This window comes from Sphingomonas sp. DC1600-2, assembly GCF_049897605.1.
In the GTDB taxonomy this organism is placed as follows: domain Bacteria; phylum Pseudomonadota; class Alphaproteobacteria; order Sphingomonadales; family Sphingomonadaceae; genus Sphingomonas.
The window spans coordinates 1-42,151 of record NZ_JAFCWO010000013.1; the positions used below are offsets into that span (position 1 = coordinate 1).

General features: G+C 63.4%; 44 protein-coding genes and 1 pseudogene. 36 read left to right on the plus strand and 9 right to left on the minus strand.

Features of this window, described 5'->3' with window-relative positions; translation table 11 throughout:
* From ACP7BL_RS15640 to ACP7BL_RS15650, 3 genes are all read left to right on the plus strand, one after another.
* A partial coding sequence (locus ACP7BL_RS15640; RefSeq protein WP_426258799.1) for a strawberry notch C-terminal domain-containing protein occupies positions 1-1,891 on the plus strand: 1,891 nt, incomplete at its 5' end.
* A complete protein-coding gene (locus ACP7BL_RS15645; RefSeq protein ID WP_041751085.1) occupies positions 1,891-2,952 on the plus strand; it encodes a DUF7146 domain-containing protein in 1,062 nt (353 codons plus the stop codon). The genes ACP7BL_RS15640 and ACP7BL_RS15645, both read left to right, overlap by 1 nt.
* A 310-nt stretch (positions 2,953-3,262) precedes the next feature.
* Positions 3,263-4,201, plus strand: coding sequence for a DUF2493 domain-containing protein (locus ACP7BL_RS15650; protein WP_041751752.1), 939 nt, complete (start codon positions 3,263-3,265; stop codon positions 4,199-4,201).
* 18 nt (positions 4,202-4,219) lie between these two features.
* Here ACP7BL_RS15650 and ACP7BL_RS15655 read toward each other — a convergent pair whose 3' ends face one another.
* On the minus strand, positions 4,220-4,786 hold the full coding sequence (locus ACP7BL_RS15655) for a flavin reductase family protein (protein ID WP_012047172.1): 567 nt from the start codon (positions 4,784-4,786) through the stop codon (positions 4,220-4,222).
* Positions 4,787-4,955: 169 nt separating this feature from the next.
* On the opposite strand from ACP7BL_RS15655, the gene ACP7BL_RS15660 reads away from it, so the two are divergent.
* Positions 4,956-5,438 (plus strand): hypothetical protein, encoded by a 483-nt coding sequence (locus ACP7BL_RS15660; RefSeq protein WP_012047173.1) that lies wholly within the window; start codon positions 4,956-4,958, stop codon positions 5,436-5,438.
* A gap of 546 nt (positions 5,439-5,984) precedes the next feature.
* Positions 5,985-6,305, plus strand: coding sequence for a DUF736 domain-containing protein (locus tag ACP7BL_RS15665; protein ID WP_041751086.1), 321 nt, complete (start codon positions 5,985-5,987; stop codon positions 6,303-6,305).
* Positions 6,306-6,384: 79 nt separating this feature from the next.
* Here ACP7BL_RS15665 and ACP7BL_RS15670 read toward each other — a convergent pair whose 3' ends face one another.
* Positions 6,385-8,673: a heavy metal translocating P-type ATPase gene (locus ACP7BL_RS15670; RefSeq protein WP_041751087.1), complete on the minus strand. Its 2,289-nt coding sequence runs from the start codon at positions 8,671-8,673 to the stop codon at positions 6,385-6,387.
* A gap of 208 nt (positions 8,674-8,881) precedes the next feature.
* On the opposite strand from ACP7BL_RS15670, the gene ACP7BL_RS15675 reads away from it, so the two are divergent.
* Positions 8,882-9,388, plus strand: a complete 507-nt coding sequence (locus ACP7BL_RS15675; RefSeq protein WP_083780807.1) for a MerR family transcriptional regulator — start codon at positions 8,882-8,884, stop codon at positions 9,386-9,388.
* On the opposite strand, the gene ACP7BL_RS15680 is transcribed toward ACP7BL_RS15675, so the two are convergent.
* On the minus strand, positions 9,301-9,945 hold the full coding sequence (locus ACP7BL_RS15680; protein ID WP_012047176.1) for a ZIP family metal transporter: 645 nt from the start codon (positions 9,943-9,945) through the stop codon (positions 9,301-9,303). The two genes, ACP7BL_RS15675 and ACP7BL_RS15680, sit on opposite strands and share 88 nt — an antisense overlap.
* A 90-nt stretch (positions 9,946-10,035) precedes the next feature.
* Complete coding sequence (locus ACP7BL_RS15685) at positions 10,036-10,377, minus strand: zf-TFIIB domain-containing protein (RefSeq protein ID WP_012047177.1); 342 nt, start codon at positions 10,375-10,377, stop codon at positions 10,036-10,038.
* A gap of 231 nt (positions 10,378-10,608) precedes the next feature.
* Between ACP7BL_RS15685 and ACP7BL_RS15690 the strand changes: the two genes are divergently transcribed.
* The 27 genes and pseudogenes from ACP7BL_RS15690 to ACP7BL_RS15820 all read left to right on the plus strand — a co-directional run bounded on the left by ACP7BL_RS15690 (position 10,609) and on the right by ACP7BL_RS15820 (position 31,357).
* Entirely contained in the window at positions 10,609-11,010 is a 402-nt protein-coding gene (locus ACP7BL_RS15690) for a response regulator (RefSeq protein WP_012047178.1), read from the plus strand.
* Positions 11,007-11,396: a response regulator gene (locus ACP7BL_RS15695; RefSeq protein WP_012047179.1), complete on the plus strand. Its 390-nt coding sequence runs from the start codon at positions 11,007-11,009 to the stop codon at positions 11,394-11,396. The genes ACP7BL_RS15690 and ACP7BL_RS15695 overlap by 4 nt, the downstream gene beginning before the upstream one ends.
* Positions 11,397-11,590: 194 nt before the next feature.
* Positions 11,591-11,869 (plus strand): helix-turn-helix domain-containing protein, encoded by a 279-nt coding sequence (locus ACP7BL_RS15700; protein ID WP_041751091.1) that lies wholly within the window; start codon positions 11,591-11,593, stop codon positions 11,867-11,869.
* 48 nt (positions 11,870-11,917) lie between these two features.
* Positions 11,918-12,196 carry a DNA -binding domain-containing protein gene (locus ACP7BL_RS15705; protein ID WP_012047181.1) on the plus strand — a complete coding sequence of 93 codons (279 nt, stop codon included), beginning with the start codon at positions 11,918-11,920 and terminating at the stop codon, positions 12,194-12,196.
* A gap of 122 nt (positions 12,197-12,318) precedes the next feature.
* Positions 12,319-12,630, plus strand: a complete 312-nt coding sequence (locus ACP7BL_RS15710) for a transcriptional regulator domain-containing protein (RefSeq protein WP_244424244.1) — start codon at positions 12,319-12,321, stop codon at positions 12,628-12,630.
* Positions 12,533-13,090 carry a DUF2285 domain-containing protein gene (locus ACP7BL_RS15715; RefSeq protein WP_012047182.1) on the plus strand — a complete coding sequence of 186 codons (558 nt, stop codon included), beginning with the start codon at positions 12,533-12,535 and terminating at the stop codon, positions 13,088-13,090. Before ACP7BL_RS15710 ends, ACP7BL_RS15715 begins: the two co-directional genes overlap by 98 nt.
* Before the next feature lie 120 nt (positions 13,091-13,210).
* Positions 13,211-13,495: a helix-turn-helix transcriptional regulator gene (locus ACP7BL_RS15720; RefSeq protein ID WP_041751092.1), complete on the plus strand. Its 285-nt coding sequence runs from the start codon at positions 13,211-13,213 to the stop codon at positions 13,493-13,495.
* Positions 13,492-14,304: pseudogene (locus ACP7BL_RS15725) on the plus strand (replication initiator protein A); the annotation flags it as partial. The gene ACP7BL_RS15720 and the pseudogene ACP7BL_RS15725, both read left to right, overlap by 4 nt.
* A 251-nt stretch (positions 14,305-14,555) precedes the next feature.
* A complete protein-coding gene (gene parA, locus ACP7BL_RS15730; protein ID WP_012047185.1) occupies positions 14,556-15,194 on the plus strand; it encodes a ParA family partition ATPase in 639 nt (212 codons plus the stop codon).
* On the plus strand, positions 15,191-15,445 hold the full coding sequence (locus ACP7BL_RS15735) for a ribbon-helix-helix protein (RefSeq protein ID WP_012047186.1): 255 nt from the start codon (positions 15,191-15,193) through the stop codon (positions 15,443-15,445). Before parA ends, ACP7BL_RS15735 begins: the two co-directional genes overlap by 4 nt.
* Positions 15,442-15,948, plus strand: coding sequence for a DUF2840 domain-containing protein (locus ACP7BL_RS15740; protein ID WP_041751093.1), 507 nt, complete (start codon positions 15,442-15,444; stop codon positions 15,946-15,948). Before ACP7BL_RS15735 ends, ACP7BL_RS15740 begins: the two co-directional genes overlap by 4 nt.
* Positions 15,949-15,965: 17 nt before the next feature.
* Complete coding sequence (locus ACP7BL_RS15745) at positions 15,966-16,457, plus strand: S26 family signal peptidase (protein ID WP_012047188.1); 492 nt, start codon at positions 15,966-15,968, stop codon at positions 16,455-16,457.
* Positions 16,458-16,684: 227 nt separating this feature from the next.
* Positions 16,685-17,278, plus strand: a complete 594-nt coding sequence (locus tag ACP7BL_RS15750; RefSeq protein WP_012047189.1) for a lytic transglycosylase domain-containing protein — start codon at positions 16,685-16,687, stop codon at positions 17,276-17,278.
* Between the two features lie 247 nt (positions 17,279-17,525).
* Entirely contained in the window at positions 17,526-19,277 is a 1,752-nt protein-coding gene (locus ACP7BL_RS15755) for a relaxase/mobilization nuclease domain-containing protein (protein ID WP_012047190.1), read from the plus strand.
* 106 nt (positions 19,278-19,383) lie between these two features.
* Positions 19,384-21,366: a conjugal transfer protein TraG gene (locus ACP7BL_RS15760; RefSeq protein ID WP_012047191.1), complete on the plus strand. Its 1,983-nt coding sequence runs from the start codon at positions 19,384-19,386 to the stop codon at positions 21,364-21,366.
* A gap of 2 nt (positions 21,367-21,368) precedes the next feature.
* A complete protein-coding gene (locus ACP7BL_RS15765; RefSeq protein ID WP_012047192.1) occupies positions 21,369-21,806 on the plus strand; it encodes a ribbon-helix-helix domain-containing protein in 438 nt (145 codons plus the stop codon).
* Between the two features lie 187 nt (positions 21,807-21,993).
* Positions 21,994-22,911: a P-type conjugative transfer ATPase TrbB gene (gene trbB, locus ACP7BL_RS15770; protein ID WP_012047193.1), complete on the plus strand. Its 918-nt coding sequence runs from the start codon at positions 21,994-21,996 to the stop codon at positions 22,909-22,911.
* Positions 22,911-23,234, plus strand: a complete 324-nt coding sequence (locus ACP7BL_RS15775) for a TrbC/VirB2 family protein (RefSeq protein ID WP_012047194.1) — start codon at positions 22,911-22,913, stop codon at positions 23,232-23,234. The genes trbB and ACP7BL_RS15775 overlap by 1 nt, the downstream gene beginning before the upstream one ends.
* Positions 23,234-23,503 carry a VirB3 family type IV secretion system protein gene (locus ACP7BL_RS15780; protein ID WP_012047195.1) on the plus strand — a complete coding sequence of 90 codons (270 nt, stop codon included), beginning with the start codon at positions 23,234-23,236 and terminating at the stop codon, positions 23,501-23,503. The genes ACP7BL_RS15775 and ACP7BL_RS15780 overlap by 1 nt, the downstream gene beginning before the upstream one ends.
* Before the next feature lie 10 nt (positions 23,504-23,513).
* Entirely contained in the window at positions 23,514-25,946 is a 2,433-nt protein-coding gene (trbE, locus tag ACP7BL_RS15785; RefSeq protein ID WP_041751095.1) for a conjugal transfer protein TrbE, read from the plus strand.
* A gap of 11 nt (positions 25,947-25,957) precedes the next feature.
* A complete protein-coding gene (gene trbJ, locus ACP7BL_RS15790) occupies positions 25,958-26,689 on the plus strand; it encodes a P-type conjugative transfer protein TrbJ (RefSeq protein WP_233496949.1) in 732 nt (243 codons plus the stop codon).
* Positions 26,689-27,003, plus strand: coding sequence for a putative entry exclusion protein TrbK-alt (gene trbK-alt / locus ACP7BL_RS15795; protein ID WP_012047198.1), 315 nt, complete (start codon positions 26,689-26,691; stop codon positions 27,001-27,003). The genes trbJ and trbK-alt overlap by 1 nt, the downstream gene beginning before the upstream one ends.
* Before the next feature lie 5 nt (positions 27,004-27,008).
* Complete coding sequence (gene trbL / locus ACP7BL_RS15800; protein WP_012047199.1) at positions 27,009-28,271, plus strand: P-type conjugative transfer protein TrbL; 1,263 nt, start codon at positions 27,009-27,011, stop codon at positions 28,269-28,271.
* Between the two features lie 3 nt (positions 28,272-28,274).
* Positions 28,275-28,955, plus strand: a complete 681-nt coding sequence (trbF, locus tag ACP7BL_RS15805; RefSeq protein WP_012047200.1) for a conjugal transfer protein TrbF — start codon at positions 28,275-28,277, stop codon at positions 28,953-28,955.
* On the plus strand, positions 28,955-29,941 hold the full coding sequence (gene trbG / locus ACP7BL_RS15810; protein ID WP_012047201.1) for a P-type conjugative transfer protein TrbG: 987 nt from the start codon (positions 28,955-28,957) through the stop codon (positions 29,939-29,941). The genes trbF and trbG overlap by 1 nt, the downstream gene beginning before the upstream one ends.
* 56 nt (positions 29,942-29,997) lie before the next feature.
* Entirely contained in the window at positions 29,998-31,113 is a 1,116-nt protein-coding gene (locus tag ACP7BL_RS15815) for a TrbI/VirB10 family protein (protein ID WP_049795532.1), read from the plus strand.
* A 7-nt stretch (positions 31,114-31,120) separates the two neighbouring features.
* Positions 31,121-31,357 carry a DUF2274 domain-containing protein gene (locus ACP7BL_RS15820; protein WP_041751096.1) on the plus strand — a complete coding sequence of 79 codons (237 nt, stop codon included), beginning with the start codon at positions 31,121-31,123 and terminating at the stop codon, positions 31,355-31,357.
* 22 nt (positions 31,358-31,379) lie between these two features.
* On the opposite strand, the gene ACP7BL_RS15825 is transcribed toward ACP7BL_RS15820, so the two are convergent.
* The 5 genes from ACP7BL_RS15825 to ACP7BL_RS15845 all read right to left on the minus strand — a co-directional run bounded on the left by ACP7BL_RS15825 (position 31,380) and on the right by ACP7BL_RS15845 (position 39,449).
* Positions 31,380-32,267: a LysR family transcriptional regulator gene (locus ACP7BL_RS15825; protein WP_012047204.1), complete on the minus strand. Its 888-nt coding sequence runs from the start codon at positions 32,265-32,267 to the stop codon at positions 31,380-31,382.
* A gap of 51 nt (positions 32,268-32,318) precedes the next feature.
* The gene (locus ACP7BL_RS15830) at positions 32,319-34,046 is read right to left on the minus strand and encodes a Na/Pi cotransporter family protein (RefSeq protein WP_041751097.1); all 1,728 of its coding nucleotides are present in this window, start codon (positions 34,044-34,046) and stop codon (positions 32,319-32,321) included.
* 44 nt (positions 34,047-34,090) lie between these two features.
* The gene (locus ACP7BL_RS15835) at positions 34,091-36,211 is read right to left on the minus strand and encodes a carbohydrate porin (protein WP_083780808.1); all 2,121 of its coding nucleotides are present in this window, start codon (positions 36,209-36,211) and stop codon (positions 34,091-34,093) included.
* Between the two features lie 1,180 nt (positions 36,212-37,391).
* Complete coding sequence (locus ACP7BL_RS15840; RefSeq protein WP_012047207.1) at positions 37,392-39,020, minus strand: NRAMP family divalent metal transporter; 1,629 nt, start codon at positions 39,018-39,020, stop codon at positions 37,392-37,394.
* A gap of 288 nt (positions 39,021-39,308) precedes the next feature.
* Positions 39,309-39,449, minus strand: a complete 141-nt coding sequence (locus tag ACP7BL_RS15845) for a hypothetical protein (protein ID WP_426258800.1) — start codon at positions 39,447-39,449, stop codon at positions 39,309-39,311.
* 142 nt (positions 39,450-39,591) lie between these two features.
* On the opposite strand from ACP7BL_RS15845, the gene ACP7BL_RS15850 reads away from it, so the two are divergent.
* The 3 genes from ACP7BL_RS15850 to ACP7BL_RS15860 are packed head-to-tail and all read left to right on the plus strand — an operon-like array spanning position 39,592 to position 41,727.
* Positions 39,592-39,876, plus strand: coding sequence for a metal/formaldehyde-sensitive transcriptional repressor (locus tag ACP7BL_RS15850; protein ID WP_041751100.1), 285 nt, complete (start codon positions 39,592-39,594; stop codon positions 39,874-39,876).
* Positions 39,877-39,880: 4 nt separating this feature from the next.
* Complete coding sequence (locus ACP7BL_RS15855) at positions 39,881-41,071, plus strand: sensor histidine kinase (RefSeq protein WP_235046580.1); 1,191 nt, start codon at positions 39,881-39,883, stop codon at positions 41,069-41,071.
* The gene (locus ACP7BL_RS15860) at positions 41,068-41,727 is read left to right on the plus strand and encodes a response regulator transcription factor (protein WP_004620406.1); all 660 of its coding nucleotides are present in this window, start codon (positions 41,068-41,070) and stop codon (positions 41,725-41,727) included. Before ACP7BL_RS15855 ends, ACP7BL_RS15860 begins: the two co-directional genes overlap by 4 nt.
* Positions 41,728-42,151: the final 424 nt, after the last annotated feature.

Below are 42,151 nucleotides of genomic sequence, written 5' to 3' on the forward strand. Positions count from 1 at the left end.
TCGACTTGTTGAGGTCGAGGGAACCGTAATTATCTGGAGTGAAATCATGGAAAACCGAAGGAAACCTGCGCCTCCTGCCGCCACGCTCGACATAAACTGCGACTGCAAAGAATATGTGTTGGACTATCTTGCCCACTCCTTTCCGGTGCAGCTCTACGAGCCCTTCACCGACTCGGAAGGCAATCTCTCGTCGCGGCCGGTCTTTCGCGACGGCCAGCCGGTCGAAAGCCGCGAAGCGGTTACCCGCCGCGACCGGCTGATCGAGAAGCTCGCCTCGTTGCCGCCTGTGCCCGGCGCGCTCGATCAGATCGTGCAGCGCTTTGGCACGGACATGGTCGCCGAAGTGACAGGACGCTCGCGCCGCGTCATCCGCAAGGGCGATCGGCTGATGGTCGAGAACCGCGCGGCTTCGGCGAACCTTGCAGAAACCGCGGCTTTCATGGACGACGCCAAGCGCATTCTGGTGTTCTCCGAGGCCGGCGGCACGGGGCGCTCCTACCACGCCGAACTGTCGGCGCGGAACCACCGGCTGAGGGTTCACTACCTCCTCGAACCCGGATGGAAGGCGGACGCCGCCATCCAAGGCCTGGGTCGCACGAACCGCACCAACCAGGCGCAGCCACCGCTCTTCCGCCCGATCGCGACCAATGTGAAGGCCGAAAAGCGTTTCCTGAGCACGATCGCCCGCCGTCTCGATACGCTCGGAGCGATCACGCGCGGACAGCGTCAGACCGGCGGCCAGAACCTGTTCCGGCCTGAAGACAATCTCGAAAGTCATTACGGCCGCGATGCGCTCCGTCAGCTCTACATGCTGCTGGCGCGTGGCAAGGTCGAAGGCTGCTCGCTTCAGACCTTCGAGGATTCCACGGGTCTGAAGCTGATGGATGCGAACGGCATCAAGGACGAACTGCCGCCGATTACCACCTTCCTCAATCGTCTGCTGGCGCTGACCATCGACCTGCAGAACGTCCTCTTCACCGCGTTCGAACAGTTGCTCACCGCCCGCATCGAAGGGGCGATCGCATCCGGCAGCTATGACGCGGGCCTCGAGACGCTGCGCGCCGAGAGCTTCGTCATCACGGATCGAAGCGTCATTTACAGCCATCCCGCGACCGGCGCCGAGACGCGATTGCTCACCATCACCGAGCGCAGACGCAACCTTCCGGTGACGCTGGCGGAAGCCTTCGATCGTCTCTCCGATCCGCGCGCGGTGCTCTTGATCAACGAGCGATCGGGACGCGCCGCCGTTCAGGTCCCGGCGCCGAGCCTCATGCTCGACGACGGCGAGATTGAACGGCGGGTACGGCTGATCCGGCCGATGGAGCATCACAGCCTTCCGCTGAAGACAATGGCGGAAAGCCATTGGATGGAGGCCAACCGTGAGCGCTTCGCGGAGGCTTGGCACGTCGAACTCGGCGAAGTTTCCGATTTCACCGACAGCACCATCCATGTGGTGGCAGGCTTGCTCCTCCCGATCTGGAAGCGGCTGCCGAACGAGTCGACCCGGGTTTACCGACTCCAGACCGATACGGGTGAGCGCATCATTGGCCGCAAGGTTTCGGCCGCCTGGGCGGCGAACGCGCTGGCGGCCGACACGCCGACCCTGACGCCTGACATGGCGTTCGGCGCACTGATGGAGGGGCGAACCATCCTCGACCTCGCCGAGGGCCTGCAGCTTCGCCGTGTTCGCGTCATGGGCGCCAACCGCATCGAGCTGTCGGGATTCGACGACACGATGCGCGACCGGCTGAAAGCCTATGGCCTCTTCCACGAGATCATTTCCTGGAAGCTGCGCATGTTCGTGCCGACCGATGCGAGCGGCGTCGAAACACTCAATCGCGTGCTCGATCGCTATCCGGTCGAGCGCGTCGGCGAACGGGAGGCCGCGTGATGCCGCGCGACGCTTCCGACCTGGCACGCCGGCTCGCGCGCGACGCGGAGACGGTGTGCCGTCACTATCTTTCCAATGGCCGCCGCGAAGGTCGTTATTGGCAGGTTGGCGATGCCCGCAACACACCCGGTCGATCCATGTTCGTTCGGTTGAAGGAGTCATCGAAAGGACCAGCCGGCAAGTGGACCGATGCCGCAACAGGCGAACATGGCGATCTCCTCGACATCATCCGCGAGAGCTGCGGCCTCGTCGACTTCCACGATGTTGCTGACGAAGCGCGCCGCTTCTTGAACCTGCCGCGCAGCGAACAGGAGCCTTCGCCAAACTCGGCCAGACCACCTGCGCAGACTGGCTCGCCGGAGGCCGCACGGCGGCTCTTTGCGATGTCGCAGCCGATGATGCGCACACTCGCAGAGACGTATCTCCGTAATCGCGGCATTACGCCTTTGCACGAAGCCGGCGCATTGCGATTCCACCCGCGCTGCTACTATCGCCCGGATGATTACTCGCCGACCGAAATTTGGCCAGCGATGATCGCACGTGTGACCGACCTTGATGGGCGCATCACCGGCGCGCACCGCACCTGGCTCAATCCCGCCGGCTTCGATCTCGTCCGTCTCGGCAAGGCGCCGATCGATACGCCACGGCGCGCGATGGGCGATCTTCTCGGCAACGCCGTCCGTTTCGGTGTGGCCACCGATGTGCTCGCGGCCGGCGAAGGCATTGAGACCATGCTGTCGCTGCGCTGCGTGTTGCCGACCTTGCCGATGGCCGCTGCGCTCTCGGCCAATCACCTCGCAGCCTTGTTGCTTCCGCCGACGCTGCGCCGGCTCTATATCGCTCGCGACAACGATGCGGCCGGCGACGGGGCCGCGATCGCGTTGACCGAGCGGGCCCGCTCGGCCGGGGTCGAGGCGATCACCTGGACCCCGAGGCGGGGCGACTTCAACGAGGATCTGCGCGGCATCGGCGTCGACGTGCTGGCAGCAGCCTTGCGGATCGAACTTATCCCGCAGGACGTCGCGCGCTTCATGCACGTTGACGCCGCCGAGACGGGATGAAGGGCGACGGTTCGCGTGTCGCCATGGTTGGTCTGGTGAGGCCCCGCAAGCCGGAAAGAGTCCGCACCCTGGCCTTCTAGAGGGCGATCGGACCAGAAGCGCCCCGGTCCAGCAACCTCAAGGGCCGACTATTTTCCGTCGGCGGCGAAGCCGCCTTTACAGCGCGAGACAAAATAGCCGGCCCCTTCGGTCCTCCGCTGCGCTTCGGCCGCGGCGCGAGGGCGCCGCGGTGCAAGCCCGTTCCGCTCCCGGTCCAGTGATCGCCACGAAGGCCGCGATGGGCGCGGCCGATCCGGCAAAGGACCTCACCATGACGACCGACCATGACGACATCGACTTCGAACCGCCGCACAGCTCATCCCCGACCGATCACGTCCTCAACGAGCTTCAGCTCTACGGCTACCGTCCCTTCCAGGGCGAACCCGACCCGAGGCCGCTTCCCGAAGGCAATGTCGTGGCCGGCGCCGTCGTCGACATCTTCGACGCCCTGATCTCGACTCTGGGTGAAACGCGCCTTGAGCCGGACCTCGAGGATCTGCTCTGGTCAACGGTCAATCTCTTCCACCGCGCCGTCGATCGCATCGAGCGCGAACTCGACGATAACGAACAGGCGCAGCGGCGCAGCCAGCGCGAGCAGAACGGCTCGGAAGTGAAATCGGTCGAGCTCGAACGCCTGACGGCCGAGGGCATCACGCTGATCGAGCGCCGCAACAGCATGGAGCTCTTCCGCGACCAGGCCGCCGAACACTTCGAGACGCACACCGGCACACCCTGGCGTCCCCGGTCAGGATCGCTGATCAATCATCGCGCGCTCACCGCAGCGATGATCGACAGCCGCGACTTTCTGGCTGCGAAGCGTCGGGCCGAGACCGAGGTCATGCTGCCGCCTGGTCCGAAGATCGCGCTCACCGGCGGGCTCGACTTCAACGACCATCGCATGATCTGGGATCGACTCGACAAAGTCCACGCCAAGCATCCCGACATGGTGTTGCTGCATGGCGGGTCGCCGAAAGGCGCGGAGCTCATCGCCGCCAAATGGGCGAGCAATCGCAACGTGCCGCAGATCGCCTTCAAGCCGGACTGGACGAAGCACGCGAAGGCGGCTCCGTTCAAGCGCAACGACGCGATGCTGGCGGTCCTGCCGATCGGCGTCCTGCACTTCCCGGGCACCGGCATCCAGGACAACCTCGCCGACAAGGCACGCAAGCTCGGCATTCCGGTCTGGAAGCACGACGAAGGCGGCGCGTAAGCGCCGCCACTTACGGCATCAGGTATCGAGCAGCTCCGGCCGAAACAGCCGGCGCCGGCTGATGATCTTGCCGGCGACCATGAATACCCCATCGCCGGTGTAATGCAGCGTCTCCGGATGCCTCGGCGACTTGGCGACATGCGCCTTCACCACTTCGAAAACGAAGAAATTATATTTGTCGACCAGCGCATCATCGACAAGACGGCATTCAAAATTTGCGTGACACTCGACAATCAGCGGCGCCTTCACGCGCGTTGCCGATTGCGCCGTGAGCCCGAACCTCTCGAACTTATCGACCTCAGCGCCCGTCGTGTTGCCAACGCCGACCACGGTGTCGATCAACGTCGTGGTCGGGAGATTGATCACGCACTCACGGCTCTTGCAGACCAGGTCAAAGCTGTAGTTTGCGCCGGCGATGACGCAACCGATGAGTGACGGTGTAAACTCCATCATCGTGTGCCACCCCATCGTCATGATGTTTCGCCTGTCATCCAGCGCTGACGACACCATCACGATTGGCCCAGGCTCAAGGTAGCGCCGAACCTGAGAGACCGGAAAATCAAGCTTTTCTGAGCGTCTCGCCATCGTTCCTCCTGCGGTCGGGTCAGGCCCCTGGCACGGTCGCGGACACCGCCGATGTCTGGTGGGACGGGTTTCCTCTCCCATTCGAGGCCAATTTTCGTTATAGTTCGGATCGCGCCGTGGTGGTGGTGGAAGGCGCGACCGTCACACGCTTTGTCACGGAGACGCCGCGATGCTCGTCATCGGACTCATACTCAGCATTTTTGGGATCGGCCTGTTCTGCTGGCTGATCTTCGCCCTTGCGGTTTATGCGCTGCCCTTCTTCGTCGGCCTCACCGCCGGCATGGCCGCCTTCCACAGCGGCGCGGGCGTCCTCGGCGCCCTCCTTATCGGCATCGTCGTGGGCGCGTTGACGCTGGGCGTCGGCCAGGTCGCTTTTGCGCTCGTCAAGCCGATCCCCTTGCGCGCGGCCATTGCAGCGGCCTTCGCCATCCCGGCCGCGATCGCCGGCTACCACGCCGTGTTGGGGCTCTCGCAGATCGGCATGCCATCGCTGTTCTGGCGGGAGACCTTCGCTTGGGTTGGCGCCATCATCATCGGCTGCACGGCTTGGGCGCGCATGACGGTGTTGGCCGAACCCCTTCCGCTGCGACCGGACGGGGCAAATGCGGATGAGCCGCAGCCGGTTCTTACGGCCGCAACACGGGAAGGCTGAGAGGCCGGCCTCTTCGTCATCGAACAGGTTCGCGAAGCACGGTCCAGCGCCATCGGGTCTCGGTTGAGAAACGAGGACGGCCCCGGCCTATCGAAGCGCAGAGCCCGCAGCACCGATCTCCCGGCACTCACATAAAGACGGATGAAGGCGTTCAGTCGCGGCGAGTCCCCGGCAATCGATCCCGCCTTTTTCTACGCCATGGCTTCTTTCTCTACGCCTGAACTCGCCGACGTCTTGTGCAAGAGAACCGATATCCGCCACGTCTCCTCCTGAGGATGCTGTTCAGAGCACGGACGCACCTGGCCTCGTGATGGCCTGATCTGGCCGAAGACCGGCTGCGCCTCGATCGCCTGAGCCGCAACGCCGTCGGCTCGACTTTCTTCCCCTGGGCTAAAGCCCATTCCTCGCGAGGCAAGAAAGTCTCACCGCCGTCATCCTCCGCTGCGCTCCGGCCCGCGAGCGGGTGCGTCGTCGATCGTCCCCGGCCTGTCGATCGCCATCGAGGCCGCGGTGGTCGCGGGCTCGAAATCAGCAAGGAGAAGTGACATGGCTAACATCGGTTCTTTCAAGAAGGTCGGCAGCGACTTCCAGGGCGAGATCGTCACCCTGAGCTTGCAGACGAAAGGCGTCCGGATCGTCGCCGAGACCAACCGCTCCAACGAGAACGCCCCCAGCCACCGCGTCTATGTGGGCCGGGCCGAGATCGGGGCAGCGTGGTCGAAGCGCTCCGAAGAAGGCCGCGACTACCTCTCGCTCAAGCTCGACGACCCTTCCTTCAACGCTCCGATCTACGCGAACCTGTTCGATGACGAAGAGGCCGACGGCTACACCCTCATCTGGTCGCGGCCCCGCAAGAACGGCGACTGAGGCCTTCGCAGCAACCCCGCCCGGCCGCGCCGGGCGGGGTTCGCACGCGCAAGCATTAGACGGCGGCCTCTTACGAAACTCAGGAACCCTGAGCTTGCCCGACCTTGAGCAGGCGCAACGCGTTCATGGTCACAAGCACCGTCGCCCCCGTATCGGCGAGGATTGCAGGCCAAAGCCCCGTGATGCCGACGACGGTCGTTACAAGGAACACCGCCTTTAGCCCGATCGCGATCGCGATGTTCTGTCGAATGTTGGCCATGGTTCGCTTCGATAGGGCGATCATCGCGAAGACGTCCCCCACCCGTCCGTGAAGGACGGCAGCATCGGCCGTTTCGAGAGCCACGTCCGCGCTGCCGCCCATGGCGATGCCGACATCCGCCGCGGCGAGAGCCGGCGCATCATTGATGCCATCGCCGACCTTGATCACTGAGAAGCCCTGGCGCTTCAACTCGCCGACGACACGCTGCTTGTCTTGCGGCAGCAATTCGGCGTGCACCTCGATACCGAGCTGCTTGCCGATCGCGTCCGCGGTTCGCCGATTATCTCCTGTCAGCATCACGGTCTTGATTCCCGCATCAGCCAGCGCTTTCAGACCGGCCTTGGCGTCGACACGCGGTTCGTCCCGCATCGCGATGGCGCCGGCAACCTGTCCATCGGCGAGCAACACCGATACGGTCTTTCCGTCGTCGTTGAAGGCAGCGATCCGTGCGATCTGATCGGGCGTAAGCGCCGTGCGATCGCCCGCTGCGTGCGGTGAGCCGAAGAACACCTCGCTGCCGTCGACCGTCCCGGTGATCCCCTTTCCACCGATCGCCTTGGCGTCGGTGATCTGGGGCACGGCAGCATTATCACTCGCCGCGCGCTCCAGAATCGCCCTAGCGAGCGGATGGTTTGAGCCGGTTTCAAGCGCCGCGGCGAGCCTCAGCACGTCTGCCTCCGGCCGGCCGAAGCCGACAATGTCGGTCACTTGCGGCTTGCCTTCTGTCAACGTGCCAGTCTTGTCGAAGGCGGCGGCGGTAATCGTTCCGATCTTTTCCAGAACGGCGCCGCCCTTCAACAACAAGCCGCGCCGGGCGCCGGCCGACAACGACGCTGCGATCGCCGCCGGGGTCGAGATCACCAGCGCGCACGGACATCCGATCAGCAAGATGGCAAGGCCTTTGTAGATCCATTCGCTCCAGGCGCCGCCAAACAGCAGCGGAGGTATGACGGCGACCAAAGCGGCGACCACGACGACGCCTGGCGTATAGTAGCGCGAAAACCGGTCGATGAAGCGCTCGGTTGGAGCCTTGCTCTCCTGCGCTTCCTCGACCAGCTTCACAACGCGGGCGATGGTGTTGTCGGCAGCGGCGGCCGTCACGCGGATGCGCAGCGCCGCCTCGCCATTAACGGTGCCAGCGAAGACGATAGCGTCTACGCCCTTACGGACGGGCGTGCTTTCGCCGGTGACGGGCGCCTCATCGATCGCGCTTTCACCCGATACGATCAAGCCGTCCGCAGGAATGCGGTCGCCGGGCCGCACGAGGATCAAGGAATCGACTATGAGGTCCTCGGCCGGGACCTCACGCGTCTTGCCTCCCTCTTCGAGCAAAGCGGTCTTCGGCAACAACGCGGTCAGCGATTGAATGCTGGCGCGCGCTCGGCCCGCCGCGACCCCTTCGAGCAGTTCGCCGATCAGAAAGAGAAAGACGACAGTTGCCGCTTCTTCGCTTGCGCTTATGGCGACGGCGCCGACGGCGGCAATCGTCATCAGCATCTCGATCGAGAAAGGCGTGCCGGCGATAGCCGCCATGATGGCGCGCCGGGCGATCGGCACGAGTCCAACCAGCATCGCCGCCGTGAATATCCAGGGTTCAAATCCTGGAACCAACTTGCCTATCGCGTAGGCCGCGATCAGCGCGATGCCGCTGGCAATCGTGAGCCGTCCTTTACCGCTCCGCCACCATGGGCCGTTTGTCGGACCATGGTCGTGACCGTGCAGTTCGGCACTAGACGCCTTGCCGTCGTTCTGCCCGTTGTGATGACGATGCTCAGGACCCTCGCTCTTTCGGGCATCGTCATGCGCGTGAGCGTCCGGGCCGCTGCGACCTTGGCAACCACAGGCCTCGACCGCCTTCGGTCCGCCGTCGCCGATCGAATGTTCTGTCAGCAGTCTGAGCTTGTATCCCAGTCCGGTCACCGTCTTCGTGATCGCCGGACCAACTGCCTCATCGTCACCGTGGCGCACGGTCATCGTGCCGGCGGTGGCCGACACGGAGACATCTTCGACACCCGGCACGCGGCGCACCGCGGTGTCGATCTTTGCCGCACATGAAGCGCAGTCCATGCCATCGACCCGATAGCGGCTCTGTTGCGAATGCTTCGTCATGACCAAATCCTCGATTCAGCCATAGCGCTACGTCCTCTAGTCGCTAGAGGAGCAAGGGCAAAGATCCGCTGCGGGATAGAAAATGCGCACGGCGCGCTGTCGATCTCGCGGCTGGGCAGAGCCCGGGCGAGAAAGAGCTCCCCACTGGCAGCCCTTGATTTTTGGTGCGCAATCGCCAATTCCTCTAGTGACTAGAGGAGTGACCGTCGTGCGCCACATCTCCATCGGCGAGGCAGCCAGACACAGCGGCGTGAAAGTACCGACGATCCGCTATTACGAGCAGATCGACTTGCTGCCGGCCCCACCCCGAACCGAAGGCAATCGTCGCACGTACGATACGCGCGATCTTCACCGGCTGATGTTCATTCGCCACGCTCGCGAATTGGGGTTCGAGATCCCAGCGATACGGACCTTGCTGACCTTGCAGGATCAGCCCAATCAGTCTTGCGCGACGGCGGATGCAATCGCGAAAGCCCGCCTTGTCGAGGTCGAGCAGCGCATTGCGAGCCTAGGTGCGCTCAAGGCCGAGCTTGAGGTGATGATCGACGGTTGCAGTCACGGACGCCTGGCGGAGTGTCGTGTCATCGAGGTGCTAGCTGACCATGGCCAGTGCATGCACCCGCACAATCAGCCGATCGCCTCCTCAACAAGCAAAAGCGCCAAGAAGCCGAAGAAGAACATCGCTGTCACCCACGGCCGATCGGGCGTTTCATGAGCTTCGATCAGCAATTCCTCGGTCACAAGGTAGAGAAGAGCGACCAGTCCGAATGCAAAGAAACCGGTCAGAATCGGACCGGGCAGCAACGCGACCGGAGCCCCGAGTAAAGCGCCGACAGGCAGCAGGATGATCAGCCCGGCCGTTATTCCGACGATTCTGGCTTTGGAGTGAACACTCTCTCCGAGCTCCGTCGCCACAGTAAGGCCGAGAAACAGAATCTCGATCGTCAAGGCAATCGTCAACAGAATGCCAACTTTTGGGCTCGCCGCGAATCCGATCCCAAGCACCAGACCGTCGATCAGAATATCGACGGCAATTGCCGTCAACAGGCCCGCTGGCCCTTTCGCCCACTCTTCCAACTGTTTTACCAGCAGCATCGTGACGACGCCGATCGCGCCACCGATCGCCGTCGCCCAGGGCGAGCCTCGATGCATGACATCGGGCAGGATCTCGCCAGCCGCCGCCGCGAATACAACGCCGGCAGCAAAATGTTGGATCGCGCTGACCAAAGTTGCTTTCGGCCGCGCGTTCACCGCAATCACGGCGCCGATCATTGCGGCCGCAGCCGGGATCAAGGTGAATTGCCAAGCTGAGGCCACCCCAAGCACCTTATTGTTTGTTCGTTGCTCTTGTTGTTGTTGGCGTCAGTCGAATATCCGACCGAGGAAGCCGCGTCCGTGACCACCGCGGCTGCCGTGGCCATCACGTGACCCGTGGCCACCATGACCGCCGTGCTGATCATATCCGCCCCACGGTCCCGGCGCGCTCGGTGCCTCTGAGGACGAAGGCGGTGCGGAAGACCTCTGCTGGGAAACCTGAGAGGTCTCGGCCGCGCTCCGCTCAATGATCTTGTCAAGCTCACCACGGTCCAACCATACCCCGCGGCATTTCGGGCAGTAGTCGATCTCGATGTTCTGCCGTTCGCTGATCACGAGATCGACACGGCAGACGGGGCACAACATGCCAGTGCCTTCGGTTCGCTCCATCGCAAAGAACTCCTTCCTTCACCAAGCTGGAAGGAGATCCTAAATCCTCTAGTGACTAGAGGAGCAAGAGGTTCTCAGCAGGAAACCTCGCGCCGCACCGACGCCCCCTAATCCCGGTCTCACCCAATTCCGCCGACGACCACCACAGTCGCCGAAAAAAGCAACTATTTTCGTCTTCGCAAGGAACGCCACAGCAAGCCCTCCGTTTTCGCTCAATAGGAGGGCATCAAAGTGTTGCCTGAGCCGGCGTTGGATCGCGAGAAACCTCATGTGCTCGTTGTCGAGGATGAAGTCCTTATGCGCGCACTCATCGCCGACGAGTTGCGAACAGCAGGCTGCGCCGTCATCGAGGCCAACTCCGCTGACCAGGCGCTCGATTATCTCGTGGCCGGCGGCAAGGTCGATCTTATGTTCTCCGATATCCAGATGCCTGGCTCCCTCAACGGCCTGCAGCTCGCCGAGCGAGTCCGCGCAGATTTTCCGACCGTCCCAGTGATCCTCACGTCCGGAAACGATCACTTGAACAGCGAGACGATGCCCGGGCGCTTTATCGCGAAGCCATATGACATCACACAGACAGTGGCATTGGTTTTTGTAACTTTGGGCGTCGCGCCGCCGGGAACGCCCGCGTGAGCGACACACGCATCCTCATTGTCGACAGCAACGTCCTGGTCCGCACACCGCTCGCCGAATATCTCCGCGAGTGCGGTTATCAAGTGCTGGAAGCCACCAATTCTGTAGAAGCCAAAGAGGTATTGAACAACACGGCTCGTCCCATTGACGTCGTGCTTATCGATGTCGGCGCTGAAGACCAAAGCGGATTCGCTCTCGCGCATTGGATACGCGATCGCGCCCCAGGTCCACGCGTAATCCTCGCCGGAACGATTACGGGCTCTGTCGAGAAAGCTGCGGATCTTTGTCAGGACGGGCCGGCCGTATCGAAACCTTATGATCACCGCCTCGTGCTGGACCGTATCCAGCGTCTTCTGGCTGCCAAGAACCGCGGCGACCAGGCCTGACAACCGTGCTAGGCGGTGCGTCGGATCGCCCCCGAGCATCTCACAACCGTCCCGGCCTGACCCGAATCACCCCGCACCCCGCCCACCCGCTCCTGAGGCCAAATATGGCCTCGGCGCACCGTTGCGACGACCCATAACGACTATTATAGTCGTTTTTCTGGTGCGCGCAGATCGTCTGTCGGAGGTGATCATGAATGATCACCGGCCGACAAGTGCGGGCGGCGCGAGCCTTGCTGAATTGGACGCAAGAGATGCTCGCCGAAAAAGCCCTGGTGGCGTTGACCGCCCTCAAACGTCTGGAGTCCGAGCGCGGGCTCCCGACGCACGAGAGCACGCGGGACCAAGTTCGCCGCGCGCTGGAGGCGGCGGGGATTCTTTTTGTCGAATCCGACCGTGGCCGCGGAATCATGCTGCTTCACGAGGCAAAGCCTGCAACGGCTTCAGGGCGAAGGTCGGCAAACTTGAAACGTTGAAACCAGCATGTGTTAACGTTTAAGAAACCGTGTCGTCGAGGAGCTTTGATGCAGTCGCCACCCCGGGATCCAGCAGTGGATGATATCGCGCCGACAGCCGCAATCCTGACCGGCTATGACGAGCGCCACCTCGTGACATATCTCCGTCTGCTTGATGCCGACTCCGATGGCGCCGACTGGCAAGAGGTCGCAAAGCTCGTGTTGCGCATCGACCCGGCGACGGAACCCGATCGCGCACGCCGCGCCTGGGAGACGCATCTCGCCCGCGCACGATGGATGACGGAGAAGGGTTACCGCCATCTTCTCTATGGTGGAGCGCCGCACTAGAAAATAGTTCCGTGCAGACCGCGCAGCATGCGCTGCTGTTGCTGTGGGTTTCAGAACACCACCTGAACGTGCATTCTCCTATCCACATCCGCGCATGAGCGGACGCTGGAGGAGACATCACAATGAGTGCTGCCGATTGGCGATCGGCGGACGCGTACCAGGAACTGCGGTTGCTCGACGCGCCGGCTTTCGCATTTGAATTCTTGCGCCGGAACTCCGAATTTCAGGAAGACCATAGGCGGCTTGCACACCGGAGCCGGGGCCGCGCTATCAATCCCTTGGACGCCGAGACGGCTGCGTTCGCCGAACGCTGGGGGGTGCGATTTCGCCCCCGAATTGCCCGACCTCCCCGCAACGGCCGCTCAATGGACAGCCAAAGCGCTCCCTCGCGTCGTCACCATCACAGATGCGCCCGACGAACTCGTCAATCCTGAACTCGGCTTGCCGCCGAGACTTCTTAGCGCAATTGCAAGAGCGGCCGCCGCACGGGCTCTAACGCTCGGCGGCACGCCGGTCCGTGTTGAATTCCTCAACACGGATGGTCCATACGCTGTGCTCCTACCGCTCGACCGGCTTTTCGAAATCCGCGTCGCTACCGCGTTACGCCTTTGGCATGGCCTCGGCGGGCGTCGAACGCCACCGGATGCCGGCGCCCTTACTCAAGAGCGCCGCAAGCGCTTCATCCTTGCGCTGCGCGCGCTCGATGCACGCCTGCTCGGAACGACATATCCGGACATCGCGGCTGGTCTCTTCGAAACCGCCCCTATCACCAAACGTGACTGGATTTCGCACGAACTGCGGGATCAGACCGGCCGTCTCGTGCGGCTCGGTTTCGAGATGATGAAGGGCGGCTACCGGCAGCTTGTTCTCTATCCTTACCGGCGCCGCATCTGAGACCGGTGCGATCTCACTGCCTGCCGACATCGCACTATTTTGGCCGAGACCCCTCCGCCACCGTGATCGCCAGTAGCCGCCGTCCTCCGACGGCCGCCCCAACGATCACCGAGGTATCCCATGTCCACCACTCTCGCAGGCGTGCCGCAACGCTACCTGCGTACGCCCGAAGCGGCACGCTTCGTTGGTCTTTCCATCCGCACGCTTGAAAAGCACCGCATCTACGGCACTGGCCCGCGCTATTCGAAACTTGGCGGACGTGTCGTCTATCGCGTCGAAGACCTGCAGGAGTGGGTCGACGCAGCCGCCAAGGCGTCGACGTCCGACCCTGGCAAAGCCGTCGTCCTGCCCGCGCGCCGCCATTCGCCTGCCGAGCTCGAGCAGGCGCGTCATCCGCGCCGCTGATCACCGCCATGTCGTCGCGCCACCGCTCACGCTCCGAACGCGAGCAGCTCGAACTGTTTCGGGCGCTGCCAGGCGATCTCGCGCCGCGCGACGCCCAGGACCTCATGGCCTATCCTTTCTTCTCGCTCGCCAAGACCCATCGCATCACGCCGATCGACTACCGGAGCGGCGAGATTGCCATCCGCGTCGAGGCCGTGCCGGAGCACGGCATGGCGACCATCTGGGACGCCGATATCCTGATCTGGGCCGCCTCCCAGATCGTCCAGGCACGCGACAGCGGCCTGCGCACCTCACGCCTGATGGCGGCAACACCCTATGAGATTCTGTCGTTCATCGGTCGCGGTGACAGCGCACGCGACTATCACAGGCTGAAAGCGGCCCTCGACCGCCTTCAATCGACGACCGTCGCCACGACGCTGCGCCAGACCAACGAACGCCGCGCGCACCGCTTCTCGTGGATCAACGAATGGACGGAGCGCGCGGATGCGCATGGGCGCGCCGACGGCATCGATCTCATCGTACCGGACTGGTTCTACAAAGCTGTTCTCGACGAAGCGTTGGTGCTCACGATTGACCGCGACTACTTCAGGCTGACCGGCGGCCTGGAGCGCTGGCTTTATCGCATCGTGCGCAAGCATGCCGGTCGCCAGCGTGCAGGTTGGCGGTTCGCCTTTCGTCATCTCTACGACAAGTCCGCAAGCCTTTCGCCGTTCAAACGCTTTGCCTTCGAATTGCGCGACATCGCGCGCCGCCAGCCGCTTCCGGGCTATCGGCTCGATGTCGAGCGCGACCGCGGCGGACATGAACTGCTCGTTTTCCTTCCGGCTCGTTTGTCCACAGCAGCATGTGGACAGCCTGTGGAAGCGGTCGTGCCATCAGGAACCACCGTTCCCGTGCCATCGGGAACCGCGCGCCCGTGCCATCAGGAACCGGAAGGCGCATTTTCAAACGGAAAATCCGCTGCTTACGACGCCCCTAACTTAGAATCTAACAAACAAGAATCTAACGATTCTGTTGTTTCCCATCGGCCCGCAGGGTGGAAAACCGATGGTGACGCGCCGTGATCGTCGCGCTGCTCAATCAAAAGGGCGGCGTCGGCAAGACGACACTCGCCTTGCACCTCGCAGGACACTGGGCCCGTCACGGAAAGCGCGTGACCCTCATCGACGCCGATCCCCAAGGATCGGCTCTCGACTGGTCCGAGCAGCGCGCCCGGCGCCACCACGCACGTTTGTTCGGCGTGGTCGGTCTCGCCCGCGATACGCTCCACCGTGAAGCTCCCGAGCTTGCCCGCGATGCGGACCATATTGTCATAGACGGCCCGCCTCGCATCGCCGCCTTGTTGCGCTCGGCGTTGCTCGCGGCCGACGCCGTTCTTGTACCGGCCCAGCCATCGCCGCTCGATGGCTGGGCGTCCGCCGAGATGCTGGCCCTGATCGCCGAAGCGCGCATCTTCCGTCCTGCCCTTGTCGCACGCTTCGTGCTCAACCGCTGTGCCGCGCGCACCGTCATCGCCCGCGACACGGCGCAGAGTCTCGCTGACCACGATCCGCCGGCGCTCGCCACGCGCATCAGCCAGCGTGTGGTTTTCGCGGACGCCGCGCGCACCGGTCAGCTCGCCTTCGAGCAAAGCGCGACGAGCGCCGCTGCCCGCGAGATCGCCTCCCTCGCTGTCGAGACCGAAAGGCTCGCACCATGACGGCGCGGCGTTCGAACGGCGGCTTCGCATCCCGACCACGCGATGCGGACGCCTGGATCAAGGCGCCCGATCGCAGCGCCGGTGCGACGCCGGAGAGCGATCCCTATACGGCGCGCCTCACCGTGGACATCACGCCCGCGCTCCGCGGCCGCATCAAAATCGCGGCCTTCCAACGCGGCCAGACGGTCGCCGACATGCTGCGGGCGCTCCTCACGCGCGAATTCCCCAACACCGATGGAGAACAAACATGATGACCAATCCCGCCTTCGCACACGCGCGAGCCGGTTCGCCTGACACGCTGACGGCAGTCGAACTGACGTGGCTCGAGAAACGCATCGAGCACTGGATAAGATTCGGTCACGACACGGGCGAAACGATCATCGATCGTCGCCGACGTGTCCTCACCTTTGCGCCGAACACGATCTTCGGCTTCGTTCGCTGGGCTTCCAACGATTACGGCACGATCGTTTCACGCATCGACATCTTGCGCGCGATCGCGCCAGGCGAGGCCTATCAGACGCTGCCTTTTGTCCGTCCCGGCGGCGAGATCCTGCTCCGGATCAGCGGCTGGCCCAAAGTCGAGCGCGTCCTCGCCACAATCGACACGGTCGAAACGCTCGGCATTGATCCTGCAGCCGTCGCGCCGGACTACTGGAGGCACGTCCACAATCGCCTCGGGGCAGGTTACGAGCCCCGCCCCTACAGCCGCGACCAGCATCGCGCGTGGCTCTTGCGCGACCGGGTGCTCAAGTGACGCGGTTCGGCTACGTCATGACGACGTATCTGGTGCTGCTCGTCTCCGCCTGCAGCGCGATCTTCCCTGTCTCGCCCAAATTCATTTGGAACGCCAGCGACAGCGTGCCGATCGGCCTCTACGCCATCCACTCTGTCGGCGCGCTCCACGTCACCCAACTTGTCGTCGTGCGTCCACCGGACGCCCTGGCCCAATTCCTCTCCGACCGCCGTTATTTGCCCAAGGGCGTGCCCATGCTGAAGCGTGTGCTCGCGCTTCCAGGCCAGACGGTATGCCGCCGCCAGCGCACCATCACCGTCGACGGCATAGCGATGGGCGATGCGCTCGATCGCGACACGCACGATCGACCGCTGCCCGTCTGGCAAGGCTGCCAGCGCATTCCCGACGGCCAGGTCTTCCTCATGAACTGGCAATCCGCAGACTCGCTCGACGGCCGTTATTTCGGGCTGCTTTCCCGCACGACGATCGCCGGCCGCGCCGACCCGATATGGACGCGGGAGGAGGACTGACCGTGCTTCACCTCCAGCCGTCCTGCGGCCGAGCTTCGTCGGCGCACGGTCGATCCCCCTTCTCCTTTCCGGCCTGCCGATCCGGACAGCCATCGCATCTTCGCATCGCGCTGATCAGCGCTTGTCTGTCCGCCGGGGTGATCGCGGCTGGCGGGCCGGTGTGCGCCCAATCGACGCCCATCCATCATATCGCGCGCGTTCCAGATGCCACACGCTTTGCAGCGTTCGTGGCCGAGGCCTCGCAGCGCTTCGGCATTCCGACAACGTGGATGCGGGCCGTGATGCGCGCCGAGAGCTTCGGCGACGTACACGCGATATCGCCGAAAGGGGCGATGGGCTTGATGCAGATCATGCCGCAAACCTGGGCGACACTGCGACAACGCTACCATCTCGGCGCTGATCCCTACGACGTCCATGACAACATCATCGCCGGTGCCGGCTATCTGCGCGAACTGCACGACCGCTATGGGGTTCCCGGCTTCCTTGCGGCCTACAACGCCGGTCCAGCGCGCTGGGAAGATCATCTCGCCACCGGCCGCCCGTTGCCGGCGGAAACGCGCGCTTACCTGACCAGGCTCGCGCCCATTGTCGGTGGCAGCGTGATCGACGACACGACATTGCTCGCGTCCGTCGTCCGATCATGGACCGAGGCATCGTTGTTTCCAAAACAGCCGTCCACCGCATCGGACGACACAACGAAGACCGGCGGGCCGCAGTCGTCCAACGCGCCGAGCGTCCGTTCGCCGCAGGATTGGACCGGACTCGCACCGCAAGCCGACGGGCTCTTCGTCGTGCTGTCGTCTGATCGACGAACCCCATGAGCGGTGTCAGTTCGGCAGGTGCATTGAACTGCGTACCCCGACAGTTGCGAGGGTCGGAAGGTCGGCAGAGGAACCACAACCACGGACGGCAAGGGAAAAGGCCGGCCTTCGGCGCGGCTTATGTGGTTGGTTGTATTGGACAATTTACCGATATCACCGACTACCCCTGCTGGCGCTCACCTCGATTTGTCCAAGCAAATCAATGTCTGAACCGCCGTCGCACGCCTGAACACCCGGATTCGGCCCGATGACGACGCGCGACGACGACCTGCGCATCCGGCCCGGCCGCATCCAGCATGGCAACCGCGGCGGCAAACGTCCGCAGACCTTCGTCGGCGAGGTGATGCGGGCCGCAAAGAAGGCCGGGCATGTCGGGAACAGCTTCCGCTCCGGCCAGGGGCGGAGCCGCTCCCGCTTCGGCCGTGGCCGGCGCGCCGCAGTCTCGATCCGGCTGCGCTCGAATGCCCGGCGCGTCGTCACCAAGGCGCGCGTCGTCCGTCACCAGGGTCCGCGATTCCGCTCGGCGCCTTTGCCGAAGCACATCGCCTATCTCAAACGCGAAGGCGTCACCAAAGACGGTCAGCCGGCGCGGATGTTCGATGCGGCCGGAGACGAAGCCGACGAGCGTGCGTTCGCCGAGCGCTGCAAGGACGATCGCCACCATTTCCGCTTCATCGTCTCTCCAGAGGATGCGGCCGAGATCGGCGACCTCAAGACGTTCACGCGCGAGCTGGTCACCGACATGGAAAGGGACCTCGGCACCCAGCTCGACTGGGTCGCCGTCGATCACTGGAACACCGACAATCCCCATGTCCACCTCCTGATCCGCGGCCGCGCCGATGACGGCCAGGATCTGGTGATCAGCCGCGACTATATCAGCCGAGGAATCCGCGACCGGGCCGCCGAGCGGATCACGCTCGAACTTGGTCCCCGCACTGAACAGCAAATCCACAGCGCGCTTCAACGCGAGGTGGAGGCCGAGCGCTGGACAAGTCTCGATCGGGCGCTGCGCGACATTTCGGACGAATGCGGCGGCGTCGCAGATCTTCGGCCTGGTCCGAACGCCGAGGATCCGGAGCTGCGTCGCCTGTTGCTCGGACGGGCGGCCAAGCTCGAACGTCTCGGCTTGGCCGATCCGGTTGGCCCGGCCTGCTGGACCCTCAAGCCCGGCCTCGACGGAACACTGCGCCAGCTCGGTATCCGCGGCGACATCATCAAGACGATGCACCAAGCCATGAGCCGAAGCGGATCAGAACCGGACGTCAGCCGCTTCGCGCTGCATGGCGACGAGCCTTCCCATCCGGTGCTCGGCCGACTCGTCCAGCGTGGTCTCGATGACGAGCTCAAGGGCACGGCCTACGTCATCGTCGCCGGCGTCGACGGCCATACCCACCATTTGCGGTTTGCAGACCTCGAATTCACCGGCGATGCCACGCCCGACGCGATCGTCGAGGTGCGCGCTTATGACGATCCCGATGGACGACGACGACTATCGCTCGCGACCAGGTCGGATCTGTCCATTTCTGATCAGGTCGGGGCATCGGGAGCGACCTGGCTCGATCGTCAGCTTCTTGCGAAAGACCCACCGCTCAGCGCCAGCGGCTTCGGCGCCGAAGTCCGCGACGCAATGGATGCCCGCGCTGATCACCTGGTCGAGGAAGGCCTGGCCAGACGACAGGGCCAGCGCGTGATCGTCGCCCGCGATCTCCTTTCGACACTCCAGCGACGCGAGCTTGAGGAGGCCACGGCCAGATTATCAGCCGACACGGGTCTGGCGTACCACCCGGCCGCTGAAGGCGAGCGTGTCGCTGGCGTTTATCGCGAACGGGTGACACTCGCGTCGGGGCGCTTCGCCATGATCGATGATGGGTTGGGATTCCAACTCGTGCCGTGGCGTCCGGCTTTGGAAAAGAACCTCGGCCGCGAAGTCCGTGGCGTCATGGCGCCGGGCGGACGAGTCGACTGGGACCCGGGGCGGAAACGGGGACTGGGCCTGTGAAGGCGCGCCTGCGGTGCATCCGATTTCTGACCCAGCGTGTCCGGCCCTTTGATCCCATACGGTTCGTGCTTGCAGCAAGCGATCGCGGAAGCGCTGGTGTGGCGCCATGAACCCGACCAAAATACTCTGGCTGCAAGTCTTCGTTGTGTGCTCGACCACGCTCGGCTTCGTCTGGGCCGCGACGCAATGGACGGCGTGGCAGCTTGCCTTCCAGCCGCAGCTCGGCAGCCCCTGGTTCTCGCTCTTCGGATGGCCGGTCTATTTCCCGGTGGCCTTCTTCTGGTGGTGGTTCTCTTTCGACGCTTACGCACACGACATTTTCGTCACCGGCGGCTTCATCGCTGGCGCAGGCGGGGTCGCTGCCTTCGTCGTCGCGGTCGCCATGTCGGTCTGGCGTGCGCGCGAGGTAAAGCGCGCCACGACCTACGGTTCGGCTCGCTGGGCCGAGGAACGCGAGATCCGCGCAGCCGGCCTTCTTCACCCAGATGGCGTATTGCTCGGCCGCTGGCACGGAGCCTACCTCCGTCACCATGGGCCCGAGCATGTGCTGTGTTTCGCACCGACCCGAAGCGGCAAGGGCGTCGGTCTTGTTGTTCCGACGCTGCTGACCTGGCCGGGAAGCTGCATCGTCCATGACATCAAGGGGGAGAACTGGACGCTCACCGCCGGCTGGCGTGCGCGGTTCGGCCGCGTGGTCCTGTTCGATCCGACCAATCCGCAAAGCAGCGCTTACAATCCTTTGCTCGAGGTCCGGCGCGGTGAGTTTGAAGTCAGAGATGTCCAGAACATCGCCGACGTGCTGGTTGATCCCGAAGGGGCACTGGAACGCAGGAACCATTGGGAGAAGACCAGCCATTCGCTTCTGGTCGGCACGATCCTGCATGTCCTTTACGCCGAACCCGACAAGACGCTCGCCGGCGTCGCCAATTTCCTCTCCGATCCGAAGCGACCAATCGAGAAGACGCTTCGGGCGATGATGACCACGCCGCATCTCGGCGAGAAGGGAGTCCATCCCGTCGTCGCCAGCGCCGCGCGAGAGCTGTTGAACAAGAGCGAGAACGAGCGCAGCGGCGTACTGTCGACCGCGATGTCCTTCCTGGGCCTCTATCGAGATCCGGTGGTCGCGGCGGTCACACAACGCTGCGACTGGCGCATCCGCCACCTGGTCGAGGCTGAGCATCCGGTGACGCTCTATCTCGTCGTGCCACCCTCGGACATCAGCCGCACGAAACCGCTCGTGCGCCTCATCCTCAACCAGATCGGAAGACGGCTAACCGAAGAGCTAGAGAACAAGCGGCGGCGACATCGCCTGCTGCTGATGCTCGATGAGTTTCCCGCGCTCGGCAGGCTCGACTTCTTCGAGTCGGCATTGGCGTTCATGGCGGGCTATGGATTGAAATCCTTCCTGATCGCGCAGTCGCTGAACCAGATCGAGAAGGCGTACGGTCAGAACAATTCCATCCTGGACAATTGCCACGTGCGCGTCTCGTTCGCCAGCAACGACGAACGCACGGCGAAACGCGTGTCGGATGCACTTGGCACGGCCACCGAAATCCGAGCGATGAAAAACTATGCCGGCAGCCGACTCAGTCCGTGGCTTGGACATCTGATGATCTCCCGGCAAGAAACCGCGCGGCCGCTGTTGACTCCCGGCGAGATCATGCAGCTCCCGCCCGACGACGAGATCGTCATGATATCGGGAAGTGCGCCCGTCCGGGCGAAGAAAGCTCGGTATTACGAAGACCCCGAGCTCGCCGGGCGGATTCTTCCGCCGCCCAGATCATCGGGCGGAAACGCTGTTCTTCGACCGCCAGCCCCCAACATGTCCCAGGTGAATACCTGGAGCGGCGCGATCGCGTCAGCGCCAACCGCCGCAGAGACGGACGATCCGGACAATGCGGGAATCCGGCGCGAACCCGAACTTCCGGACCATGAGGAGATTGTTCCCGAGCCACGAAAGCCGGTGCAGGAATTCGAGCCCGTCGAGGACGAGCCAGACGACGACGCCCAGCGCCAGCGGATCATGCAGCGCAATTTCGGCAGCGCGCGACAAATCTCGCTCGACGCGGACGATGACATGCAGATGTAGCCGTGCGCACGAAGCACACCTTTCGGCTTCCACCCGACCTGGCTACGAAGCTCGCCGATTACGCCGCCCGCAAGCGCGTGCCGCAGGCGTTGATCGTCGAGGCAGCGCTCGCCTCTTATCTTTCGCCCGATGCCGCGGACCGACTAGAAGCGGCGCTCGCGCGACGCCTGGACCGTATGGTCCGCGACATGGAGCGCATCGAGCGCCACGTCACGATCTCAAATGAAGCGCTCGCGGTGTTCGTCCGGTTTTGGCTGACCAGCACGCCGCCGCTGCCTGACACGGCGCTTGCCGCCGCGCAAACAAAAGGACGAGAGCGCTACGAAGGTTACATCGAAGCGCTCGGCCGTCGTCTCGCGCGCGGTCACAAACTAGCTGACGAGGTGATTCGCGACGTGCCGCCGCAAAAGGAGGGTTCAGCAGACACGCAGTCAGAATAGCGATCGTCCTTCTCGCTTGTCATTCTATCCCAGAGCCCTCCCGCCTCCTTGTTGTTGTTGCGCAGTCCCAGTTCCGGCTCTTTCTACTCAACCCCGCTGACATCTGCGCCTCCACAGGAGGCTAATTTGCGGGGCTCTTGTGACGACGATCTCCCTCCGATCTGAAGTATTCGCCCGAGGCGCGCGCATGCTGCGCACGGCGCTTGGTCCGGCGATCTCCGGCTATCTCGAAGATCCCAGCATCGTCGAGGTGATGCTCAACCCTGACGGTCGCCTCTGGATCGATCGGCTGTCAGGCGGTCTTGAAGACACCGGCTGTCGCGTCACGCCCGCGGACGCCGAGCGCATCGTGCGCCTGGTCGCGCACCATGTCGGGGTCGAAGTGCATGCCGGCAGCCCGCGCGTCTCGGCGGAATTGCCGGAAAGCGGGGAGCGGTTCGAGGGCCTGGTGCCGCCCGTGGTGGCTGCGCCGTGCTTTGCCATCCGGCGGCCGGCCGTCGCCGTTTACACGCTCGGCGACTACGTCGAGGCCGGCATCATGTCGGCCGACCAGGCCGAGCTGCTCCGCGCGGCCGTGCGCGACCGAAAGAACGTGCTGGTCGCCGGCGGGACGAGCACCGGCAAGACGACGCTGGTCAACGCGATCCTCGCAGAAGTCGCCAAGACCGGCGACCGCATCGTGCTCATCGAGGATACGCGCGAGTTGCAATGCGCCGCGCCGAACCTCGTGGCGCTGCGCACCAAGGACGGGGCTGCGTCGCTGTCTGATCTGGTCCGCTCGTCGCTGCGCCTGCGGCCCGACCGCATCCCAATCGGCGAGGTTCGCGGGGCAGAGGCGCTCGATCTTCTGAAAGCCTGGGGCACGGGACACCCCGGGGGCGTGGGCACGCTGCACGCAGGCTCCGCCATCGGCGCACTGCGCCGGCTCGAACAGCTCATCCAGGAAGCCGTGGTCACCGTTCCGCGCGCGCTCATCGCCGAGACGATCGACCTCATCGCGGTCCTCACCGGCCGCGGCTCCGCGCGCCGGCTCGCCGAGCTCGCAGCGGTGAAGGGCCTCTCGCCCGCCGGCGACTACGTCCTCACCCCCGCAGGAGAACCGTGATGTTAATCAAGGATGCCCGCCGTGCGTTCGCCACGGCAACCGCCTTCGTCTTCGTCGCCCTCGCAACCGCGCCGGCCTATGCGGCCGGATCGAACATGCCGTGGGAGCAGCCGCTCAACCAGATCCTGGAGAGCATCCAAGGGCCCGTGGCCAAGGTCGTGTCGGTGATCATCATTATCGTCACCGGTCTGACGCTCGCCTTCGGCGAGACCAGCGGCGGCTTCCGTCGCCTCATTCAGATCGTCTTCGGCCTCAGCATCGCCTTCGCAGCGTCGAGCTTCTTCCTGACCTTCTTCCAGTTCGGCGGCGGGGTGACGGTGTGATGGAGCAAGATGGCGCCATCGCCGGCTTCTATGCGCCCGTTCACCGAGCGTTGACCGAGCCGATCCTCTTGGGCGGCGCGCCGCGCGCCGTGGCGATCGTGAACGGCACGCTTGCTGCCGCGATCGGGCTCGGTCTTCGGCTCTGGATCGTGGGCGGCCTCATCTGGCTTGTCGGTCACATCGCCGCCGTTTGGGCGGCGAAGCGTGACGCCGCCTTCGTCGACGTCGTGCGTCGGCATCTGCGTTATCCGCAGCACATGGTCTCGTGAGGTTCGCCCGATGATGAACCTTGCCGAGTATCGTCGCCATAACCAGAGCCTCGCCGACTTCCTGCCGTGGGCGGCGCTCGTCGCCAAGGGCGTTGTTCTCAACAAGGATGGCTCCTTCCAGCGCACCGCACGCTTTCGCGGTCCAGACTTGGATTCTTCCACGCCCGCCGAGTTGGTGGCCATCACGTCGCGTCTCAATAATGCGTTGCGTCGCCTTGGCTCCGGCTGGGCCGTGTTCATTGAGGCCCAGCGCGTGCCGGCGCACAGGTATCCGTCAACTCAATTTCCGGATCCCGTTTCGGCGCTGGTCGATGCCGAACGTCGAGCCCAATTCGAAGAAGAAGGCGCGCATTTCGAGAGCGGCTACTTCCTGACACTGCTCTGGCTGCCGCCCGCCGATGACGCGGCCCGCGCGGAAGCTTGGCTCTATGAGAACCGCGCCCAGGGCGCCGCCGACTGGCGTGCCACGCTCGAAGGTTTCGTCGACCGCACCGATCGCGTGCTCGCGCTGCTCGAAGGCTTCATGCCGGAATCGGATTGGCTCGATGACGCCGAGACCCTGACCTACCTGCATTCCTGCATCTCGACGCGGCGCCAGCGCGTGCGCGTGCCGGAAACGCCGATGTACCTCGACGCCATCCTGGTGGACGAGGACCTGACGGGTGGCCTCGAACCACGGCTCGGCCGCGCACATCTGCGCACGCTCACCATCATGGGCTTTCCATCACAGACTTGGCCGGGCCTGCTCGACGACCTCAATCGCCTGGCGTTTTCCTATCGCTGGGCGACACGCGCCATCTGCCTCGACAAGACCGACGCGGCCAAGCTCCTCGGCAAGATCCGCCGTCAGTGGTTCGCCAAGCGCAAGAGCATCATGGCGATCCTCAAGGAGGTGATGACCAACGAGGCGTCGGTGCTGATGGACTCCGACGCCGCCAACAAGGCGCTCGATGCCGACGCCGCTCTGCAAGAACTTGGCACCGACCTCGTCGGCGAGGCCTACGTCACCGCCACTGTTACCGTCTGGGACGATGATCCGCGGATCGCGGACGAGCGCCTTCGCCTGGTCGAGAAGGCCATTCAGGGCCGCGACTTCACCTGCATGCGCGAAGGCGTCAACGCGATCGAAGCCTGGCTTGGGTCTCTCCCAGGGCATGTCTACGCCAATGTCCGGCAGCCGCCGATCTCCACGCTCAACCTCGCGCATATGATGCCGTTTTCGGCGGTTTGGGCCGGGCCTGAACGGGACGAGCACTTCCAGGCGCCGCCGCTTCTCTTCGCCAAGACCGAGGGATCGACCCCGTTCCGCCTCAGCCTCCATGTCGGGGATGTCGGCCACACCTTGATCGTCGGCCCGACGGGCGCCGGCAAGAGTGTGCTGCTCGCGTTGATGGCCTTGCAGTTCCGGCGCTATGCCGGTGCACAGGTCTTCGCCTTCGACTTCGGCGGCAGCATCCGGGCGGCGGCGCTCGCGATGGGCGGCGATTGGCACGATCTCGGCGGAGCGCTCTCCGACAGCGCCGCCGAGCCCGTCGCGCTCCAACCGCTCGCGCGGGTCGATGATCCCGGAGAGCGCGCGTGGGCCGCCGAATGGGTCGCGGCGCTCCTCGGTCGCGAGTCCGTCACCGTCACTCCGGAACTGAAGGAACACCTATGGTCAGCGCTGACTTCGCTTGCGTCCGCGCCTATCCAGGAGCGCACCATCACCGGGCTCTCGGTGCTCCTGCAATCAAATGCCCTGAAACAGGCGATCCAGCCCTACACCGTGGCAGGCCCCTGGGGACGACTGCTCGACGCCGAGACGGAGCGGCTCGGCGAGGCCGAAGTCCAGGCTTTCGAAACGGAAGGGTTGATCGGCGCGGGCGCGGCTCCAGCCGTCCTATCCTATCTCTTCCATCGCATCGAAGATCGCTTCGACGGCCGACCCACCTTGCTCATCGTCGACGAAGGTTGGCTCGCCCTCGACGATCCCGGCTTCGCCGGGCAACTGAGAGAGTGGCTGAAGACGCTTCGGAAAAAAAATGCCAGCGTCATCTTTGCCACGCAGTCGCTTGCCGACATCGACGGCAGTGCGATCGCACCAGCCATCATCGAGAGCTGCCCGACCCGCATCCTGCTTCCCAACGAGCGCGCGCTCGAGCCGCAGATCGCGGCGATCTACCAGCGCTTCGGTCTCAACGATCGCCAAATTGAGATTCTGAGCCGCGCGACGCCGAAGCGCGAATATTACTGCCAGTCGCGACGCGGCAATCGCCTATTCGAACTCGGGCTGTCCGAAGTCGCGCTCGCCTTCACCGCCGCCTCGGCGAAATCCGATCAGACCGCCATCGAAGAGCTGCTCGCGGAACACGGCCGCGGCGGCTTCACCGCCGCCTGGCTGCGCCGAAAGGATCTCGACTGGGCAGCGGACATGCTCACCCACAACCAGGAGACCACGTCATGATCCGTCACCGCTTGCGCGCCTTGCTCATCGCAGGCGCCGCCGCTTTCACCATTACGGCCATCGCCAGCGGACCGGCGCGTGCGCAATGGATCGTGTTCGATCCGACCAATTATGCGCAGAACATCCTAACCGCCGCGCGTGAGCTTCAGCAGGTCAACAATGAAATCCAGATGCTGGAGAACCAGGCGACGTCGCTGATCAATCAGGCGCGCAATCTCGCAAGCCTGCCGTACTCGTCGCTCACGCAGCTTCAGCAGCAGATCACCCAGACCCAGCAGCTCCTCGCGCAGGCGCAGCGCATCGCCTACAGCGTCTCAAGCATCGACCAGTCGTTCACGCAGACCTATCCGCAGGCCTATTCCAGCGGGACGTCGTCGCAGCAGCTTCTCACGGATGCGAAGAGTCGCTGGCAGAACGCACTCGCCGGGTTCCAGGATACGATGCGCGTGCAAGCCGGCGTTGTGAGCAATCTCAACACCACGCGGACGCAGATCAACGCTTTGGTGTCCTCCAGCCAGTCGGCGACCGGCGCGCTGCAGGCCGCACAGTCGGGCAATCAGCTCGTGGCGCTTCAGACCACGCAGCTTGCGGACCTGACCGCGCTGATGGCGTCGATCGCACGCGCGCAGAGCCTCGATGCCGCGCGGACCCTTGAGACGCAGGCGCAGGCACAAGCGCAGACACAGGCATTCCTCAACTACGGCGCTGGTTACCAGGCCGGCTCCGCGCAGATGTTCCATTGATGCGAACCCGGCTTCTCAATCTGCCTGCTGTCGGCCGGGCTGTCGGCTTTTTGCTTGTCGCCATCGCGATCGTCGCGGCGGCACTGCACTTCCACACATCGCCTCCACGCCTCGAGCCGCGTGCGATGGAGGAACACACGCCCGACTCGCTCGCCGAAGAGCTCAAGCGGTGTCAGCTCATCGCCGACCAGGCCAAGGACGATCCGGCCTGCGAGGCGGCCTGGGCTGAAAACCGCCGCCGCTTCTTCACCTATACGCCGGCCTCCGGACCGAAGAACCCGACTCCGGCTCCAGCCAAGAACACCGACAGGTAAGCATCATGGGCGGCACGGGAGTCATCGACAATTTCCTGGGCACCTTCACCCAGTATATCGATTCCGGCTTCGGCCTCGTTCAAGGTGACGTGCGCTGGCTCGCCAGCGTCCTCATCGCCATCGACATCACGCTGGCGGGGCTCTTCTGGGCGATGGCGCCCGACGAGGACGTGCTCGCGCGCCTGATCCGCAAGACGCTCTATATCGGCCTCTTCGCCTTCATCATCGGCAACTACAACAATCTCGCGCAGATCATCTACAACAGCTTCGCCGGCCTCGGGATCAAGGCCGGTGGCGGCACGATGAGCGCTGCGCAGCTCCTGCAGCCCGGCAAGATCGCCGAGGTCGGGATCGATGCCGGCAAGCCGATCCTCACCGCCATCTCCGGTATGATGGGCTTCACCAGCGTCTTCGCCAATCTGGTGCAGATCGTCATTCTTCTGGTCGCGTGGCTGATCGTCGTCATCAGCTTCTTCGTCATGGCGATCCAGCTCTTTGTGAGTTTGATCGAGTTCAAGCTGACGACGTTGGCCGGTTTCGTACTCGTGCCGTTCGGGCTCTTCGGCCGTACGGCCTTCCTCGCCGAACGGGTGCTGGGCAACGTGGTGTCCAGCGGGATCAAGATTCTCGTGCTCGCCGTCATCATCGGCATCGGCTCCACGATCTTCAATCAATTCACCAGCGGCTTCAACAATCCGCCGACAATTTCCGACGCGCTGACGCTGATCCTCGCAGCGCTCTCGCTCCTTGGCCTCACGATCTTCGGTCCAGGCATCGCCAATGGCCTGATCGCGGGCGGACCGCAGCTCGGCGCCGGCGCGGCTGTCGCGACAGGATTGGGAGCGGCCGGGATCGGAGCGGCCGGCATTGCGGCGACCGCCGGGGGTGTCGCCGCGGCCGGCGGCGCGATCGCCGGGACGGCGCGCGCGGGAGCCGCGGTCGCGGGCGGCGCCAGCGCCGCATATCGCGCGGGTGGGGCAGCGGGTGTCGCCCAAGCTGCCGGCTCAGTCGCCATGAGCCCACTGCGCCGCGCCGCCAGCAGCCTTCAAGAAAGCTTCGCCTCTGGCGAGCGTGCCGTCATGAGCGGCGGCGCGCGCTCGTCGTCATCCGCCGGCGCGTCCGCCGCGTCGGACAGCCCGCCAGCATGGGCCCAGCGCATGAAGCGCGGCCAGACCATCAACCGCGGCGTCACCGCCGCCGACCACGCAATCCGCTCCGGTGATCGGGCAAGCGGCGGGCATCAGGTCGATCTTTCCGAGGGGGAATAGCTCATGTTCCGACGATCGACCGTGCGCTATGGCAAGACGCCGGACGCGGAGACGCCATATCAAAAGGCCGGCCAGGTCTGGGACGAGCGGATTGGCTCCGCGCGCGTTCAGGCCAAGAACTGGCGCCTGGCTTTCTTCGGCGCACTCGTTCTCAGCGGTGGGCTCGCCGGCGGCCTGGTCTGGCAATCGGCCCGCGGCACCATCACGCCTTGGGTTGTGCAGGTTGACAAGCTCGGCCAGGCCCAGGCCGTCGCGCCCGCCACCGCGGACTACCAGCCGACCGACCCGCAGATCGCGTGGCACTTGGCGCGCTTCATCCAGGAAGTGCGCGGCATCCCCGCCGACCCCGTGGTGCTGCGTCAGAACTGGCTCGACGCCTACAACTACGTCACGGACAAGGGGGCGCTCGCGCTCAATGACTATGCGCGGACGAGCGATCCGTTTTCCAAGGTCGGCAAGAACCAAGTCTCCGTCGACGTCGCGAGCGTCATCCGCGCCTCCGACTCCAGCTTTCGCGTCGAATGGACGGAGCGTCATTACATCGACGGCGCGCTTGCCTCGACTGAGCGATGGAGCGCCATCCTCACCATCGCGCTGCAGATGCCGACCGACGCCGATCGGCTGAAGAAGAATCCGCTCGGCGTCTACGTCCACGCCCTCAATTGGTCAAAGGAGCTCGGCTGATGCGCCCGCTTGCGATCTCGTCGCTCTTACTTGCGTCTGTCTCCCTCGGCGCCTGCGCCACAGCCTGGAAACCGCCGCAGATCAGCTACGACAACACGCCGAAGCCCGCGGTGCTGCAGGCCGAGCCGCCCAAGCCCATTCAGATCGTCGAGGTGCCGAAGCCGTTGCCGCTGCCCGGACAACTCAAGCCGCTGCCCGGGAACACGAAGCGCGCCCCCGAACCTGCGGATCCGCATGCTCGCGTCGATCAGGCCAATGGCGCGGCCCGCGTCCAGCCGACACGGGCAGGCTATCTCAACGCTATCCAGGTCTACCCCTTTTCCGATGGCGCGCTGTATCAGGTCTATGCCGCGCCGGGCCAAATCACCGACATCGCGCTCGAGCCGGGCGAGCAGTTGACGGGCTCAGGGCCTGTCGCTGCCGGAGATACCGTGCGGTGGATCATCGGCGACACCGAGAGCGGCGCCGGGCCAGCCAAACGTGTCCACATCCTGGTGAAGCCCACCCGTGCGGATCTCATCACCAACCTTGTCATCAATACAGACCGCCGGACCTATCACCTCGAGCTGCATTCCGACGACAAGACGTATATGGCGTCGGTCTCTTGGGCTTATGCGCAGGATCAGCTCATCGCGCTGCGCCAGCAGAATGCGGCCGCCGAGGCCGCTGCCCCCGTCGCAACCGGCGTCGACATCAATGCACTGAACTTCCGCTATCGCATCGAGGGCGATACTCCGCCGTGGCGGCCGCTGCGCGCCTTCGATGACGGCCGGCAGGTGTTCATCGAATTCCCGACCGGGATCTCACAGGGTGAGCTGCCACCGCTCTGGGTGATCGGCGCGGAAGGCGACGGCCAGCTCGTCAACTACCGTGTCCGCGGCAATCACATGATCGTCGACCGCCTGTTCGCTGCGGCGGAGCTGAAGCTCGGCGGCAAGCACCAGGAGCTGGTGCGCATCGTCCGCACCGATGGGAGGCCGCGGTGACGGACGAAGCCAGGGATGACGTGGGGCCGAGCGCGGCCGCACGTCCGGCTGAGGAGATGCGCTTGCGCGCCAAGCGACCGCCGGTAACCCGGCTGTCCCGCAAGGTCCTGCTTGGCGTCGGCGCCGCCGCGGCCATTGGCATTGGAGGCGCACTACTCTTCGCCTTGAAGCCGCAGCATCAGACAACCGGCGCCGAACTCTTCAACACCAACAACCGCAACACGCCAGATGGTCTCGCGAACCTGCCGCGCGATTATACGGGGCTGCCAAAGCCCGTGCCACAGCTTGGACCGCCGCTGCCCGGTGATCTCGGCAAGCCCATCCTCAACGCCGGAGCGCCTTCGCCCAGCATGCCAATGCCGGGACCGACACCGGAGGAGCAACGGCTCGCTCAGGAGATGGAGGCCGCCCGCACCAGTCATCTCTTCGCGACAACGAACGTCGTCGCGCCGAGCATGCCGATCGCGCCATCTCCAACGGCTGTCTCGCCGGGACAGACGCCGGCGAGCACATCGTCTGATCTCACGTCGCAAGATCACAAACTCGCATTCCTCAATGGCAACATCGACCGCAGAACAACGAGCTCCGATCGCGTCCAGCCGCCAGCAAGCCCCTATGTATTGCAGGCGGGCGCCGTGATTCCGGCATCGCTGATCACAGGCCTGCGGTCCGATCTGCCCGGACAGGTCACCGCGCAGGTGACCGAGGACGTCTACGACAGTCCGACGGGCAAGACCTTATTGATTCCGCAGGGGTCGCGCCTCGTCGGCCAGTATGATGCGCAGATCGCATTTGGCCAGTCGCGCGCCTTGCTCGTCTGGAACCGCCTCATCATGCCGAATGGCAAGTCGATCGTACTCGAACGCCAGCCCGGCGCCGACACCGAGGGCTATGCCGGGCTCGAAGACGAGGTCGACAACCATTGGGGCATGTTGTTCAAGGCTGCGATCCTCTCGACCATCTTATCCGTCGGCGCCGAGGCTGGAACGAGCAATAGCGAGAACAACCTCGCCCAGGCGATCCGGATGGGCGCGTCGCAAAGCTTCAACCAGGCTGGCGAACAGATCGTAGGCCGCTCCCTCAATATCCAGCCGACGATCACAATCCGACCGGGCTTCCCCGTGCGGGTCATGGTCACACACGACCTGGTCCTCGAACCCTACAAAGGCTAGGTGCCCGATGAGCAAACTCAAACTAAGCGCATTGGAAGACGACAAACCGGTGAAGATGACGATCGAGCTGCCGGCGGCCGTTCATCGTGACCTCCAGGCCTATGCCGAAGCGCTCTCCCACGAGACCAACCAGAGCGGTATCGAGCCCGCCAAGCTGATTCCACCGATGCTGGCGCGCTTCATGGCGACGGACCGAGCCTTCCGAAAGACCCGCCGGACCTCGTCGTCGCAGAAGACATCGTGATGACGTGCCGAGGCTGCCTCTGCTAAAGCAGCCCGCGATCCTTCGCTTCATCGCGCATAAACGCGACAAACCGTCCTACAACGGGTTCTTCGCATTCAGGAAGCCACACGAGATTCACACAAAATGATGCATTCGCCTCCGAAATCGGCCTGAAGACCACGTCAGGAAATCCGAGCTCGGCTTGGCTCTCTGCCGCGAGCGTCACGCCAAAGCCCGCTGCCACAAACGCGAGAATATATTGCTTGCTGGCGGCGTGCGACTGAAAGTCTACGTTCCTGCCAAGAAGCGAGGCGAAGAATTCGCGCTGCGCCTGACTTTCGCCCCAGCCTTCGACAAGAACCGTCTCGCCCGACAATTCCTTCCAACCAAGCGCCTTACGCCTCGCCAGGGAATGTTTCGCGGGAAGCGCCGCCATCAGCCGCTCACTATAGATGGGCAGCATCGCCGCATGCGGCCACAACGCGAAGCTCGGGACAAACGCGGCGTCAAGTCGTCGATCGGCCAGCGCGGCGGCGATCTCCCGTTCATGCATCTCGAATTGCACCACCGAAACACCAGGGTATCGTCCGTGCCAGCACCGCAACAAATCCCCCAGAGGCTTTCCGATCGGCGGCATTCGTAGGCCCAGACGAATCTCGCCCGTCGTGCCAAGGCCGTTGTGATGACCTGCGGCCTTCACGGCATCGACTTCAGCGAGGACACGTCTAATGTGCCGCATGACCGTCTGTCCGCTCGGCGTGAGCCGCACACCGGCACGGTTGCGCTCGAAGAGGGTGAGGCCAAGCTCATCCTCAAGCCGTGCGATACGCCGACTGATCGTCGACGCATGCAACCCGAGCACGAGCGCTGCACGCGCAAAGTTTCCTGCATCCACCGCCGCCGTCACAAACTGGAGGTCGGCGAGGTCCATTTCATAAGACCGCGGCGTGACGATCCTGCAAATTGATCGCGACCACCGCTATCATTGCGCGCCTTGCAGCTCGGATTCGTTGGCTTCTTCTTCTGCAGTTCCTTCTCGCGCCGGTGTCCCATCAGCGGTGCCGGCACCGTTCAGGATCGGATATGCCAGCGCTGCGATGTGCGAGTGAACGCGCCGGAGGTCTCTGACAATACGCAGAAACTGGCCGCCATCTTCGGCGACACGAGCGACTCCCTCGCCAGCATCCGCTCGCGCCGTGGTAGCCGCGACCCGCAGCAACTGCACATGGAGCGCGGTCGCACGCGCCTCCAGTCGCCGCAGAGCGCTCTTTCGCGAGATGAGCCGGTTCGCCTCGGCGGGATCACGGGTCAGAAACACTGCAAGCCCCATGTGGAGGCTTTCCAGGATTTCCGCATTCATCGAAACGATGAGATCGCGTTCGTCCTTCGCAAACGGCCTCCCCCGCTTGATCCGTTTGACCACGAATTCGATGAGGTTGTTGGCGACGACATCGCCAACGTGCTCGAGATTGATGACGGCTGACAATATCTCCTGGACCCGGGCGCCTTCGCTATCGTCATGCAACGGCTGCTCATTTCCGAGATCTGCCAGATAGCTGCGTATCGCGGCTCCAAGACGGTCGACCGATCGATCCATCCGGCTGATCGCGGTGGCGCGCCGAGGATCGTCTTGTTGGAACACCTCCGAAGCGCCCTTCAACATTGCTTCAACCATGTCGCCCATGCGAAGCGTCTCGCGCGCGGCATTCGCCAACGCGACGGTCGCCGCCCCTAATCCTGCCTCCTCCAAGTAGATTGGTTTTCCGGGATCATCAGGCGCCGGCGGGTCGGGAAGTATGCGGACGAGCAACCGCGCCAACCAATGAGACGGCCCGATAAACACCGCCGCCAGGATCAGGTTGAACGCGGTGTGGAAGTTCACCACGATCCGCCCCGGCGCAGGATCGATGTGGGCGAGAAGCGTCACGCATATTGCCAGCAACGGAAGCGCCACGACCGCGCCCACGATTCGAACCAGGGAGTTGCCGAGCGGAAGACGACGAGCAACCGGTGAACCCGCCTCAAAGAGCGCGGGCAATGTGCCGCCGATGTTGGCGCCAACAACGAACGCCAGCGCGCCGATCGGCGAAACGGTCTGACTCGCAGTCAGCGACACGATAAGAAGCACGACCGCCACGCTGGAATGACAAGCCCAGGTGAGCAGCGTTGCCACCAACACCGCAAGGAGAGGCTCGTTGCCGATTGCAGCGAGAACGTTTTTCAGCAAAGGCGCGTTCTCGATTGGCGCAAACTCATGCGCCATCCCCGACAAGGCCAGCAACATCAGTCCCAGCCCGATCGCGATTCGCCCGGCATTGCGCAGCCGATCATCGTCGAACGAGCGGAAAGCCATGACCCCGAGCAGGACCAAAGGAGGGCCGACGACACCGGCGTCGAACGACAGCACCTGCGTAACCAGCGTGGTTCCGACGTTGGCGCCCAGCATCACCACCAAGGCGGGCCCGAGCCCGATAAGACCGTTCGCCGTAAATGCGGAGGCCATGAGACCCGTCGCGGTGCTGCTTTGCAGAAGCGCCGTAATGCCGACGCCGGCAAGAAACGCCCGCCACCGCCGCGTCAGATTGTGCTCCAGCCATATCCGAAGGACATGGCCGAAGCCTCGCTGGACGCCGGTCGTCACCATATGAGTGCCCCAAAGGAGCAATCCGACGTAGCCGGCGAGCTCGAACAGAACGATGGTCCCGGTCATCAGAACCACCCCCCGTCATCTGGCAAGTACACGCGGTCCATGGCTCAGAACTCCGCGTGAAGACGGCCAGAAAAGACCGACACCGGACCGCGGTCGGCGTTGTATGCAGGGTTGACGATCAGTTGGTAGTCGGCGGTGAAGGTGAGCCCGTTCCCGATCGCCAGCGCGTAATAGCTTTCGAAAATCCGCTCGGTGCTGTAGTTCAGCGCCCCATCACCGATCAGGAGTCCGTTTCCACCAGCGGCAAGGAAGTCGCGATGGGCCGCAGACAGCCCATTGATGGCCCCACCGATCCCAACGGTATCGTTCGGCCGACCCCAAGGATTGCCCTTGATCGAAACGCCGCCTGACAGGCTGCGGTCAATGTCGGTGAACGACAGCGTCTCGTTTTGCCCGTCGTTCCAGCTCACGCGACCGAAAACGCCGATCCCAGGCGCAATCTGCTGCTCCAAGTTCGCGTAGAAGCCGTATTTCGGATTCACGTGGCGAATACTCGCCATTACCGTATTGATGTCTTGCGCGGAATCCTGGCTCTCGATTGCCAGTGCCTGGCGGTAGTTGCCCATGACGCCCTGGGTGCCGAAGACGCCGAGCCGCAGTTTTCCAGGCTCGCCCGCGATGGCGTAACGCTTCTCGAACTCCACCACGGCGCCGCCCGTGTTGAATTTCAAGACATCGCTGTTGGGCTCGGACGGCACCTGAACGAATGCCGCGCGGACTGCCCAGTCCTTCTTATTCAATTCGACGATTGCGCCGCGCGTGTATCCGGGGAGATCCGCGGGGAAATCGTAAGCCGCGGACGACCACAGCGCCCAGTTCATGAAATCGGCGCGAGGATCGTGCGCATAGGTGTTGTTGTCAAAGAAATCGCCGATGGCAAAGCGTCCGACGATCACCGTGATGCGATCGATATCACGTTTGCCCGCGAGCTGGTTGGGACCGTCGTCGACGTCCTCTTGTTCGCCGCCGAGGCCAAAGGTCTGCTTGAAGTAATAGCGTTGCGGCCGAATCTTCGGGAATGCGGCTCCAGCCTTTTGCGCTTCGCCGTTCGGGAAGCCCGCCAGACCCAATGTCCCATTCAGGCCGAATCCCTGCGCCAATTCGGGATTGAAATAGAACTCGCCGCCCTGCCACAGCCGCACCCCGATGAAGGCGGTCGTCGTCCACGTCTCGCGGACCTCGCCGCCCCCCGGCAAGCTGTTCGCACCCGCTTGGGGGGAGCGGAAGCTTGGATATCCCTGCGCAATCACCGTCGTTTGCGCATGGACGTTCCAGTCACTCGAATCCGGCAAGCGTGGCGTCGCGCTCTGCGAGCCGGACGCCGCCCACGGCAGATCGTTGAAGTGGTAGTTCAGTCCGATTTTGGCGAGGTGAAGCCCGGGAGCAAGACGGGCGTTCGGCAGATCGAAGCGGCCCAAATCATAAGTAGCCGCAGAAAGATTCACATAGTCGTACTCAACTTTCGCCGTCCAATTGCCGCTCACCGCGAATTCCGCACCGAGGCCTGCGGTCCAGCCCGTCTGATAGCGGCCGAGCTGCGCACCGCTGCCGTCGTTGACCTCGATATGACCATGCCCCCAGGCGAAGCCACCCGTGACATAGGGCATCCACCGATCGAATGCGTAACCCACTCGGCCACGCGCGGTGCCTACGTAGTCGACCGTAGAATTGAACGGCGACGGCGCCAACGCCGGCTCGTCGGTCGGGCTCGTGAACGACGCATCGGCTTCAACACCGAGCACCAGATGATTGGCGAGTTGCCGGTTATAGCCGACCTGAAAACCACCAATGAGGCCGGTCGGACTATGAGGCAGGAAGACGCCCTGCTCAGGCTTGGGGTGGGAGTCATCGCCCAAGCGGCCGCCACCGTAGCCGAAGTGACCACCGACATAAAAGCCGGTCCAGTCATAAACCCTCTTCATTTCGGCCTCGCTGGGCGGCCGATCCGCTTTGGTCCGAACATCAAGACGCCGTTCCGTGCCCAAGCGGTCGGCGCCGGCCGGAATCTCCTGGGCGTGCGCGTTTCCCGCGCCTGTCGCGGCGACAAGCACCAGAACGGGGAAGCAGGCGCGCGCCGACAGACCGCGTCGACCGAACCGCGGTTCACGGCCGTAATTCCGTACAGGCGCATCCTTCTTGCGAACTTCAATTTCATCACAGATCATCAGCAGCTCCACTGATCACGGGACGAGCAAGCCATCTCGTGATCGACGTGAGGCCGCTCTATTTTCGGGGTATTGGGGCGCTGCGTGAGTATTCACTCACGCAGCAACTAGGAGGTTCTGGCATGGTTGATTCCTTTCGATTTGGTACGCAAAGTTTGCTCACCAGCGATCTGTTCTAAAACGCTCCCGCTGCCGCAGGCGGATACTTTGCCGATTGACCTGCGCCGCCATGCGCAAAAGCGCCTTTGCTTGCGCAACGGAAATCAAGCGCTCCCGCGCGAGTTGAAAGGCAGTGCGGGCGAGCCAATGGGCACCCGCCGCCAACAGCCCGCCGACCCGCAGACGGACAGCAACCCGAAGTGCGGCGCTTGAGCGCCCCCGCGTTTTCACGATGTCCCGTCGCCGCTCGGTCACCAACCGGCTGCCGAATGCGCTTCTTTCGCCATGAAAGAATTCAGCTCGCTTTCTCATTTGCACTGCACGTCTCCTCAGTAGACTTCGCTGCTGGCCGACCGAGCCAGGTCAGTTGGACTCACCCCACATTGCGCTTCGACGGCGGGCTCGCTCGGACTTCCAAATGCGCCACGACCTCCTCGAAAGGCGCGACGAAAGGCGAAACGCCGCGAACGCGCCACGCCTGTTCAGAAACCCCTCCCGCACAAGAATGCGCGCGACCCTCACAACCCAGATCGCACCGAACAGGCAGGCCCGTTCTTCCAAGTGACGCGCGATTGACCGCGGAGAGCGCATCAGCGCTTCCCGCCGGTTTCGTTGCGACCGAGCCTTTGCCGGATTCGCACGTGGCTCTGGTCCACCCATGCGAGAGCGGATCGCGCAAACGGGCCTTTCGGCACGTGTTTGAGAACAAGGACCTCCACTTTCCCGAGCCACCAGAGCTGCAGCCGAACGCTGATAGGCCGCTCCCGATGCTGGATCTTGCGGGTCATCATGGCTGCCTCCGCCAAACAGAGCCGATAAGCTCACGACCTCCAGCCCAACAGAGCCGTCGCGCTCTCTGAGGGCCGCAAGCGTGCAGGCGCGCAACCACAGCTCCGGATCGGCAAACGGGGCGAAACCCGATACAAGCCGGTCCCAGATTGTTGGTCGGCGCCGGCCAGACGCCGCAGTCGTCGAGTGAGGCCGCAGCGATGTGGAATGACGTATGCACATGCTCCCCCCTTCACCGGCCGACGAGCGAAAGCTGCACGATCCGCACGAGGACAAGCCCGCCGGCCAAGATCAGATAACCGCGCAAGACCAGCATCCAGAGACGAGTCATCGGCGTCATCCGAGCTGACGGAAGCTCATCCAGCGGCGGCATGCGGTACGTCGCGCGCACCATCTCGTTCTTCGCGTTGGCCGGCTCTTCGCGGTGGATGAAGAGGAAGGCGACAGCGACGGCGAGCGTGAATACGCCTCCGATCCCGAGTATCGCGAGGATCGTGCTCTCGCTCATGTTTGGATACAGCACCGATGCGGTCAGGATGATTGACAGCATCACGAGGACACCGACGACGGCGCCGGTGAACAGGTTCATCCACCGCCCATTGATCCACGGACCCAGAACGGCTTTGTCGTTGCAAAGCAGCAGCAGGAACACGGTGGCGCTCGGTAGCAACACGCCGGCCAGAGTCTGCACGGCGTTGGTTAGCAGGCCGAGCGGCATGCCGGGGGTCAAAACCAGCGCAGCAGCCAACGTAACGAGGCCGCCATAGACCGCATAGAAGCCCTTGGCGTCCTGCGGCTTCCGATGCAGCGAATGCCGCAGCGACAGCACATCGCCTATCGCGTAGGCCGTCGACAGCGAGACCGCCATCGCGCCGATCACGCTGGCATCGAGCAGCGCAAGGGCGAAGAAGACGCCAGCCGTCTTCCCGACATAGGCGCCAAGCCCGGCAGCCACGGCTCCGGCGTCCTGGAAATTCCCGAACTCCGGACGACCTGCGAACGTCGCTGCGGTGAACGCCATCATCGCCACTGCGCCGATGACGACCAGCACAATGCCAAGGACGAGATCGATGCGCCCGTAGCTCAGAAAGCGCGTCGTGATGCGCTTGTCGATCACATAGCTCTGCTGGAAGAAGAGCTGCCAGGGCGCGACCGTTGTCCCGACAATGGCAATGATCAGGAGCATCACCTCGCTCAGCTTCCCGCCTTCAGGAAACTGCGGCACGACGAGATCATGGGCGATCTGGCTGACCGGGGGATGAACCCAGACGAGCACCGGCACCAACAGAAGACTGCCGAAAACGAGAAACAGCGAAAATCTTTCGAATCGCCGGAAATTGCCCGTCCCAGCCGCGGCGATAATGACGGCCGCTGCGGCAATGACGCCTACGCCTCGCGGAAGCCCGAGGTACTCGAGCGCCAGGCTGATTCCGATGAACTCGGTGACGATGGTCAGAGCATTCAGCAAGAAAAGGTCGACAACGCTGAAGGCGCCCCAGAACTTGCCAAACCGTTCGAGAATGAGCCGCGCGTGGCCGACGCCCGTCACCGAGCCGAGCCGCAAAACCATTTCCTGGTTCACGTACAGGACGGGAATGAGCAGGATGAGCGTCCACAACAGCGAGGTGCCATAGTTCTGGCCCGCCTGCGTGTAGGTGCCGAAGGCGCCGGCATCGTTGTCACCGACCATGACGATCAGGCCCGGTCCAAGGATTGCCAGCAGCGTCATCAAACGAGCACGCCAACCGTTCCTGGGACCCGTATCGTTCTTCTTGATTGTGCCGAGCGCGCCTTTGATGTCGCCGATATGCGCTTCATCCAGCACAGCGTGACGCACGGGAGTATCGAGGTTAGACAGCATGATTAACCGCCTTTGAAATGGCGTTGACTTGAGGGTTCTTGCGTTGGAGCGGTCGTGCGGCTCGACCTGTCGCGCACGACACGCGACCGCGCTCAGTCCGGTGACAGAAACCACCGGCATTCGAGGCGCCCTGCCGCCGTCAGTCGCCAACGGGCTGTCAACCGCGGGCGCCTGCGCTTGAAAGAGAGAACCGAGCTCGCTGGGGAAGTGACGCCTTGCGGACGCACACTGGAAAACTGGAAGGTCATTTTTTGCCTCCTGATGCCTGGGCTCAGGAGGCGGCACGCATCAAAGCAGCGCGAAGTGGATCGCGCGGCCCTCGACAATCGTGTCGTCGCCCTGAGCATAGCCGAGCCGCAGCGAAACGAGAGCAGACGTCGAGCGTCTACTGTCGCATTCGTCGGCCAGACTGCTAGGTCGCGGGTTCATATCGATCCCTTGCTGTGCCAATGGAAAATCCAGCCCACCATAGGCTGGACCTTGGCGCGTGAAATCGTTGCCGGTCTTCACAGCGCCACGGTTTTGATATATACCCGAGGGGGTATATTGCAACTATACCCGGGTATACGAAATGGGCAGATCGCACGTCGTTGCCGAGAAGCAGCGACTCCTTAACCGTGTCCGCCGCTTGCGCGGCCAGGTCGACGCATTAGAGCGGGCTCTCATCGCCGACGAAGCCTATAACGACGTCATGCGCCTGGTCACTGCAACCCGCGGAGCGATCAACGGAATCATGGCGGAAGTTATCAACGGCCACATCCGCACCCACATGGTCGACCCCAACCGCGCGCCCAGCCAGAGCGAGCGAAACGCCGCGGACGAGTTGGTCAGTGTCCTGCGAACATATCTTAGGTGACGTAATGATGCCGCCTCACGCCAAAGCTCAGGGCGTTGACGAGCCGAACGCGCCCGCACACCCGAACCGGGCGCGCCGCTTTGCTCGGCCATGGGCATACTTTGTCTCCCGCCTGGACCCGCGACCACAGGCCCTCTTCTCGCCGATGCTACCGATCTTCACGGCAGCACTCGCCATCGCCATCTTCATTTTCGACACGGTCACACCCTACGAAATCGCGGCCGCGAGCCTCCAGGTCGTGGTCGTCCTCCTGTCCCTGCGCTTTTGCCGGAAACAAGGCGTCATCTTCGTGTCGCTAGGCTGTGCCGCGCTCAGCATCCTCAGCGCCGTACTTACCATCGTGAGCTATGTTCCAACCGCCGGGAGCACCTTCAGTCTCGGTGTCATCAACACGTCGATCAGTCTGACTGCGATCGCAGCAACTGCTTACCTCGCGCTGGCTACCGAGACCGCCCGCCAGACGGCTGAACGCGCGCAAGCGCACCTCGCCCACGTGGCTCGTCTGACAACACTTGGCGAGATTTCCGCCTCAATCGCTCACGAGCTGAACCAACCCCTGACGGCGGTCATCACGAATGCGAATGCCGCCACACGCTGGATCCGCAGTGAGCCGCCAAATCCGCAGAAGGTCACGAGTTCGATCGAAAGCATCGTCGAGGACGCACGGCGCGCGAGTGAGATTATCGCTCGAATTAGAGCCCTGACCACACGCGCTGAACCCCAAAACGCATGGGTCGACATCAACGCGGTGATACAAGAGGTGCTTGTCCTCATCCAGTCTCAGTTGAACGAAAACCGCATCGTGGTCCGAGCTGAACTTAACAACGGCCTGCCGAGCGTCTTCGGTGACCGAATCCAATTACAGCAAGTCGTTCTCAACCTCATCGTCAACGCCATCGACGCAATCGGTGCTGCACAAGCAGACCCCCGAGAAATTCGCATTAGATCACGCAAGACACGGCCGAGTGGCGTCGAGGTCAGCATTGAGGACACCGGCGGCGGACTGACTACGACTGATGTCAATCAGATCTTCGATGCATTCTTTTCGACGAAGACCGGGGGCATGGGCATCGGTCTCTCGATCTGCCGCTCGATCATTGAAGCTCATCATGGCCGCATCTGGGCCGAAAAGGGCGAGCCTTCAGGAGCCACCTTCCACTTCACGCTGCCTGGGACTCAGGAGGCAAACCAATGAACCTCGGCGCTCCAGCCACCCGCACTCAGAAATCAACCGTGGCGATCGTGGATGACGATCCGTCCGTCCGGAAAGCCATTAGCAATCTATGTGAATCCGAAGGGTTCGACGTCGTGGCGTTCTCCTCTACGGCCGAATTCTTGCGCTGGTCGATTCCGGAGACACCCGTCTGCATGGTCTTGGACGTCCGCATGCCGGGCGAAAACGGGCTGGATTTTCAAGTCGAGCTAGCGAAGTCTCACGCTGAAATTCCGATCGTGTTTGTCACGGCGCACGGTGACATTCCCATGTCTGTCCGCGCCATGAAGGCTGGCGCCATCGAATTCCTGACAAAGCCGTTCAGGGATCAGGACCTCCTCGACGCCATCAACGGCGGCTTGGCGAAAAGTCGTATGCGCCGTAACGCGCTCGAGATGAATGCCGAATTGGAAGCTCGATACCAATCGCTGTCCAATCGCGAGCGAGAGGTGATGGATCTGATTACAAAGGGTCAACTCACGAAGCAGATTGCGGCAACACTCAACCTTAGCGAAATCACCGTTAAGGTCTGCCGCCGGCAAATCATGACGAAGATGCAGGCGAATTCCATGCTCGACCTCGGACGCATGTCAGAGAAACTGGAAAGGATGAGAAGCGGACCCGCGGAGCTCCGGTAGAAGAAGCCACGGTCGGATCGCTGCTGCTCGATATACCCGAGGATAGTTGTGCGACGAGCTGATTTGTCGCAACGCTCTATCGGAGTCGTACCTCCGAGAAGAAAAGGGCGGAGATCGTGCCCCACACCGCCACGTTAGGACATAGGGCCCAAGCGATCCTGGCGGTGTTCGCACAGCTCCACAAGAGCGCCGGCGATACTCTGAGATACGACGAGATCACCGATTATATTGGCGACGCTCACGTCCGAAAACTCGGTCAGCAAGAGCTGACTCGCGAAGGCCTCGTTGTTGAACACCAATATACGCTCTCATGACTGCCATCCGAGACGCTGGCCGAGTTTACCTTGTCGCTGGCCGCAAGACCAGCGTTCGCATTGACCTTGGCGGGTGTGCCGCGGACGCCTGATCGACGACGATTGATCAT

What these genes read in the sequence shown, in the direction of transcription:
- ACP7BL_RS15855 (WP_235046580.1), top strand. Translation starts at nt 39,881, where the DNA reads ATGATGCCGCCTCACGCCAAAGCTCAGGGCGTTGACGAGCCGAACGCG.
- ACP7BL_RS15845 (WP_426258800.1), bottom strand. Translation starts at nt 39,449, where the DNA reads ATGAACCCGCGACCTAGCAGTCTGGCCGACGAATGCGACAGTAGACGC.
- ACP7BL_RS15660 (WP_012047173.1), top strand. Translation starts at nt 4,956, where the DNA reads ATGCTCGTCATCGGACTCATACTCAGCATTTTTGGGATCGGCCTGTTC.
- ACP7BL_RS15645 (WP_041751085.1), top strand. Translation starts at nt 1,891, where the DNA reads ATGCCGCGCGACGCTTCCGACCTGGCACGCCGGCTCGCGCGCGACGCG.
- ACP7BL_RS15775 (WP_012047194.1), top strand. Translation starts at nt 22,911, where the DNA reads ATGTTAATCAAGGATGCCCGCCGTGCGTTCGCCACGGCAACCGCCTTC.
- ACP7BL_RS15830 (WP_041751097.1), bottom strand. Translation starts at nt 34,046, where the DNA reads ATGACCGGGACCATCGTTCTGTTCGAGCTCGCCGGCTACGTCGGATTG.
- ACP7BL_RS15860 (WP_004620406.1), top strand. Translation starts at nt 41,068, where the DNA reads ATGAACCTCGGCGCTCCAGCCACCCGCACTCAGAAATCAACCGTGGCG.
- ACP7BL_RS15665 (WP_041751086.1), top strand. Translation starts at nt 5,985, where the DNA reads ATGGCTAACATCGGTTCTTTCAAGAAGGTCGGCAGCGACTTCCAGGGC.
- trbE (WP_041751095.1), top strand. Translation starts at nt 23,514, where the DNA reads ATGATGAACCTTGCCGAGTATCGTCGCCATAACCAGAGCCTCGCCGAC.
- ACP7BL_RS15670 (WP_041751087.1), bottom strand. Translation starts at nt 8,673, where the DNA reads ATGACGAAGCATTCGCAACAGAGCCGCTATCGGGTCGATGGCATGGAC.
- ACP7BL_RS15815 (WP_049795532.1), top strand. Translation starts at nt 29,998, where the DNA reads ATGCGCTTGCGCGCCAAGCGACCGCCGGTAACCCGGCTGTCCCGCAAG.
- ACP7BL_RS15735 (WP_012047186.1), top strand. Translation starts at nt 15,191, where the DNA reads ATGACGGCGCGGCGTTCGAACGGCGGCTTCGCATCCCGACCACGCGAT.
- trbL (WP_012047199.1), top strand. Translation starts at nt 27,009, where the DNA reads ATGGGCGGCACGGGAGTCATCGACAATTTCCTGGGCACCTTCACCCAG.
- ACP7BL_RS15705 (WP_012047181.1), top strand. Translation starts at nt 11,918, where the DNA reads ATGCAGTCGCCACCCCGGGATCCAGCAGTGGATGATATCGCGCCGACA.
- ACP7BL_RS15820 (WP_041751096.1), top strand. Translation starts at nt 31,121, where the DNA reads ATGAGCAAACTCAAACTAAGCGCATTGGAAGACGACAAACCGGTGAAG.
- trbB (WP_012047193.1), top strand. Translation starts at nt 21,994, where the DNA reads ATGCTGCGCACGGCGCTTGGTCCGGCGATCTCCGGCTATCTCGAAGAT.
- ACP7BL_RS15685 (WP_012047177.1), bottom strand. Translation starts at nt 10,377, where the DNA reads ATGGAGCGAACCGAAGGCACTGGCATGTTGTGCCCCGTCTGCCGTGTC.
- ACP7BL_RS15680 (WP_012047176.1), bottom strand. Translation starts at nt 9,945, where the DNA reads ATGATCGGCGCCGTGATTGCGGTGAACGCGCGGCCGAAAGCAACTTTG.
- ACP7BL_RS15700 (WP_041751091.1), top strand. Translation starts at nt 11,591, where the DNA reads ATGATCACCGGCCGACAAGTGCGGGCGGCGCGAGCCTTGCTGAATTGG.
- ACP7BL_RS15650 (WP_041751752.1), top strand. Translation starts at nt 3,263, where the DNA reads ATGACGACCGACCATGACGACATCGACTTCGAACCGCCGCACAGCTCA.
- trbF (WP_012047200.1), top strand. Translation starts at nt 28,275, where the DNA reads ATGTTCCGACGATCGACCGTGCGCTATGGCAAGACGCCGGACGCGGAG.
- trbK-alt (WP_012047198.1), top strand. Translation starts at nt 26,689, where the DNA reads ATGCGAACCCGGCTTCTCAATCTGCCTGCTGTCGGCCGGGCTGTCGGC.
- trbG (WP_012047201.1), top strand. Translation starts at nt 28,955, where the DNA reads ATGCGCCCGCTTGCGATCTCGTCGCTCTTACTTGCGTCTGTCTCCCTC.
- ACP7BL_RS15840 (WP_012047207.1), bottom strand. Translation starts at nt 39,020, where the DNA reads ATGCTGTCTAACCTCGATACTCCCGTGCGTCACGCTGTGCTGGATGAA.
- ACP7BL_RS15755 (WP_012047190.1), top strand. Translation starts at nt 17,526, where the DNA reads ATGACGACGCGCGACGACGACCTGCGCATCCGGCCCGGCCGCATCCAG.
- ACP7BL_RS15835 (WP_083780808.1), bottom strand. Translation starts at nt 36,211, where the DNA reads ATGATCTGTGATGAAATTGAAGTTCGCAAGAAGGATGCGCCTGTACGG.
- ACP7BL_RS15710 (WP_244424244.1), top strand. Translation starts at nt 12,319, where the DNA reads ATGAGTGCTGCCGATTGGCGATCGGCGGACGCGTACCAGGAACTGCGG.
- ACP7BL_RS15850 (WP_041751100.1), top strand. Translation starts at nt 39,592, where the DNA reads ATGGGCAGATCGCACGTCGTTGCCGAGAAGCAGCGACTCCTTAACCGT.
- ACP7BL_RS15740 (WP_041751093.1), top strand. Translation starts at nt 15,442, where the DNA reads ATGATGACCAATCCCGCCTTCGCACACGCGCGAGCCGGTTCGCCTGAC.
- ACP7BL_RS15780 (WP_012047195.1), top strand. Translation starts at nt 23,234, where the DNA reads ATGGAGCAAGATGGCGCCATCGCCGGCTTCTATGCGCCCGTTCACCGA.
- ACP7BL_RS15745 (WP_012047188.1), top strand. Translation starts at nt 15,966, where the DNA reads ATGACGACGTATCTGGTGCTGCTCGTCTCCGCCTGCAGCGCGATCTTC.
- ACP7BL_RS15825 (WP_012047204.1), bottom strand. Translation starts at nt 32,267, where the DNA reads ATGGACCTCGCCGACCTCCAGTTTGTGACGGCGGCGGTGGATGCAGGA.
- ACP7BL_RS15760 (WP_012047191.1), top strand. Translation starts at nt 19,384, where the DNA reads ATGAACCCGACCAAAATACTCTGGCTGCAAGTCTTCGTTGTGTGCTCG.
- ACP7BL_RS15720 (WP_041751092.1), top strand. Translation starts at nt 13,211, where the DNA reads ATGTCCACCACTCTCGCAGGCGTGCCGCAACGCTACCTGCGTACGCCC.
- ACP7BL_RS15655 (WP_012047172.1), bottom strand. Translation starts at nt 4,786, where the DNA reads ATGGCGAGACGCTCAGAAAAGCTTGATTTTCCGGTCTCTCAGGTTCGG.